General features: G+C 71.0%; 57 protein-coding genes and 2 pseudogenes (1 of these 59 running past the window's edge). 4 read left to right on the top strand and 55 right to left on the bottom strand.

The genetic code is table 11. From position 1 onward, the window contains the following. Window positions 1–201: 201 nt before the first annotated feature. The 10 genes and pseudogenes from AB0C99_RS29725 to AB0C99_RS29770 form a co-directional block, all read right to left on the bottom strand. Window positions 202–768, bottom strand: a pseudogene (locus AB0C99_RS29725) (DUF305 domain-containing protein); the annotation flags it as partial. 126 nt (window positions 769–894) lie between these two features. Next, window positions 895–1,299, bottom strand: a complete 405-nt coding sequence (locus tag AB0C99_RS29730; RefSeq protein WP_362481492.1) for a DUF6153 family protein — start codon at window positions 1,297–1,299, stop codon at window positions 895–897. Window positions 1,300–1,452: 153 nt separating this feature from the next. Continuing rightward, on the bottom strand, window positions 1,453–2,049 hold the full coding sequence (locus tag AB0C99_RS29735) for a methyltransferase (protein ID WP_362481495.1): 597 nt from the start codon (window positions 2,047–2,049) through the stop codon (window positions 1,453–1,455). Window positions 2,050–2,059: 10 nt separating this feature from the next. Further along, window positions 2,060–2,797 (bottom strand): cation transporter, encoded by a 738-nt coding sequence (locus AB0C99_RS29740; protein WP_362481498.1) that lies wholly within the window; start codon window positions 2,795–2,797, stop codon window positions 2,060–2,062. Then, window positions 2,797–3,132: a metalloregulator ArsR/SmtB family transcription factor gene (locus AB0C99_RS29745; RefSeq protein WP_362481500.1), complete on the bottom strand. Its 336-nt coding sequence runs from the start codon at window positions 3,130–3,132 to the stop codon at window positions 2,797–2,799. Before AB0C99_RS29745 ends, AB0C99_RS29740 begins: the two co-directional genes overlap by 1 nt. A 120-nt stretch (window positions 3,133–3,252) precedes the next feature. After that, window positions 3,253–4,512 (bottom strand): MFS transporter, encoded by a 1,260-nt coding sequence (locus tag AB0C99_RS29750; protein ID WP_362481503.1) that lies wholly within the window; start codon window positions 4,510–4,512, stop codon window positions 3,253–3,255. Beyond that, window positions 4,509–5,657 carry a PLP-dependent cysteine synthase family protein gene (locus tag AB0C99_RS29755; protein WP_362481506.1) on the bottom strand — a complete coding sequence of 383 codons (1,149 nt, stop codon included), beginning with the start codon at window positions 5,655–5,657 and terminating at the stop codon, window positions 4,509–4,511. The genes AB0C99_RS29750 and AB0C99_RS29755 overlap by 4 nt, the downstream gene beginning before the upstream one ends. A 771-nt stretch (window positions 5,658–6,428) precedes the next feature. Further along, window positions 6,429–7,487, bottom strand: a complete 1,059-nt coding sequence (locus AB0C99_RS29760) for an ArsO family NAD(P)H-dependent flavin-containing monooxygenase (RefSeq protein WP_362481509.1) — start codon at window positions 7,485–7,487, stop codon at window positions 6,429–6,431. Further along, a complete protein-coding gene (arsB, locus tag AB0C99_RS29765; RefSeq protein ID WP_362481512.1) occupies window positions 7,484–8,602 on the bottom strand; it encodes an ACR3 family arsenite efflux transporter in 1,119 nt (372 codons plus the stop codon). Before arsB ends, AB0C99_RS29760 begins: the two co-directional genes overlap by 4 nt. Then, window positions 8,599–8,907, bottom strand: coding sequence for a metalloregulator ArsR/SmtB family transcription factor (locus AB0C99_RS29770; protein WP_362481514.1), 309 nt, complete (start codon window positions 8,905–8,907; stop codon window positions 8,599–8,601). The genes arsB and AB0C99_RS29770 overlap by 4 nt, the downstream gene beginning before the upstream one ends. A gap of 95 nt (window positions 8,908–9,002) precedes the next feature. Between AB0C99_RS29770 and AB0C99_RS29775 the strand changes: the two genes are divergently transcribed. Together AB0C99_RS29775 and trxB are read left to right on the top strand one after the other, a co-directional pair. Continuing rightward, complete coding sequence (locus tag AB0C99_RS29775; protein ID WP_362481665.1) at window positions 9,003–9,425, top strand: arsenate reductase ArsC; 423 nt, start codon at window positions 9,003–9,005, stop codon at window positions 9,423–9,425. Then, window positions 9,422–10,396, top strand: a complete 975-nt coding sequence (gene trxB, locus AB0C99_RS29780) for a thioredoxin-disulfide reductase (protein ID WP_362481517.1) — start codon at window positions 9,422–9,424, stop codon at window positions 10,394–10,396. Before AB0C99_RS29775 ends, trxB begins: the two co-directional genes overlap by 4 nt. 67 nt (window positions 10,397–10,463) lie before the next feature. Here trxB and AB0C99_RS29785 read toward each other — a convergent pair whose 3' ends face one another. The 25 genes from AB0C99_RS29785 to AB0C99_RS29905 form a co-directional block, all read right to left on the bottom strand. Further along, window positions 10,464–12,617, bottom strand: coding sequence for a hypothetical protein (locus tag AB0C99_RS29785; protein WP_362481520.1), 2,154 nt, complete (start codon window positions 12,615–12,617; stop codon window positions 10,464–10,466). Window positions 12,618–12,817: 200 nt separating this feature from the next. Further along, window positions 12,818–13,165, bottom strand: coding sequence for a helix-turn-helix transcriptional regulator (locus tag AB0C99_RS29790; RefSeq protein WP_362481522.1), 348 nt, complete (start codon window positions 13,163–13,165; stop codon window positions 12,818–12,820). Next, a complete protein-coding gene (locus tag AB0C99_RS29795; protein ID WP_362481525.1) occupies window positions 13,162–14,331 on the bottom strand; it encodes a site-specific integrase in 1,170 nt (389 codons plus the stop codon). The genes AB0C99_RS29790 and AB0C99_RS29795 overlap by 4 nt, the downstream gene beginning before the upstream one ends. A gap of 138 nt (window positions 14,332–14,469) precedes the next feature. After that, window positions 14,470–15,144: a hypothetical protein gene (locus tag AB0C99_RS29800; protein ID WP_362481528.1), complete on the bottom strand. Its 675-nt coding sequence runs from the start codon at window positions 15,142–15,144 to the stop codon at window positions 14,470–14,472. Continuing rightward, window positions 15,141–15,944, bottom strand: a complete 804-nt coding sequence (locus AB0C99_RS29805; RefSeq protein WP_362481531.1) for a hypothetical protein — start codon at window positions 15,942–15,944, stop codon at window positions 15,141–15,143. The genes AB0C99_RS29800 and AB0C99_RS29805 overlap by 4 nt, the downstream gene beginning before the upstream one ends. Next, a complete protein-coding gene (locus AB0C99_RS29810) occupies window positions 15,941–16,327 on the bottom strand; it encodes a hypothetical protein (RefSeq protein ID WP_362481534.1) in 387 nt (128 codons plus the stop codon). The genes AB0C99_RS29805 and AB0C99_RS29810 overlap by 4 nt, the downstream gene beginning before the upstream one ends. After that, on the bottom strand, window positions 16,317–17,300 hold the full coding sequence (locus tag AB0C99_RS29815) for a DUF4007 family protein (protein WP_362481537.1): 984 nt from the start codon (window positions 17,298–17,300) through the stop codon (window positions 16,317–16,319). Before AB0C99_RS29815 ends, AB0C99_RS29810 begins: the two co-directional genes overlap by 11 nt. 69 nt (window positions 17,301–17,369) lie before the next feature. Continuing rightward, window positions 17,370–18,263: a hypothetical protein gene (locus tag AB0C99_RS29820; RefSeq protein WP_362481539.1), complete on the bottom strand. Its 894-nt coding sequence runs from the start codon at window positions 18,261–18,263 to the stop codon at window positions 17,370–17,372. Between the two features lie 102 nt (window positions 18,264–18,365). Further along, window positions 18,366–19,079, bottom strand: a complete 714-nt coding sequence (locus tag AB0C99_RS29825; RefSeq protein WP_362481541.1) for a hypothetical protein — start codon at window positions 19,077–19,079, stop codon at window positions 18,366–18,368. Between the two features lie 128 nt (window positions 19,080–19,207). Beyond that, on the bottom strand, window positions 19,208–19,438 hold the full coding sequence (locus AB0C99_RS29830; protein ID WP_362481544.1) for a hypothetical protein: 231 nt from the start codon (window positions 19,436–19,438) through the stop codon (window positions 19,208–19,210). Window positions 19,439–19,761: 323 nt separating this feature from the next. Continuing rightward, complete coding sequence (locus AB0C99_RS29835) at window positions 19,762–20,205, bottom strand: hypothetical protein (protein WP_362481547.1); 444 nt, start codon at window positions 20,203–20,205, stop codon at window positions 19,762–19,764. A gap of 61 nt (window positions 20,206–20,266) precedes the next feature. Continuing rightward, on the bottom strand, window positions 20,267–20,662 hold the full coding sequence (locus AB0C99_RS29840) for a hypothetical protein (RefSeq protein ID WP_362481549.1): 396 nt from the start codon (window positions 20,660–20,662) through the stop codon (window positions 20,267–20,269). A 650-nt stretch (window positions 20,663–21,312) separates the two neighbouring features. Further along, window positions 21,313–21,582 carry a hypothetical protein gene (locus tag AB0C99_RS29845; RefSeq protein WP_362481552.1) on the bottom strand — a complete coding sequence of 90 codons (270 nt, stop codon included), beginning with the start codon at window positions 21,580–21,582 and terminating at the stop codon, window positions 21,313–21,315. 115 nt (window positions 21,583–21,697) lie between these two features. Further along, a complete protein-coding gene (locus AB0C99_RS29850) occupies window positions 21,698–22,087 on the bottom strand; it encodes a DUF3263 domain-containing protein (protein WP_362481554.1) in 390 nt (129 codons plus the stop codon). Then, the gene (locus AB0C99_RS29855) at window positions 22,033–22,185 is read right to left on the bottom strand and encodes a hypothetical protein (RefSeq protein ID WP_362481557.1); all 153 of its coding nucleotides are present in this window, start codon (window positions 22,183–22,185) and stop codon (window positions 22,033–22,035) included. The genes AB0C99_RS29850 and AB0C99_RS29855 overlap by 55 nt, the downstream gene beginning before the upstream one ends. A gap of 43 nt (window positions 22,186–22,228) precedes the next feature. Further along, window positions 22,229–23,572 (bottom strand): N-6 DNA methylase, encoded by a 1,344-nt coding sequence (locus AB0C99_RS29860; protein ID WP_362481559.1) that lies wholly within the window; start codon window positions 23,570–23,572, stop codon window positions 22,229–22,231. 119 nt (window positions 23,573–23,691) lie between these two features. Further along, window positions 23,692–24,696, bottom strand: coding sequence for a hypothetical protein (locus AB0C99_RS29865; protein WP_362481562.1), 1,005 nt, complete (start codon window positions 24,694–24,696; stop codon window positions 23,692–23,694). Then, a complete protein-coding gene (locus AB0C99_RS29870) occupies window positions 24,693–24,980 on the bottom strand; it encodes a hypothetical protein (protein ID WP_362481565.1) in 288 nt (95 codons plus the stop codon). Before AB0C99_RS29870 ends, AB0C99_RS29865 begins: the two co-directional genes overlap by 4 nt. Window positions 24,981–25,060: 80 nt before the next feature. Then, window positions 25,061–25,543 (bottom strand): hypothetical protein, encoded by a 483-nt coding sequence (locus AB0C99_RS29875; RefSeq protein WP_362481568.1) that lies wholly within the window; start codon window positions 25,541–25,543, stop codon window positions 25,061–25,063. 36 nt (window positions 25,544–25,579) lie between these two features. Next, entirely contained in the window at window positions 25,580–26,269 is a 690-nt protein-coding gene (locus AB0C99_RS29880) for a cell envelope biogenesis protein OmpA (protein ID WP_362481571.1), read from the bottom strand. Window positions 26,270–26,839: 570 nt separating this feature from the next. Next, the gene (locus AB0C99_RS29885; RefSeq protein WP_362481573.1) at window positions 26,840–27,604 is read right to left on the bottom strand and encodes a hypothetical protein; all 765 of its coding nucleotides are present in this window, start codon (window positions 27,602–27,604) and stop codon (window positions 26,840–26,842) included. A 100-nt stretch (window positions 27,605–27,704) separates the two neighbouring features. Then, on the bottom strand, window positions 27,705–28,277 hold the full coding sequence (locus AB0C99_RS29890) for a hypothetical protein (RefSeq protein ID WP_362481576.1): 573 nt from the start codon (window positions 28,275–28,277) through the stop codon (window positions 27,705–27,707). Beyond that, window positions 28,274–28,996, bottom strand: coding sequence for a hypothetical protein (locus tag AB0C99_RS29895; RefSeq protein WP_362481578.1), 723 nt, complete (start codon window positions 28,994–28,996; stop codon window positions 28,274–28,276). The genes AB0C99_RS29890 and AB0C99_RS29895 overlap by 4 nt, the downstream gene beginning before the upstream one ends. Window positions 28,997–29,193: 197 nt before the next feature. Then, window positions 29,194–29,568: a hypothetical protein gene (locus AB0C99_RS29900; RefSeq protein WP_362481580.1), complete on the bottom strand. Its 375-nt coding sequence runs from the start codon at window positions 29,566–29,568 to the stop codon at window positions 29,194–29,196. Between the two features lie 230 nt (window positions 29,569–29,798). Further along, on the bottom strand, window positions 29,799–30,092 hold the full coding sequence (locus AB0C99_RS29905) for a hypothetical protein (protein WP_362481583.1): 294 nt from the start codon (window positions 30,090–30,092) through the stop codon (window positions 29,799–29,801). Window positions 30,093–30,461: 369 nt separating this feature from the next. Here AB0C99_RS29905 and AB0C99_RS29910 point away from each other — a divergent pair, with 369 nt between their 5' ends. Further along, window positions 30,462–32,099, top strand: a complete 1,638-nt coding sequence (locus AB0C99_RS29910; RefSeq protein WP_362481586.1) for an ADP-ribosylglycohydrolase family protein — start codon at window positions 30,462–30,464, stop codon at window positions 32,097–32,099. Window positions 32,100–32,415: 316 nt separating this feature from the next. Here the strand turns inward: AB0C99_RS29910 and AB0C99_RS29915 are convergent, their stop codons facing one another. Further along, window positions 32,416–32,940 carry a LuxR C-terminal-related transcriptional regulator gene (locus AB0C99_RS29915; RefSeq protein ID WP_362481588.1) on the bottom strand — a complete coding sequence of 175 codons (525 nt, stop codon included), beginning with the start codon at window positions 32,938–32,940 and terminating at the stop codon, window positions 32,416–32,418. Between the two features lie 424 nt (window positions 32,941–33,364). Here AB0C99_RS29915 and AB0C99_RS29920 point away from each other — a divergent pair, with 424 nt between their 5' ends. Next, on the top strand, window positions 33,365–33,898 hold the full coding sequence (locus tag AB0C99_RS29920; RefSeq protein ID WP_362481591.1) for a hypothetical protein: 534 nt from the start codon (window positions 33,365–33,367) through the stop codon (window positions 33,896–33,898). A 359-nt stretch (window positions 33,899–34,257) separates the two neighbouring features. On the opposite strand, the pseudogene AB0C99_RS29925 reads toward AB0C99_RS29920, so the two are convergent. From AB0C99_RS29925 to AB0C99_RS30015, 19 genes and pseudogenes are all read right to left on the bottom strand, one after another. Continuing rightward, window positions 34,258–35,690: pseudogene (locus tag AB0C99_RS29925) on the bottom strand (transposase). Between the two features lie 146 nt (window positions 35,691–35,836). Continuing rightward, window positions 35,837–36,601, bottom strand: coding sequence for a hypothetical protein (locus AB0C99_RS29930; protein WP_362481594.1), 765 nt, complete (start codon window positions 36,599–36,601; stop codon window positions 35,837–35,839). A gap of 58 nt (window positions 36,602–36,659) precedes the next feature. Further along, a complete protein-coding gene (locus AB0C99_RS29935; protein ID WP_351394281.1) occupies window positions 36,660–37,775 on the bottom strand; it encodes a hypothetical protein in 1,116 nt (371 codons plus the stop codon). A 273-nt stretch (window positions 37,776–38,048) separates the two neighbouring features. Further along, a complete protein-coding gene (locus AB0C99_RS29940) occupies window positions 38,049–38,825 on the bottom strand; it encodes a hypothetical protein (protein WP_362481598.1) in 777 nt (258 codons plus the stop codon). Continuing rightward, on the bottom strand, window positions 38,822–39,217 hold the full coding sequence (locus AB0C99_RS29945) for a hypothetical protein (RefSeq protein ID WP_350572252.1): 396 nt from the start codon (window positions 39,215–39,217) through the stop codon (window positions 38,822–38,824). Before AB0C99_RS29945 ends, AB0C99_RS29940 begins: the two co-directional genes overlap by 4 nt. Beyond that, window positions 39,207–39,473, bottom strand: a complete 267-nt coding sequence (locus AB0C99_RS29950) for a hypothetical protein (protein WP_362481601.1) — start codon at window positions 39,471–39,473, stop codon at window positions 39,207–39,209. The genes AB0C99_RS29945 and AB0C99_RS29950 overlap by 11 nt, the downstream gene beginning before the upstream one ends. A gap of 210 nt (window positions 39,474–39,683) precedes the next feature. Continuing rightward, window positions 39,684–40,184 (bottom strand): hypothetical protein, encoded by a 501-nt coding sequence (locus AB0C99_RS29955; protein WP_362481603.1) that lies wholly within the window; start codon window positions 40,182–40,184, stop codon window positions 39,684–39,686. 326 nt (window positions 40,185–40,510) lie between these two features. Further along, window positions 40,511–40,933 carry a hypothetical protein gene (locus AB0C99_RS29960; protein WP_362481606.1) on the bottom strand — a complete coding sequence of 141 codons (423 nt, stop codon included), beginning with the start codon at window positions 40,931–40,933 and terminating at the stop codon, window positions 40,511–40,513. After that, on the bottom strand, window positions 40,930–41,496 hold the full coding sequence (locus AB0C99_RS29965; protein WP_362481609.1) for a helix-turn-helix transcriptional regulator: 567 nt from the start codon (window positions 41,494–41,496) through the stop codon (window positions 40,930–40,932). Before AB0C99_RS29965 ends, AB0C99_RS29960 begins: the two co-directional genes overlap by 4 nt. Window positions 41,497–41,618: 122 nt before the next feature. Next, complete coding sequence (locus AB0C99_RS29970) at window positions 41,619–42,083, bottom strand: hypothetical protein (protein ID WP_350572473.1); 465 nt, start codon at window positions 42,081–42,083, stop codon at window positions 41,619–41,621. A 37-nt stretch (window positions 42,084–42,120) separates the two neighbouring features. Next, a complete protein-coding gene (locus AB0C99_RS29975; protein ID WP_362481612.1) occupies window positions 42,121–44,376 on the bottom strand; it encodes a hypothetical protein in 2,256 nt (751 codons plus the stop codon). Beyond that, window positions 44,376–47,087 (bottom strand): hypothetical protein, encoded by a 2,712-nt coding sequence (locus tag AB0C99_RS29980; protein ID WP_362481615.1) that lies wholly within the window; start codon window positions 47,085–47,087, stop codon window positions 44,376–44,378. The genes AB0C99_RS29975 and AB0C99_RS29980 overlap by 1 nt, the downstream gene beginning before the upstream one ends. Continuing rightward, window positions 47,087–47,482, bottom strand: a complete 396-nt coding sequence (locus AB0C99_RS29985; protein ID WP_362481618.1) for a hypothetical protein — start codon at window positions 47,480–47,482, stop codon at window positions 47,087–47,089. The genes AB0C99_RS29980 and AB0C99_RS29985 overlap by 1 nt, the downstream gene beginning before the upstream one ends. A 162-nt stretch (window positions 47,483–47,644) precedes the next feature. Next, window positions 47,645–48,757 carry a DUF4417 domain-containing protein gene (locus AB0C99_RS29990; RefSeq protein ID WP_362481621.1) on the bottom strand — a complete coding sequence of 371 codons (1,113 nt, stop codon included), beginning with the start codon at window positions 48,755–48,757 and terminating at the stop codon, window positions 47,645–47,647. Continuing rightward, window positions 48,754–50,070: a ParB N-terminal domain-containing protein gene (locus AB0C99_RS29995; protein ID WP_362481624.1), complete on the bottom strand. Its 1,317-nt coding sequence runs from the start codon at window positions 50,068–50,070 to the stop codon at window positions 48,754–48,756. Before AB0C99_RS29995 ends, AB0C99_RS29990 begins: the two co-directional genes overlap by 4 nt. Before the next feature lie 51 nt (window positions 50,071–50,121). Next, window positions 50,122–51,135, bottom strand: coding sequence for a replication-relaxation family protein (locus tag AB0C99_RS30000; RefSeq protein WP_362481627.1), 1,014 nt, complete (start codon window positions 51,133–51,135; stop codon window positions 50,122–50,124). After that, on the bottom strand, window positions 51,132–53,582 hold the full coding sequence (locus AB0C99_RS30005; protein WP_362481630.1) for an ATP/GTP-binding protein: 2,451 nt from the start codon (window positions 53,580–53,582) through the stop codon (window positions 51,132–51,134). Before AB0C99_RS30005 ends, AB0C99_RS30000 begins: the two co-directional genes overlap by 4 nt. 23 nt (window positions 53,583–53,605) lie before the next feature. Next, on the bottom strand, window positions 53,606–54,121 hold the full coding sequence (locus AB0C99_RS30010) for a hypothetical protein (protein WP_362481633.1): 516 nt from the start codon (window positions 54,119–54,121) through the stop codon (window positions 53,606–53,608). A 210-nt stretch (window positions 54,122–54,331) separates the two neighbouring features. Further along, window positions 54,332–55,151, bottom strand: partial view of a bifunctional lytic transglycosylase/C40 family peptidase gene (locus AB0C99_RS30015; protein ID WP_362481636.1) — the 3' portion only. Its footprint extends 254 nt past the window's final position; 820 of the gene's 1,074 nt are visible here — the last part of the coding sequence; the start codon falls outside the window, past its right edge; its stop codon occupies window positions 54,332–54,334.

The raw sequence follows: 55,151 nt of genomic DNA on the forward strand, positions 1-55,151 counted from the left end.
TACTGCGACGTGCGCCTGAAGCGCGGCGCCCACCACGACGAACTGACCCGCTACCGAGGCGGAGGTGGAGGAGGCGCCGCCGGAGCCGAGGACGCCCATGCCGCCGGCGACGAGGGCCAGGACGACGACGCCGACGAGGGCGGTGACGGGCTGCGGGCGGTGGTCCCACAGGCGCGCTCCCGCGCGGGCGGCGCTCGCGGCGCTCATGGTCTTGGCGGGCTCGTACGCGCCGTCGGCCTGCTCGGTCTTGGCCATCGCCACCGCACCTTCGTGGTGCTTGATCATCATTTCCATGAAGGCGGTGTCGAACGCCTTGCCCGAGGAGTTCTTGAGCTTGTCCATCTCCTCGGCGCTCATCATGCCGCCCGTGCCGTGCATGGAGTGGTCCATGGCGCCCTCGGCGGGCACCTGCTCGTCCCAGGACGTCAGCCAGCCGGACATCGTCTTGATCTCCGGGTCCTGGGCCTTCCTGATGTCCTCCGCGAGCTTCTTCACCTCAGCCGACTCGGCCCTGGTGGGGGCGAGGTCGGCCATCTCCACGGCCTGGCGGTGGTGGGGGATCATGCCCTTGGCGAAGGCGACGTCGGCGGCGTTGTGCCGGCCCTGGGACGCCGGCGCCGACGCGGACGCGGACGGGGAGGTCGTGCTGTGGCCGTCGTGTCCGGCCGAGCTGTCGCCGTTGCCGCCGCAGGCGGCCAGGACGAGCGCGGCCGCACCCGCGGCGGCCACGACGGCGGTACGACGGACGAGAGAACGCTTGCTGATCATGGTGATGCAACTCCTTGAGCGCGCGCGTCCACGACAGGGCGCGCGCATGTTCACGGGATGAGGGCGTGCCGAAGCGCGGCACCGGCAACCGGGAACAAAGCCGGTCAGGGTGCCGTGCGGGTCGCTCTAGATCCGGAGAAGTTGCAGCTCAGAAAGGTCCGGCGGATCCCGCCCGGTCTCGGCCAAGGCAGCAGCCGGCGCTAGCGAGGCTGCGGTGAGGGGCGCGTTTGGCAGGGCGCCGGTCAGCGGGGGCGGCGCGTAGGCGGAGCCGATCCCGGCCGCCGCACAGGACCCGTCCGCATGCTCGAGGTGACTGGTCCCGCCGTCCGTGTGCGAGCATCCCGCGCTCGCGTGGGAAGCATCGGCGGACACGCCCGTCACCATGTCGTGGCCCGCCCCCGCCCCCGCCCCCGGCGCTCCGCCGGGGCCGAGGGCGTGCATGCCCAGCAGACCGGTGAGTACCGCCAGCACCAGCAGCGCGAACAGCCGCCCCGCAGGGCGGCGGCTCGACAGCGGCACGGAGGAGGTCACGCGCTCATCGTACGGTCCAGCCCCCGCCACGGCCTTCCCCCGCCCCGAGGGTCCACCGACCGGTGGACAGCAGACAGCCCTCCCCCTAGGCGCTCGCGAGCGCGGCGGGGGCCTTGCGCTGGCCTGCGGGGTCGCCCTTCGGCGGCGGTGGCGTCAGGCGGTGCGGCGGCCGATGCCGGGCAGGAACCGCCCGGCCCGGGCGGCGTACGCGTCGTATGCCGCGCCGTGCACCGAGCGCAGGTGGGGCTTCTCGACGATCCGCACCTGCATCTGGACCGCAGTGACGAGGGCGGCCAGGGCGAGGACGGCGACTGCGCTCGGCACCATGAGGGCCAGGCCGATGGCGGTCACGGTCATCGCTGTGAACACCGGGTTGCGTACGGAGGCGAACATCCCCGTCATGACCAGGGCGGTCCGCTCGCGGGAGTCGACACCGACGCGCCACGAGGTGCCCATCGCGCTCTGCCCGGCCAGCGTGGCGGCAATCCCGGCGGTGGTGATCACCAGTCCCGCCCAGCGCCATGGCGTCCCTGCGCCGGGAAGGACGGGCATCCCGCAGATTGCGGCGATGGGGACGGCGGCGCCGCCGAGGAGCGCGAGGACGAACAGGATGCCCGCCCACCAGGAGGCGGAGCCGGGACGTCCGCGGATGCCGCGGAATCCGGCGTCGCCGGTGCGGCGGGCCTGGATCGCCGCCCGGAACCGAACGCGGTCACCGCCCAGCCGGTGAACAGGGCCAGGGCGGCCCACGCCCACACGATCACTTCACCGTGTCCTTCGTGCCAGGGGAACAACAGGTGTCGCCGGCGGTGCCACAGGCGCTGGTTGCCTGACTGGCGGCCGGTGCGGTGAGGGACGGCGCGGGGCCACAGGCGCAGCCCTTGCCCTGCCAGGCGTCGATGCCCTCCTTCACCGCCACGGCCGCGATCAGCAGGGCAGCGATCGGGTCGGCCCACGACCAGCCGAGGGTCGCGTTGAGGACCAGGCCGGCCAGGAGCACCGCGGACAGGTAGGTGAACAGCAGGGTCTGCTTGGAGTCCGCGACGGCGCTGGCGGAGCCGAGTTCGCGCCCGGCCCGGCGCTGGGCGGCGGACAGGAACGGCATGATCGCCAACGACAGGGCGGCGATGACGATGCCGGGGACGGACCGGTCGGCCTCGCCGGTGCCCGTCAGCGCACGCACCGCGTCGAGGCCGACGTAGGCGGCGAGCACGAAGAAGGAGACGGCGATGATCCGCAGCGTGGTCTTCTCCCGGGCCTCGCGCACCGTGTGGTCGCGGGCGGAGAACTGCCAGGCGAGGGCCGCGGCGGAGGAGACCTCGATGACGGAGTCCAGGCCGAAGCCGATCAGCGCGGTGGAGGAGGCGGCCGTCCCCGCGGTGAGGGCGACGACGGCCTCGATGACGTTGTAGGTGATGGTCGCCGCGACCAGCAGCCGTATCCGGCGGGCCAGCACGTTCTTGCGGGCCGGGCTGGGGCCGAGGGATATCGCGGCCATCAGCAGCGGCCCTTCGACTCGGCTTCCACGCACGTACGGTCGCTGTCGACGGCGACCACCGCGGTGCGCAGGTCGTCCAGGGCGTGGCCGAGCCGTTCGTCGGCCAGCTCGTAGCGGGTGCGCCGGCCGTCGGGCACGGCGACGACCAGACCGCAGTCGCGCAGGCACGCCAGGTGGTTCGACAGCCGGGTGCGGGAGACGCCGAGGGCGTCGGCGAGCTCGGCGGGATAGGCGGGGGCGTCGCGCAGGGCGAGCAGAATGCGGCAGCGGATCGGATCGGCGAGCGCGCGGCCGAACCGGGCCAGCACCTCGATGTCACGGGCGAGAGTCAGCACCCCACAACAGTACACAGATTCCTGAATTCATAGAAGTCTGAACTCTTGTGGTGGGTGGGCAGCCGGTGCCGCCGGCGGCACGGGCCCCGGCGGCCGGCTCCGTGCCGGGGCCCGTGCGGGTCAGGCGGTCGCGGGGTGCGGCCGGGGTGCGGTGAGGCGGCCGGCACGGGCCAGCAGCAGGACCGCGCCCGCGCAGGCGCCTCCGGTCAGGGCCAGCGCGGTCCACACCAGCCACAGTGCCTGGTGGCGTTGGGCGTAGTCCCACAGGGCGCCGGTGGCGAGGTTGCCCAGGGTGATGCCGAGACCGGAGACGGTGTTGTAGAGGCCGTAGTGGGTGGCGACGAGCCGGTCACCGGACAGCGAGACGACGGTGTCCATCTCGAAGGGGTAGACGATCGCGCTGCCCGCGGCCAGGGCGACGACCGCGGCGGCCAGTGCGGCCAGCGCCACCGCCCCGGGCACGGGTGTGCCACGGGCGGCCACCAGGGCGAGCGGGAGGAAGGCCGCGCCCATCAGCGCAAGCCCGCGGACGAGGGCGTCCTGGCCGCTCCAGCGGGCCTTCGCCCAGCCGGTCAGCCGTAGTTGGCCGGCGACGGCCACCGCGGCGGAGAGCACGAACAGCAGCGTGGTGGCCTGCGTCCCCGCCGTGCCGAGCGCGGCCCCGGCGGCAAGCGGGAGCGCGAGGTAGACCTGGAAGGTCAGTACGTAGGAGCCGATCATCGCGCAGGAGAACAGCAGGAACGGCCGGTTGGCCGCCACCGTCCGCCACTGCGCCAGCACTCCGCTCTCCCGCCCGCCGCCGACGGCGCCGCGGGCGGGCAGGCAGCGGCTCTGCAGCACGGTCAGGGCGGCGAAGATGCCCGCCGCGACCAGGCACACCACACGGAAGTCGGCGGCCAGCAGCACCAGGCCGACCAGCGGGCCGGCCAGCATCCCGCCCTGGTAGTACACGTTGAACGTCGCAAATGCCTCCACCCGCTGCTCACCGGCCCCGGCGGCGAGATAGGCGCGCACCGCCGGGTTGAACAGGGCGCCGGCGAACCCGGTCGCCGCCGAGGCGACGATCAGAACGGCAAGGCTGTCCACCACGCCCAGCAGGGCGAACCCGGCCGTGCGAAGCAGGCACCCCGCCATGATCGGGATCTTGTAGCCGTAGCGGTCGGCGATCGTACCGCCGAGCAGGAACATGCCCTGCTGGGAGAAGTTGCGCACGCCCAGCACCAGGCCCACCGCCCAGGCGGCCAGGCCGAGCTCACCGGCCAGATGGGCGGCGAGGTAGGGCATGAGCATGTAGAAGGCGAGGTTGATGGCGAACTGGTTGGCCATCAGCAGCCGCACCGCGGGCGGGAAGCTGAGCGTGGACGTCCACAGGGCTTTCACCGGGCCGCTCCCGCCAGCAGTGGAGCATCCCCGCCGCCCGGCCGGGCGGCGGGCGCCGGGTCGACGACGGTTTCGCACTTCGTCCACCGGGTCACCGTCCGCTCGACGGGATGGCAGATGACCTCCGGAGCATCAGCGGGCTCGCCGCCCAGCAGCTGGTGCTCCCGGCACCAAGCATCGTCGAAGACGGTGCCGGCGTAGCGGTGCGGGCCGTCAGGGAAGACGGCGGCAATCCTCGCCTCGGCCGGGAGGGTCGCGGCCAGGTGGCGGGCGACCAGGGCGACCGCGCCGACGCTCCACCCGCCGGTGGCGTACCGGGAGCGGGCCAGCGCCCGCGCGGACCACACGGCTTCACCGGCGGCCACCCAGTGGACCTCGTCGAACAGGGTGTAGTCGACGTTGCGGGGGTAGATGCTGCTGCCCAGCCCGCGCATCAGCCGCGGTGCAGCTTCCTGCCCGAAGATGGTGGAGCCCGTGGTGTCGACGCCCACCACCTTCAGGGCAGGGAAGAAGCCGCGCAGCACCGAGGCGATCCCGGCCGAGTGCCCGCCGGTGCCGACGCTCACCACCAGGGCGTCGATCCGCCCGAGCTGGGCGATGAGTTCGTGGGCCAGGCCCGCGTAGGCGGCCACGTTGTCGGGATTGTGGTACTGATCCGGGCACCAGGCGTCCGGATACACCGACAGCAGATCGGCGACGCGGTCGCGGCGGGCCTGCTGCCAGCCCCCCACCGGATGCGGTGCGCTCACTGTCTGCACGTCCGCGCCGTAGGCGGCGAGCAGACCCGACACCAGCGGTTCCATGCCGGGGTCGGTGACCACGGTGACCGGGTGGCCGTAGACGATCCCGGCCAGGGCCAGGCCCAGGCCCAGCGTGCCGGAGGTCGACTCCACGATCCTCGCTCCGGGCAGCAGGTCGCCGCGTTCACGGGCGCGTTCGACCATGAACAGCGCGGTGCGGTCCTTGATCCCGCCGGGGTTGTGGCCTTCAAGCTTGGCCCAGAAGCCGCGTCCGGGCGCGGCGAAGGGTTCGCCGACCCACAGGACCGGGGTGTCGCCCACCAGAGCGGCCGGGCTGTGGGCCCGCAGAGAGGGGGCTGCGGTCAGCAGCTGGGCGGGGGCAGGGGGCATGACGGAGGTGTTCATCGCACGGGTCTCCAGCCGGCCGCCGCAGCGCCGGGTCACGGGCGCCGACGGCCGGGGTGTTCGGAAGCAGCAAGGGCGACGACGCCGCTGCCGCGTGACATGGGCGGCAGCGGTGAGTCGCTCAGGCCCGCCAGATCCCCAGCGCGGCCCGCTGACGTCCGTGATCCGGGCTGCCGCCCGGGCTCCTCGCCCGGTGCTCCCGCGCCCTCGGCAACTGCCGTCCGGTCGCGCTGTCGGGCGCAGCGGGCGCATCGCCGGCAACGAGGGAGGGCAGGTCCGCCCGCGAGCCGGCCACAGCGGGCTCGTCCACCCCGGTGCAGCCCGCCCCCGGCCCGTGATCGCACAGAACGTCCGCCGCCGGCGCTGCGGGATGCCCGTGCGCCGGCGCAGTCACAACGGCCAACGTGTCGGTTCGCGGCGCTCCTGCGGACTGCGGACCGTGTGCGCAGCCAAGCACGTGCAGCAGCCCGGCCAGCACCATGACCAGCACCAGCCGCCACGGTCCGGGCCGGGACATCCGCATACCCGCAGACACCGACACGGCACACAGGGTATTTGATCAACTACATAAAGTGCTTGTTAGGTGCTGCCCCGCAGGGCCCGGCTCTCACAGGTGATCAGTGGCGAGAGCTCTGCGAAGGCCCCCGGGCCGATCGCGTATCCGCAGGCCGCCGTTCGCGCAGAGCTGCTGCGCGGCTCCGCCGTGGCCTCACCCCGACGGCCCGCAGGGTCCTCGCGGCTGCTGCGGGCTCGCACGGGTCGGCGGCCCGCTCAGAGCAGCCCGGCGATGTGACGGACCGCGTCCCGGGCCGGGCGCCCCACACCGATCAGAGTGGCAGAGGCCGGGCCGGTCCAGTCTCCGTAACCGAGCAGGTGCAGCCGCCGCTCCTCAACAGCACGTGTGCCGTCTGTGGGGATATGCCCCTGCGGTCCGCGCAGGTTCAGCGGGGCAAGGTGCGACAGGGCCGGACGGAAGCCGGTGCACCAGACGATCGCGTCCGCGTCGCTCTGGCTGCCGTCGGCCCACCGGACACCGGTAGGGGTGAGCCGGGCGAACATCGGCTTCGCGTGCAGAAGTCCGGCGTCGCGAGCCGCGCGTACGGGCGGCACGGCCACGATGTCGCCGAGCGAAGCCACCCCGCCGGTGTCGGTGCGGCCGGCGTCCAGGGCGCGGCGGCGGGCGGTGGCGGCATCGAACAGGGCCCGGCCGTCGATGTCGTCGGGGAGGAACCGCGGCGGGCGCTGGGTCACCCACGTCCCCTCGACACGGCCGTCCAGGGCGAGGTCGGCGGCGATCTGGGCGCCGGAGTTCCCGCCGCCGACCACGATGACGCGCTGGTCGGCGAAGTCGGCCGGACAGCGGTAGTTCACCGTGTGCAGCTGCCGGCCGGTGAACACCTCGCGGCCGGGGACTGCGGGCAGGAAAGGCCGTGACCAGCTGCCGGTGGCGCTGATGACCGCCCGGGCCCGCCAGGCGCCGGTGTCCGCCTCGACCAGGAGCCGGTCTGTGTCACGGCGTACGGCGTCCACCCGAGTGCCGTGCTGGACGGGCAGGTCGTAGCGCTTCTCGTAGTCGGTGAGGTAATCGACCACGTGCCCGGCGCCCGGGTACGTCTCGCCGGGCTGGGCGAGCATGAGCCGGCCGGGCAGCGAGGAATAGGCGGCCGGGGAGAACAGGTGCAGGGAGTCCCACATGTGCTGCCAGGACCCGCCCGGCGCCGTGCCGGCGTCCAGGATCACGAAGTCGAGACCCTGGCGGCGCAGGTGGTAGCCGGCGGCGAGCCCGGCTTGGCCGCCGCCGACCACCACCACATCCGTGTGCTGTGTCACGGGGCCGTGGTCACCGCGTCGGGGGCGAACTTCCTGCGCCAGGCCAGCGCGACGTAGACCAGGCCGATCAGCACCGGGACCTCGATGAGCGGACCGACGACGCCGGAGAGGGCCTGCCCGGAGGTGACGCCGAAGGTGGCGATGGCGACCGCGATGGCCAGCTCGAAGTTGTTGCCCGCAGCCGTGAACGCCAGCGTCGTGGTGCGGTCGTAGGCCAGGCCCAGGCCCTTGCCGAGCAGGAACGTGCCGAAGAACATGATCGCGAAGTACACCAGGAGCGGCAGCGCGATCCGCACGACGTCCAGCGGCTGGGAGGTGATGGTCTTGCCCTGGAGGGCGAAGAGGATGACGATCGTGAACAGCAGCCCGTACAGGGCCCAGGGTCCGATCTTCGGCAGGAACTTCGCCTCGTAGTCGGCGCGGCCCAGCTTCTGCTCGCCGATGCGGCGGGTCAGGAAGCCGGCCAGCAGCGGGATGCCGAGGAAGATGACGACGTTCAGCGCGATGTGCCAGACGGACACGTCCAGGCCCTGGCCGTCACCGAGGTTCATCCAGCGCGGCAGCAGGTCGAGGTAGAACCAGCCCAGCAGTCCGAACGCGAGGACCTGGAACACCGAGTTCAGCGCGACGAGGACGGCCGCGGCCTCGCGGTCGCCGCAGGCGAGGTCGTTCCAGATGATGACCATCGCGATGCACCGGGCGAGCCCGACGATGATCAGTCCGGTGCGGTACTCCGGCAGGTCCGGCAGGAAGATCCATGCCAGCGCGAACATCACCGCGGGGCCGACGATCCAGTTGATGACCAGCGAGGAGACCAGCAGCTTGCGGTCACTGGTCACACGGTCCAGCCGGTCGTAGCGGACCTTCGCCAGCACCGGGTACATCATCACCAGCAGGCCGAGCGCGATCGGCAGGGAGATCCCGCCGATCTCGATCTTCGCCAGCGCGTCGTTCATGCCCGGGATCAGGCGGCCCAGGCCCAGGCCGACGGCCATGGCGAGCAGGATCCACACCGCGAGGTAACGGTCGAGGGTGGAGAGCTTCTTGACGATCGAGTCGTCCCCGGCCGGGCCGGCGCCTTCGGTGGAGGCGGTGGTGGGCTCGGTGGAGGTCACGGGCAGGCCCTCTTGTTCTCGGAAGCGGTGCGGGCGGAGTTGGCCAGCGCGGCGAACTGCTCGGACAGCCCGGCCAAAACCTCGGGCTTGAGCTTGTAGTAGGTGAAGCGGCCGCACGGCTCGGTCTCCACGATCCCGGCCTCGCGCAGCACCTTCATGTGATTGGACAGGTTGGTCTGCTTGGCTCCGGTCTCCTCGACCAGGTGCGTCGTGCAGAGCGTCTCGCGCGCCAGCAGGGTCACGATCTTCAGGCGGAGCGGATCGCCCAGCACCCGGATCACATCAGGATCGACTGAAGTCAGCATGCACTGATACTCTCACATCACCACTCGCTGATACCAGCGGGGGCTGAAGTCATTGGCGGCTGGGTTCCGCCATGCGACGAGAGAGAACGATCACCATGGCCGACAAGCCGTCCGTCCTGTTCGTCTGCGTCCACAACGCCGGCCGCTCCCAGATGGCCGCCGCCTGGCTGACCCACCTGGCCGGCGACCGCGTCGAGGTCCGCTCCGCCGGATCCAACCCCGGCGATGAGGTCAACCCGGCCGCCGTCGAGGCCATGTCCGAGGTCGGAATCGACATCTCCAAGGAGACGCCGAAGATCCTCACCATCGACGCGGTCCGCGAGTCGGACGTCTGCATCACCATGGGCTGCGGCGACACCTGCCCCGTCTTCCCCGGCAAGCGCTACCTCGACTGGAAGCTCGACGACCCGGCCGGCCAGGGCGTCGAGGCCGTCCGCCCGATCCGCGACGAGATCAAGACCCTCATCGAGGGCCTGATCGCCGAGATCGCCCCGGCGAAGCCGGAGGCGACCGCGTGAGCGAGATACGCGACGTCGTCATCATCGGCTCCGGCCCCGCCGGATACACCGCCGCCCTCTACACCGCCCGCGCCCAGCTCAAGCCCCTGCTGTTCGGCAGCTCCATCTTCGTCGGCGGATCGCTGACCACCACGACCGAGGTGGAGAACTTCCCCGGCTTCCCCGAGGGCGTCGACGGCCCCGTGCTGATGGACAGCATGCGGGCCCAGGCCGAGAAGTTCGGCGCCGAGATGATCGACGACGACATCGTCGAGGTGGACCTCACCGGTGACATCAAGCTGCTCACCGACTCCGCGGGCACCGTCCACCGTGCGAAGACGGTGATCATCGCGACCGGCTCCGGCTACCGCAAGCTCGGCCTACCGAAGGAGGACGAGCTGTCCGGCCGAGGGGTGTCCTGGTGTGCGACATGCGACGGGTTCTTCTTCCGCGACCGCGACATCGTCGTGGTCGGCGGCGGCGACACCGCCATGGAAGAAGCCACCTTCCTCACCCGCTTCGCCCGCTCCGTCACCGTCGTCCACCGCCGCTCCACCCTGCGCGCCTCCAAGGTCATGCAGGACCGGGCCTTCGCCGACGACAAGATCTCCTTCGCCTTCGACAGCGAGATCGTTGAGATCAAGGAGACGAGCGGCATGCTAGCCGGCGTCGTCCTGCGCGACGTCTTCACCGGCGCCACCCGCGACCTGGACGTGACGGGGCTGTTCATCGCCATCGGCCACGACCCGCGCACCGAACTCTTCGCCGACCAGCTGGAGCTGGACGGCGAGGGCTACATCGAGGTCGCCTCCCCGACGACCCGCACCAGCCTTCCCGGAGTGTTCGCGGCCGGCGACGTCGTCGACCACACCTACCGCCAGGCCATCACCGCCGCCGGCACCGGTGCCGCCGCGGCCCTGGACGCCGAGCGATACCTCGCCGCCCGCGGCGCGGCTGAAGCAGTGCCGGAAACCGCTGCCGTACCGGCCTGAGCGGCACTCGCAGGCGGGGTCGTCCGGAAGCTCCGGGCGGCCCCGCCACTGTCGTTGTCACCGGTCGTCACCGGGGAAGCTGAGAGGTCTTCTCCGGGTGGGCGACGGTGACGTAGTGCATGGCGGTCTTCTCCGTGATGCCGAACAGGCGCATGAGCTTCAGAGGGTCGCCGGTCTCGAACGCCTCGTTGAGGATCCGGTCCTGTCGCAGGCCGTCCAGGGTGAAGCCCTTGGGTAGGTGTCTGTGAAGCATGGTCATGCTGACCGGTGGGTGGTCGGGGTCGAGCGCGGTGCGCTGGCTGACGAGCAGGTGGGGGTTGGTCGAGGCGGGCCAGCGACGGTGGCGGTAGGTGAGCCACTCGGCAGCGAGGGTGTGGGTGAACTCCTCGATGTAGAGGGTGTGGCGCAGCAGGCCGCGGCGGGCTTCGAGGGTGCCGTGGGCGAGATTGAGGTCGCAGGTCAGCAGCGTGGGGATCTCGTGGCCGGGCAGCGCGTGAACGGCGGTCAGGGCGATGACAAGCCGACCGAGCGGGGTCGTGGCGCGGTCGAGGAGTCCGGCAAGGAGGTCGGAGGGCACCGACTTCGGAATGCCCTTGAGATCGCCGACGGGGAGATTACGGGTGGGATCGCGGAAGACAACGCGTTCCTGGCGCAGGGCCTTGAACAGGCTGCGCAGGCTGATGGCGAGCTGTCGGCGGGCGCTCCCGGTGAGGTCGTCGATGGCGGTGGTGGCGTGGTCGCTGGTGATCTGCCGCAACGTGGTGATGCCGCTGCTGGTCCAGACGGTGAGGATCGGCTCGAGGGCGAAGAGATAGCGACGGATGCCGTCGTAGCCGCGGGCCTCGTGCTCGCGCCGGCCTTGGCCGCGCAGGACCTGCACCCACAGCCGGACCTCGTCGGCGACGGTCGGTGGCAGCGTGCCGATGGTCGCTTCGATCCATACCTGGTCTGCGTCACGGTGCAGTTCGGGTGCTTCGGCCAGCAGACCGCGGGCAGCGAGGAACTGGCAGACCCGCTTGGCCCCGAGGTTCGGGTCGAGCAGGGCGAGGTCGTGAACGTCCCGCTCCTGGAAGACCGTCTCAGCGCCGAGCCAGTACACCAGGATCGTCAGGGTACGGATGTCCTTGCGGTACGCGGGGTCCTGTCGGCCGCGGCGCAGCCTGTCCAGTTCCTCAGTGAGCGCACGGGCCGCGGCGGTCAACGGCAGGTCCCTGTAGCTGCGGCGGCGCAGGCGGGCCATGACGGGCGACCAGTCGCGCCGCATCTCGAAGAGCGGTTTCTGCCCGCGGGCGGTATGGAGGGCGGGCACCGCCTGGTCCTCGCCTTCCGCCGGCGCGGGTTCGTCGACCGGGAACAACTGGGCCTGGCCGGGAGCCCCGTGTGGAAGGTCGATGACCAGCTGGGTGGCCCGACTTGTGCCGGGGCCCGAGTCGTCCAGGTGCTGGTAGAGGCGGCAGGTGCGGCACCGACTGCCACGCAGCGGAAGCTTGTCCCGCAGGCACCGTACGCACCGTCCTGCGGGGTGCAGCTCGCGCCAGTGACGGCACGGATTGCAGCGGGAGCCTCGTTTTCCGCTGGCCATCCAGGCATCGCAGTCGCGGCATGATCGCGCCACGGACGGCGGCAGAGGCGCCGGGGCGGTGATGTAGGTGGTGGTGGGCTGGTTGGTGGTGGAGAACCGCATCGGCTCTGGCGCCTGGTCGAGCAGTCCGGCCCGCAGCAGGACCAGGCGCACCGCGTCTCCGTTGGACGGCAGGTCCCGCAGCATTGGCTCGGGCAGCCGTACGGTGCCCTCCGCCTCCCGCACGGCCAGCGCGAGGCGGACCATCTCGGCGATTGCGCGTTGCCAGCCCACGGACAGGCCGTGCTCGGCCGCCATCGCCTCGGTCACCAGGCGGCATTCCTCCCACCCGGCGACCGGCCGTCCGACGATCGCGCTGACCGTGGCGTCGGTCAGCACCCTGGGCACTGTGAACAGCGCAAGCTGGCCGCACACTTGCGCCTGAAGGACCGGCGGCCCGGCTGGGGCGGCGCGCTGCTTCCGCAGCTTGATCCACCACCCCTGCCCCACCTTGAGCCCGTTCTTCGCGGGCCGGCGCAGCGGCCGGGCGTCCGCCGACCGGTCGCCGTACATCCCGCCGACGATCAGCTGGACCGGGCGCGGCCGCGCCTCCGGTAGACCTAGGGCCCACTCGGCGTCGTTCTCGGCCCGGATCGCCATGAGACACGGCTTGCACAGCCCGTCCGTGTTCAGATGCGCCTCGTGCCGGCACCGCGGGCACACCCCGACCTCGGGATACTTCCTCGCCCAGGGCCGGCACCCGTCGCACACTCGATACCAGTGCACCACTAGCCAACCCAGGCACACCGGACAGCTCCGCGCCAGTCCCTGACCACGGTCCTTCGCCACCGCCGGGCCCCTCAGTTCGGCGGGAGGGAGCGCGGCCCTGCGCCACGGCGGCTGCGCGGCACCGGCCGGACCGGGCCCGCCGTCGGCCCTTCCTCGGCGCCGACCGCCCGTTGGCCGGACTCCGGCACCCCCCGGGCATCGGCGAGCGGCTCGGCCTGGAGCAGGTCGGCGACCGTGCAGTGCAACGCGGCGCACATCTTGTCCAGGTCCTCCAGGCGCACGGTGACCGGCGTACCGCCCCACAGCGCGGCGACTTTGCTCAGCGACGGGTTGAACCCCACCTGCTGGAAGGCGGCAAGCACCTCGGTCGGCCGCCACAGGTCCCGTTGGGCGGCCACCATCCGAAGGTTCCACTTCACCGTAGGTTCCCCTTATCCATCACCAGTCGTTGGGCCGCCCGGGAGCTCGCGGTCAGGTTCGCGTGCTCAGGGTCGGCGTGAGCGGTCGCCATGTACCGAAGTGTCGTGGTTGCCCAGTCATGTCCGAGGACTTTCTGCACTTCCCACAACGTCATCCCGCGCTCGTAGTTGTGGGTCGCGCATGCGTGACGCAGCAGGTGCGGGAAAAGATCGGTGACGGGCCCGGTCATGTAGCTTGCGGCGGCCGTGTGCAGCGCCTTGCGGAACGTGGACGGCACGATCGCCGGCGCGATCGGCAGGTTCAGCGAGGCGACCGCGGTCGGCTTGCGCTCCGAGGGCCATAGCGGCGCCCGCGGGTGCTCGACGTCGTCGCCGAACTCGCCCCGGACCTCCTCGATGTACCACCACAAGAGGGCCCGGCCCTCCTGGAACATGTACGCTTCGCGCGGCCGCGGCCCCGAACCGTGAGCGCCCTTGCCCAGCACGACGAACCGGCCCCACTGCCCGTGCTCCCAGTGCAGATCGCCCATGCACACGCCGCACAACTCTGCGGCCCGGACGCCGGAAAGGTAAGCGACCTTGGTCATCACGTAGTCGCGGCACGCGACCAGGTACTTCCGCGCGTTGGGCAAGTCCTCGCGCCACCGGCCCAGGAAGTCCCGCATCGCCGCCTGTGACGGCGGGATCCGGAGGCCGAAGTCTCCGCGATGACGCGGCCGGTTGAACGGGTCGATCGGCGACTCCACCGCCGCCCCGAAGCGCCGCATGATCTCGCCGGCGTACCGCTGCTCGAGGAACGCGAAGTACGCGTCAATCTTGTTGATCTTCCCGCGCAGCGTCGACGGCGCCCGCTTGCCCGGCCCGGCGAAGTAGCGGTCGACCTCACGGGGGGAGAGCTGCCACGGCACGGTGCCGTAGTACTCGCAGACTTCCACCACGGGCTTGAGCAGGCCGTCCAGCGTCGTCGGCGCCAGGCCGGCAGCGTCCCGGGCCCACTGGTACTCCGAGAGCGTGTCGAGGAAAAAGCTCTTCTCGTCGACAGCGGAAATGCGGGCCTGGCGGCGGCGCTGCAGGGTGACGACGTCCGCCAACCCCGATTCCACCGACACCGCGGCCGGGTCCACCACCGCGCTGGCATCGGCGCCTGGGCGCACCAGCGTCAGCACGCGACTTTCGGAATCTGACACGAACCGTGAATTTACAGGGACTACACGCAGAATCTGCGAGTTACTGCCGAGATCCCACACCAACGAGTGAACGCCACCAAAGGCGCGATCTGCCTGCTGAAATGCAGCTTCACTGGGTCAGGCAGCGGCAGACGAACCCGCACGTACTCCACTAGTCAGGACGGTGCCGTCCGGCAGCAGCGTGAGAGTTCGCCGCGTCCCCCGCCCGGTGAACCGGAAGTTGCAGCTCTGGTACACGATGCCGAGATGCCCGTTGGAAATGATCATCTCGCCGCTCGGGGTACGCCGTGACCTGGGCACCGGGTCGGAGAAGCTCACCACCCCCCGGATGCCGCGCTCGGCGGCCTTCTTCATCGCGGCCGCGATGAAGAAGCTCTCGCCGTTGGCGGCCACGTCGTCGGTGAGGGCCAGGCGCGAGATCTCCGCGCTCTCGTAGTACGGGGCCAAGCGGGGAAAGACACTGGTGAGGACACGTTCGTTCATGGGGCAACCCAGGACGAGAACACCGGCCAGGGCGGCGCCTTCGGGACCGGGGCCCTCTTCGCCCTGCGGCGGCTCGTGGTCCCACAGGCCGTAGCGGTGGAGAGCCGAGGGCCAGCCGGCCAGGTAGTGGTGGTGCTCGATGAACGAACGGGCGAGGGCCTCGGGGATGTCGGTGACGCTGTACCGCTCGCGCCGAAAGCCGCCCTCACTGACGTGCCGCCAACTGGGCAGGCCGTACCTCCAGCGCTGGGTCCACCCCTGCGGCCGGCCGGCAAGGATGCCGCGCATCTCCGCCGGGGTGGGCGTCACGCCGCGCACGACGGTACCCCCGCGTCCTCCAGCCGCTCCATCAGGTGCTTCCTCCACCAGAGCGCGTACGACATGCAGTTGCTCTCCGTCTTGTGGGAGGGGCTGCAGCCGCGCTCCCTGCGGCCCGCCGAGCTCCAAGCCATCGAGTCGGCCGACGCCAGCGAGCGGGACAGCGTCAGGCCCTGGATCTTGAAGCCGAAGGCGTGCAGCGGTACCAGCGGCGCCCCTTCGCCGCCGAGGCGGGCGAGCTCGTCCAGGAGGAGGGAGGCGCGCCAGTGGTTCTGGCGCCGGCACATGCTGCCGACGCCCACCAGCGGTTCGGCCAGGAGGTCGATGCCGGCGTCGGCGTACATCTCGGCGCAGCGGAGGTAGTGGGGGCGCAGCCAGCCCTGCAGGACCGGGATGACGCGGGTCTTGATGCCCAGGGAGCGCAGTTCGACGACGGAGTCGACGGTGCGCCTGAGGTGCTCGTCGATGGTGAAGCCGGTCTTGGGCAGCATCCAGGGCTCGCAGACCCAGTCCATGGGACTGCACCACTCGAGGTTGCCGATCTCGTCGTGGTAGCGGTTGACGGCGGTGGCGTACTGCTGGGCGGTGGTCTTCCACCGGCCGTAGAGGTCGACCTCGCTGAACGCGCCGCTGTCCAGGGCCCAGGGGCCGGCGGCCCGGGGCAGGGACTTGCGGTTCATCAGCCGCCGGTTGGAGACGAACAGGGGGAAGTCGAGGTGCTCCATCCAGGCGGGCTGGTGGACGCCCAGGTGGAACCTGACGGGGGTCGGGGTGATGGCGGGGGCGGTCATGGCAGGAGCCGTTCGTTGGGTGTCGGATGCTCGGGCCAGGGCGCGAGCAGGGTCGGGTCGTCGGCTTCCTCGCGGGCCCGGTCCTTTGCCTCGGCGGCACGGACGCGGCCGGTGTGGAAGCGATCCGCTGTGTGCCCGCTCGGCCGGATGCACCGCTGCTCGGCCGTGACCGAACAGCGCGGGCAGGGCAGGGAGCCGGGGCAGGTGAAGGTGTCCACCAGCCAGTCGCAGGTCGGGCAGGGGGCGCCGCTCACCGGCCGCCCGGCCCGGTCGACCAGGGCGCCGGCGGCGAGCAGCTGCTGGTACTCGAACCGGTAGACCGGGGCCGGGAGCGGCTGGACCACACCGGCGGGGGCACCCGGCCGGGAGAGCTCAGTGGCCACCGGGGCCCTCCGGGCGGCGGTAGGCGGCGGCCAGGACCTCGTCGGCCAGCTCCGCAGGGGGCGCTGCGTAGGCGAGCAGTGCCTCTCCCGCCGCGGACTCGACGACGGACAGGGCCGGGTGACGGCGCGCCGCGCGTTCGAGGGCATTGTGGAGCGAGCGGGTGTCGATGAGCAGCACCCGGCCGGGGCTGCCGGGTTCGTTGGCCAGCCGGGAGAGGGTGATGCTGCCGGGAGCCGGTGCGCAGCGGCGAGCGACGTGGTCGAGGCAGGCGTACGCCAGGACGGCGGCGGGAGCGAGCCGTCCGGCCCCGTGGTTCAAGCTGAGCACGTGGCTGCGGTCGCCGCGGTGATGCTCCCCCGGGGCGGCGGTGGAGAGCAGGTTGAGGTCGCGGAACGGGTTGGTGAGGACGTCCTCGAGTCCGGCACGCGGCTGGTCGGGGGACGCGACCTGCGGGGCGTACATCGTCGCGATGCAGGCGATGTCGCGGCCGACGGTGTCGTCCGCCGGGGTCTTCCAACCGCTGCGCTCTGCTGCTCCGCGGACGTGGGTACGCAGCTCGGCCCGGGTGAAGGTGGAGAGCCCGGCGCGCGCGAACAGGTAGTGCCAGGTCGGGACAGGGCAAGGCGCGCCGCTGAGCAGCCACCAGTGGAGCAGCCACAGGCTGGCCCGGTCCTCCAGGTACGGGTCGGCGCCGGCTTCGTCGAGCAGCCAGTGTCCGCGGGCGGTCGGCGTCACCGCTCCGCTTCCTGCGGCGTCCTCCTCGGCGAGGCCGAAGGCGCAGGCCCAGAACCGCATGCTCGCCACCATGCTGGAGCCGACGCCGAGGACGACGGGTGCGTCGGGGTGGCGGAAGACATGTGGGTCGTCCTGGACGGCGTGGTGGACCTTCAGGAGCCATCCCTGCCTAGGGGGGTAGGTCCGGTGGCGGCCGAACGCCGGGGTGCAGCCGGCCAGCGGCGGGTGATCCGTCATCGGGACGGTGTTCTCCTTGTCGTGGACGGTGCCCTGCCGCTCGGCGGCAGGGCACCCGGATAGTCGGGATCAGGCCGGGACCTCGGAGCGGGCGAACGCCCTGGGGCCGGAGGGCCAGACGGCGCTCACCTGCTGGCGGTGCAGCAGCTCGGTCAGGTCCTTGTCGGGAGCCGAGGGGAGCAGCAGGACCCGGCGCGGCTCCGCGTCGAAGTAGCGGGCCAAGTCGTGCAGTTCTCCGATGGCTTCCCGCACGACAGGGCGGGCAGCTGTCGCGCGGGCCACCACGAGCTCGTTGCGGGTGAGGTCGTACAGGTCGACGTGGAGTTCGGCGATGGTCCCGGCCACCTTGACTCGGAAGCTGGACAGCTTCGCCTGGTACGCCCACCGGGCGTAGCTCTCGTAGGCCCGCAACAGCCTGCCCGCGGCCTCCTCGGCCGGGCTGGGATCGGCGGCCCTCATGACGGTGCCGAGGCCGAGCTGACGGACGGTGTTCAGTTCCGCGATGGGGTCGGCGGTGCCCAGGCCCGTCGGGGCACCGTTCAGCGGCAGCAGCCGGAAGACGACGGCCCGTCTGACCTGCTGGGGCCGCCGTGCGTCGAAGGGAGCATCGGCGTAGACGACCGGCACCTCGGGGTCCAGCCGGTACTGGCCCAGGTACTGGGCCGGTCGTCCGTGGAGCTGGAGGAACACGCGCAGCGCCCGGCCGTCCTGCTCGTGTTCGACGACGGAGCGGTTTCCCTGCGAGAGCGTCTGGTCGGTGCCGTCGAGTCCGCCCTCCCCGCCGAAGTGCAGATGAGTGCCGGTCCAGCCGTCGAGGCAACTGGCTTCGGCGTCCGGGGTGATGAACAGGTGGACGTTCGGGCTCTGCTTCGACGGGCTGATGCGGGAGTGGATGCGGCCGCCGAAGCGGGCGTGGATGTCGGCGCGGTCGATGTGCTCGCCGGGGATGAGGTCCCAGGACACGGGGTCTCCTTGTAACGGGCTGTGCTGGAGGTGGAGTTTCGTGGCACGGCGCCGCCGGGCTGTCCGCCCGGCGGCAACGGTCCGTCTCCGGCGGGCCGGACGTCAGCGACGGCAGTCGATGCCGACGACCAGGAAGTCGGCGGGCAGGGCGTCGATGTAGGCGTTCGCGTGGTCGTGGTACGCGGTGCTGCCCGTCTCGGCGTCGTCGTCCGAGTTCAGGTCGGCCGGGTCTGCGGTCCACGTGCCGTCGAGTTCGAGGAGGATGTGGCCGGGGACCGCCCGGCGGCGTGCCCTCGCGATGAACCCGGCCCGGTCCAGGCTGATCAGCGCCACCTCCCCGCGCCGCTGCCGCGGGCCCGCTTGGCCCAGCCCGCCCTGGATCTTGGCCAGGGCCTTGAGTCGGGGCTGCTCACGGAAGGCGATGTGCGCTCGGGGGGAGTGGCTGCCCCACTGCTCTGCGAACATGGCCCACGGCTGGGCGGGGGGCATCCCTTCGGTGGCGTGCGCCCAGGCGTCGTAGAGGTCGGCCGCCTGCGCCGCACGCTGGTCCCGCAGAGCTGCGAGGTCGAGGAGGCTGAGGACGCCGCCTGCGCACCGGCCGGGGTCTTCTGTCGCGGACCGTACGAGGCGAGGGTCGTCGACGGGCGCTCCGGCAACCAGCGGAAAATGGCTGGCGTACCGGCCTTCGGAGATCAGGTAGCTGGCGGAGTCGTCGTCGTCGGCTTCCTCGACAGCGCACAGTGCTCGGGCGGCGAGGGCGTAGGCGGATTCGGCGGCCCGCGGGGGCAGGCAGACCAGGACGTGTCGTGAAGTCATCGGGGCGGTCCGTTCGCGGAGGAGCAGAGAGCGTCGACCCAGGAGCAGGCCGTTGGAGGCGAGCGCGGCTGGCCGAGCGATATTCAAAGAATACCTAATCTCGTAGACTTAAGCAATCGCTGAGGTGCTTAACGCCGCCGACTCCGAGGGATGTCGAAGGGGCGGCCGATGTGCCAATGAGGCTGCCGCCCGCTGTACTGGCACTCATAGGCGACCTTGGGGTGCTTCCAGGGAAACTCGCGCGCCAGCCGATCCGCGGCCTTCTGTGCTGAGTCCAGCGACGTGTACGGCCGCTTGTCGAGGCAGGCGCGCTTGCGGGTGGCGGACACCTTCGTGCGCCGCAGCGCGGACTTGCCCATCAGGCGCCCCCTTCCGGTGCACACCCCTGCGGCCGGCTAGCGTCCGAAGGCCGGCCCGAGGTCCTCGGCTCCTCTGCCCGGGAGGTTCCGGGGGCAGGCGGCAGCAGTACCTCTTCCCGATGCCGGGTGAAGTGCGTGCGGCGGTTCGGGAGATCACTGTTGCCCGGGAGGGCGAACCCCCGGGCCCAGGGCCGCGGCGTCCGGTCGGGCTTCGTGTCGTCCATGGTTCCCTTCAAAGTGAGGCGTGAGCGGGACCTGCGGGCCGGCAGGCCCCGCCTGGGGCCCGGGGCCCAGGCGGGGCCCCGAACCCGAGATGAGGTGGACTATGCGTAGTAGCTCGCCATCATCCACTCCGGCTTCATAGCGTGCGGACGCAACTCCAGCACGGACAGCGCCCGCGCCAGGGGCTCGTCGTACTGCGAGACGGCGCTCATCGCCGCGAGGTCCAGGGGGAGCGGCTTCCAGTCGGCCTCGCGGACGGTCGCGGCGAGGATGTGACCCGAGTCGTCCGGGCCGAGCGAGTACGTCCGCAGCAGCAGTCCGCCCAGCCCGAAGGCCGCCAAGCGCTCCTCGGCTGCTCCGGCGAAGTAGTCGCCGTGGTTCTCCTCGCGCATGGCCTCCGTCGCCCACGAAACCCGAGGCATCAGCCAGGATTCGCCATCGGCGCTGTGCCAGGTCAGGTCGCTCGCCAGCCCGGCCCAGCCGTCGGCCGGACCCCCCAGGCGGTACCCGTACATCAGGGCTGTGTGGTTCTCGATGGCGCCCATGGCGTCCTCCGTGTTCGTGGTGCGGTCGGTCCGGGTCGAGCGATGGGGAGGGCGGGTGGGATCAGGTCAGCGCCTTGTAGATGCCCTCCGCCTCCTCACGGAAGTACTCGCACGCCTCGACGTACATCTCCTGCCGGGCGTTGGACACGTGGGTTCCCATGCCGCCCGTCACTCCCCTGCCGACCGTCGCCTCCGCCCTGGCGATCGCGTCCTGGAAGACCAGCGAGGCGTGCCTGAGCGCGCACTGTCCGACGACGTCGGACCACATCTCGATGAGTTGCTGGCGCAGCTCCAGGCCCTTGAACAGGCCCGACGTGTTGATGATGCCCGGGTCCATGCCCTTGTACCGGTCCCAGTGCTCGGCCAGCTTCTTCTTCTGGTCCTCCCGTGCCCGCTGGGCCCGGCCGGAGAGGCGGTCGTGAATCTGGGCGGCTCGCTTGCTAGCGGCGGAGGTCATCGTGGTCTCCCGTGGGCGTTGGGGTGGGCGGTCACCAGCGGCCGGCCCGTCGGGCGACCGCTGGTGTGCCCCCACACTACCCACATTCATAGAATTAAGCAACGCCTGATCGGTGGTGTGCTCTGACCCACCCCTCAGCTCGCCGAAGGTCGCGGGGGCACCCACTTCTGGGCTGCGGGGCTCCAGCGGGCCTGCGAAAAGACCCTGTTGAGGTCCGGCATGTAGTCGGCCCCGTAGTCCACAGCGTCGGGCCGGGGCTCAACTGGCACCCACCCCTCGCCGGGGCGGAGCTCGGCGAACCAGCAGAAGCTCACTGCGGCGCCCTCGCCGGGAACGAGGCCGGTCCACACGCCGCCGCCGCCGTGGCCGTGTCGACCAGAGCAGATGGCCTGAGGGAGGCCGGTCTGCGGGCAGTGGCTCTCCCAGCAGCCGGCGGCGTGCTCCGTGCCGACCTGCGCGCCGCAGCCGATGCAAGGCTCACCGCGAGAGAGGGTGAGCTCGGTCGCCATCAATGCCCCCCGCCCAGGAGGTGTGAAGGGGGGAACGCACGAACGCGTCCGGTCGGGGTGGAGTCGATGCTCGACATGAAGGCACCTCTTGACGTTGGGGGAGCGGGCGGGGCGCGGCTGCGCCCCGCCGGGCGATTGCCGCTACGCGGCGGTGCGGAACTCGACGCACGCCGGGAAGTCCGGCTTGATGTCCGGGCCTCGCCGACGCTGAACCTTGATGGCGCACTTCATGCGCGCCCTGCCGTCTCCGGCCACCCGTTCCACCAGGAAGGCGCACGCCCCGCAGCGGGAGATCGGCGTGGTGGTGCCCGGCTCTAGTAGCGGCTTGCGGGTGGCCGGGTGGATCCCACGGTCCAGCTCAATACGTATCGCTCCGCGGCCGACAATCGCCGGCGGAATGGTCAGGCTCATATGACTTCGTTCCTTCGAAAGGTGCTGGTGGGGTGGGGAGGGGGAGGGGTCTGCCCGGGCGGGGCATCCCGCCCGGGCGGCATCGCGGGGGTCGGACGCGGTCGATGTGGCCGTGCTACTGCCGGGCGATCCGCTTGCTCTCCCGCACAGCCCGGAGGCGATTGACCATCACGGGGTGGCGGGCGAGGGCTGCTTCGCTGTCCAGCAGCCCGTTGAGCAGCTGGTAGTAGCGCGTCGGCGAGATACCGAGGTCCGCTCGGATCGCCGCTTCCTTTGGTCCTGAGGCGACGGCGGTCGACCTGGGCCAGTATCGGTACTCGAAGTCCAGGAGGGTGGCGTCGCGCTCGCCAAGGGCCAGTCTGGCCGTGGGGGCACCCTCGGTCTCGGGTCGGCGGCCGTTCGCGCCTTCCGGCGCTGCCGGGGGCGGGGGGACGGTGTCCGGTGGCGTGCTCAATGGGTGCTCTGCCACTCGCCGAGGCCGATGGCCACCACGACGGCCAGGCACATCAGTTCGGCCTGGCTGTAGATGAACATCGCCGCGGCGGTCATCCAGGCGAGGTAGCGGAAGGCGTCCAGCACGATGTTCGCGGTGTTCTTGCTCAAGGGGGATCACTCCACTGGGAAGGTGGGCCGCTGCGGCGCACACTCAAACTATAAATGAACTCGTAGTGTTAAGCAATATTGGAGCTGGATTCGCCTCCCCGAGATGCGTTTCGAGTCCCCGGCGCAGGCGGTCGAGTGCCAGTCGCTGGTGAACCGCTTCCTCGATCGCTCTCCACACCAGACCTTGGGACGGGTCCTCCGGCACTCCGGGCTCGCCACGGTTGCCGCGGATGGCGATCACGGTCTCCCCCTGCGGCGGCCTCGCCCGGTGGACCATGATCAGCGTGGGCGTCCCATGGCCAGGGATGTACGCCCCCGATGTGTCGATCACCCAGGTCAGGTCCAGTCGGGAGAGGTAATGCTCGATGTACTTCTTGCCGAACTCGCGCTTCATGAACGAGTTGGCCGTGAGCTGCGCGATCGTTCCGGCCGGCCGGGCCAGGTTGGTCATCAGGGCGGTGAAGGGCAGCGCGAGGCTGTACTTGCCGCTGCACACCTGCGGGTAGGCGCGCCGGATCTGCTCGCGCACCTGGGCGTCGCGGACCGTGATGTAGGGCGGGTTGCCCACCACCGCGTGGTAGTGGCCCGGCTGGAGCAGCGGCTCGTCGGTGTCGAGCAGTGCGTCGGCCGCGGCGACCTGCACGGGCCAGCCGGCGGGCACGGCCGCGATGGGGCCGCCCAGGATGCCGGCGGTCGTCGCGAGGAGCCGGTACCGCGTCAGAGCGGCTGCGTAAGGGTCGAGGTCGACGCCGTGCACGGCCTGGAGGGCGCGCTCCAGGGAGCGTGCGACCGTGGCCCCGGCGTAGGGGGCCCGTCCCCGCGGCCGGTAGGCCCGGACACGGTGGAGGGCGGATACCAGGATGTGCCCAGTCCCGCAGGCGGGGTCGATCATCCGGACGCGGTCGGCGCCGACGTCGTCGAGCGCCGACTCGAGGGAGAGGTCGAGCAGCAGCTCCGCGACCCAGGGAGGGGTCTGGCACAGCGCCCTCGACTTCCGGGCGTCGGCCGACAGCGCCTGGTAGGCGTCTCCCAGGCGGTACCCGTCGATGCGATGACCGTCGTCACGGATCGGTGCGCCGCTCCACAGCCGGGCGATCAGCTCCCAGCCGGCCGGGCTGATCGGGTTCTCCCAGAGGGGGACGACCTGCGGGTCGGCGAGCGGTTCGAGCGCCGGGTGCGAGCCGGCCAGCGCGCCCAGGACGTGCCTGGTGTGATCAGGGCCGGCGCCGCCCTGGCCCGGCGCGGCGACGAGGCCGTGCGCGGTGGCGTGCTCGACCAAGGCGGCCGCGTGGGCCCAGGAGACTGCGGCCCTGGCGCCGACCTCGCCGGTGAGATCGGCGATCAGGCGTTCGCAGGCCCGGGGGGAGAGTGCTGCGGAAGAAGACACGGAGTTCCTTTCACTCGGAGGCGGTCTCCGCGCCGGATGGCGCGCGGAGACCGCCTCCGGGCTGTTCAGGTCGATGTTGGGAGAGCCCGTTCACGCGGCAGGCCCTGAGACGGGACTCCTCACGCTCCGGCTGCTCTGGTGCTGATCGTGCTGATCCGGGCGGTACGGCGGGTGTCGACGCCTCGGCCCTTGGGGCCGTTGACATGTGCCTTGACCCGGACCTTGATCTTGGGGCAGGTCCCTCCGGCTTCGACGATGGCCTTGTGGTCGCGGGGGTTCGGGCAGCGCCAGCTCCACCGGGCGTCGACGCTCCAGCGCAGCGTCTCGTCGGCCCACCTGCGGTCGTGCTCGGCCGGTACGTGCTCGCCGGTGAAGCGGGTCGCGGCCTCGCGGATCACGCGGACCGGCCGGAACTTCACGCGGAGCTTGCGGCCCTTGCCGGTCTTCTGCGTCACGGTCTGTTCGTCGTGCTCGAACGCGGGCCGCAGCGACCAGAACGCGAGGAGGAGGCCGACCAGGATGGACGCCGGTGCCGCGCCCCAGTGGGGGTGGTGTCCGTAGCTCTGGATCTTCGTACTGACCTCGGGGACGGCCAGGATCATGGCGTTGGGGCTGTAGGGGCTGCGGGCCCAGTGGAAGGGGAGCAGAAGCGGGGGGAGGGCCTCGTACAGGTCGGGTGTGCTGGTGAGCGCGGTCACGGACAGCTGGAGCTGGTCTCCGCTTCCTTCGGATTCCCAGGCCAGGCCGTGAATAGGGAGTTCGGAGGCGGCAGTGATCGGGACGGGGAAGTGCACGACGCCGACCGGCGCGGGCGCCTCGTCGGTGTTCTCCAGGAGGTAGCCGTCGGGGCTGGTGACCAGCTCGTGGTCGGTCATGGCCGTGGTGAGGGACGGCGAGGCGACCCACACCTGCGCCTGTTCGAGGTTCTTGGCCATCTGGAGGACCCGGTCCCGGTGAAGTTCGACGGCCCGCCGGTCGTCCCCGAAGTCCTCGCTGGTCCGGCTCAGGTGCATGGCCTGGATGAAGTCCAGGGCCACGGGCAGGCCGCGGACGGGCTTGCCGAAGAAGTCGGCGAGGTCGGCGCGCATCTGCTCCGCGGCTTCGGCGCTGTCCTCGATGCTCACGCGCTCATCTCCGCGGAGAGGATCAGCTTGCCGATCCGGGCGGGGTCGAGACCGTGGGCCTCGAACAGGCTGATGAACAGCGCGGTGACCAGGTCTGCGTCGGGCTGTTCGCGCAGCGGGAGCACGTGGCCGCAGTTCGCGCAGTGAAGCTGGACCTCGTCGGTCTGAATGTCGGTGATCTCCATGCGCGTTGCGCTGGGGCTGTCGGCGTCGACGATGTTGATCCATGCCGTGGCGGCGATGGAGGGGGTGGTGTCATCGCACTTCGGGCAAGGGCCGAACACGATCGGTACCTCCTGGAGGTGGCTGGCGGGTGGGGGGCAGCGCCCGGCCCGGCGGTGGCCGGGCGCCGTGTGCGGATGGGTCAGCGGGCGGGCTGCTGCTCCGGAAGCTCAGCGACCTGCTGCCCAAGGGGGGTGCGGAAGGGGTAGTGGACTGCACCGGAGACGCCCGTGTCGCCGTCGGTCGGCTTGGGGGTCCCGTTCGCGTCGCGGTATTCGGCGAGTCCGAGGTCGACAAGGGAGCTTGTCGTCTGCCAGGTCACGTTCGGCGCCAGGCGGCCGCTCGGTTCCACGCGGCGGGTCAGGGCGTACAGCTGCGGTGTGCTCAGGACGGCTCTGCGGCCCTCCACCGTGATGAATACCGGCCTCGTGGTCTCGGCCAGCGCGTCCTTGACCGAGAGGCGGTAGCCGTCGCGGTCCGTGCGGTAGGCGTACTCGTCGGTCAGCAGCGCGTGAAGGATCTTCTTGCTGATCTTGTCGGGCAGCCGGCCGTTCGGATCGGCGCACGCGGCCTTGAGGTGCTGGACGGCCCTCGGCGTCGGGGGTTCGGGGGAGGTCGTGGTCATGGGAGGCGTCTCCGAGTTCTCGGGGCGGGCGGGGTGTTACAGGCCCAGGGCGCTGATCAGGGCCCGGAACCGGTCCAGTTCGGGCCGGGGGTTTCTCCGGATGGTGCGGACGCGGAGGACAGGCACAGCCAGGTCCACCCCGAGCAGCACGTTCGGCCGGTCCGGGGCCGTCTTGATCCGGTAGTGGGCGGAGTCGATCATCCAGGCGTCGAAGTCGTCGGCGGGGCGGCCGGAGCGGGCGGAGTGGCCCTGGTCGGGTGCAACCTCCAGGCAAGGGCAGCTGGGGTCGTCGCACGGACGCCCCGCCGGATGCCTGGCCAGTGAGGAATTGGTGCGGTACGTCGCGGCGCTCCCGTTGAGCATGGGGCACCGCAGCTTGCTGTACGCCAGGCACTCCGGGTGGAGGGCGGGTTCGGGTGCGAAGCCGACCCGGACGTCCATCGGTCGCACCGCCAGGCAGAAGCGCTCCTCCAGCTCTTCTCCGCAGACCTGGCACAGGCGCTCGGTCAGTGCCTGCTGGGCCCTGACGGCGTCGATGGTGCCGAAGGCGGAGTGTCCGCCGTGCTGGTAGGAGATCCACGGGACGACGAGTCCGCCCACGAGCTGCCGGGAACGGCACCGGATGGGTACCGAGGGGCCCGCGGCCTGGACCGCGCGCCCGCCCGAGGCCGGGCACGGCGGTGGGGCGGGGTGTTGCGAGGAGGCTTCGACGATGGTGCTGGGCATGAGGATTCCTTCACGCTGGCGCGGGGCTGAGGCTGGCGATCAGCGGCGGCGCCGCCAGGCCGGACATGGGCACAGGGCTCGACGGTCGCCGCGCGCGCGTCCGTGGACGGATCGGCGGCACAGCAGAAACATAACATGCATTCATAGACTTAAGCAATCTCGTTCAACTCTTCGGCCCTGGCGGCGCACCGGGTGATGCCGGAATGCCGACGGCGCTCCACCGGGACGAAGCGACCTCGGCCCGCCCTGGAGGGATATCGGCTGGCGGCCGGTTCGGCGCGGAAGTCCGCCCATCGGCCGGCTGCCGCGCGCACCGGGCGCGTAAGTCCGGGACCCGGGACGGCCTCCGCCTGCCCGGAGCCAGCCGCGCACCCCTCGGCCGTACATGGGCTGACGGAGCGTTGGCCGCTCGCTCGAGGTCGGCCCGCTGCCCAGCAGGGGGCGCACCGTGCAGGGCGCCGCAGCCGACTACGTCGCGAGTTCGACGCCGCGGTGCGGCCCCGGGTGAAGCCGGCTGCCGGGCCGATCGGCGCGCCGCCGCACCGGCACTGCGGAGGCGCGCCGAGGCCGTCAGGCGGTGACGTGGAGGGCGCCGTCGCCCGCCAGGGCCACCGCGTAGCCGCGATCAGCGAGAAGCGCCGAACACAGGAGCCGCACCCCGCCCTCGATCCAGAGGCTCGGACCGACCGCTACGTGCGACTCCCACCACGACACGGTCACCGTCGTATCACTGCTCTCGACCGCGACCCCGACCGCCTGCGGTTCGCTCCAGTCGACCATCCGGACATGCTGGGCGAGCAGGTCGCGGACGGCGGCGGCACGGCGCACCGTCGCTTCCTTCCGCTCGCGGGCTGCGCCCCGCAGTTGGTGGGCGACCTCCGGGTCGACGGGCCGGAAGACCGTACTGCCGGAACCCGCGGAGGTGATCACGATCGCCCCCGTGGGCCCGGCCGCGACGCGGGAACTGCCGACCGCAGTGGCCAGCTTGAGGAGCTCGGAACGGCGAGAGACCTGCGCCGTGCCGCCGTCGGCCCCCTGGCCGACCGTCAACCGGAGGTAGTGGTCGTGCTGGACGGCCGCCAGGGCATGGCGGGCGTCGGAGAGTCGACGCCCGAGCTCGGCGGCGCCTGGGCCCAGGCCCGTCGCGTACGCGTCCAGGCGGCGCACCGCCTCGGCGTCGGTGTCGAACGAGCCCCGGCCCTGCTCGGCCTCCTGATGCACCGATCGCCGGATCCAGTCGATGATCTCGCCGAGGTACGGAGCGGAGAAGGGGGCGCTGCGCAGAAGGCCGAGAAGGTTGTTCGCATCGGTTTCGGGCGTGACGGGGCTCGGCATGGCGTACTCCAGGGGATGGATGGTGGAGCGCGGGGGCGAGCGGCGGGGAGCGCGCCGCCGCCAATGCCGTGACCATATATGAACTCATAGCCTTAAGTAATTAATGGCCCAGGAGGTGCCTCGCATCCACCAGGCGCCCGGCGCGGATCTCCTCCAGGCCGGTCCAGCGGGCACACAGCGCCATGACCTCCTGCGAACCGTCGGGCAGCGCCAGCCGGATCGCCTCATGGGTGAAGGTGCGAGCCAGGTACATGCTCTGCGGCCTCTCCTGGGCCACCAGGGGTGACGATGGCCGGGTGGCCCGGTCCTTTCGGTAGCGCGCGTTCTCATTCAGGAGGAACGGGCAGCCGGCCGCGGGGTGGGTGGCGGCGAAGACCGCGCACGGTACGCACATCGGTGGATCCATCGCGAGGTGGTGCTCGACCACCTGCGGCCCTCCGATCACCGCCCGCACCAGCGGCAGTGGTTGCCCGCACAGGCCGCACAAGTGCTCGATGATCGCCTTGGCCCGCCGGGGCCCGTTCAGCTCGGTGAAGTCCGGCGCCCCGTCGGCCCCCAGCGCGGTGACGAAGCTGATCGGATAGCCGCGCGCGTCCTTCGGCCGGGCGGCGATCGGATCCGGCAGTTGAGCCGCGAGGCGGCGCTCGATCGCTGAGCCGGAGTCGGCGCTCACACTTCCTCCCCGCGGTGGGCCTCGATGAAGGCGGTCCACGCGTCGTGTTCCTCGCCGGTGAAGATGAGCGCCGGAGCCTGTTCGGACAGACCGAAGCAGGTGTCGCACTCGGGCGGGACGGAGATGCTGGCGTCGTCGGAGACCCGCTCGGACAGCCATCGCCCGCAGACCGCGGGGGCACCGCCGGCATCGAACGCCCCGACGGCCAGGTGCAGCTCCCCGCCGTCCGCGCTCAGCCCCGGAGTGACCGGGACGAGACCGGCCGCGGCAACGGGGGCTGGCGCATCGCCGCCTGCGGCATCACGCGCTTCCTCGGCCTGGACCTGCAGAGCGCCGCCCAGAAGCCGCAGTGCGTCGTCCACGTGCCACAGGCTGAGGTGCAACAGGGCGCTGACTGCTCCCCGGATGCGGAGGTCGGCTTCGTCGGGCGCGGGGTGCGGCGTGAACCGCTCTCGTTCGGCGAGGAGGAGCAGGAGCAGCCGGCCGCCCCCCTGCCCTTGGACCCGGGCGTCCAGGAGATGGGCGAGGCTGGTGAGGCCGTCCCGGACGGCGGCCGCGACGGCGGCAGAGTTGCCGAGGTCGGCCCGGTTCAACAGTCCGCTGTCCAGGAGGGCGGACTGCACGGCGTCGGCTCGGCGCGCGTCGTCCCGGGGCAGGGGAACGGCCAGGGCGTCGATCAGTCGTTGGGCGTCCGCACGGGAGTCGGCGGGAGTACGCATGGTTCGGTGTTCCTCTCGGTCGGGGCGGCTGCGGTCCTTCAGGGACAGGGCCGCCAGACAGTGCCGCGGTAGGCGTGGCCGGGGTATCCGGCCCGCGCCTTCGCCAGGTGGTCCTCGTACGTGCGGGCCCCGCACTTGCACGTCATGGCTCTCTCGTCGTCAGGGGGCGCCTGCGCGCCCGGACGGTGGCGGCCGGCCTACAGCGCGGGGGCGTGATCGGCCAGCCATTCCTTGGCGGCGATCCGGTGGGCGTTCTCGGGGAAGGCCAGGTAGAAGTCCAGCAGCCCCCTGCTGCGGGCGGCCGGATCCCCGTACGGGAACAGGTCGTAGGTGAGCTTGTACTCGGCGGAGACTCCGGTCATGCGGCGCTCGCGGAGGCTGTAGGTGCGCGCGATCGTCAGCTCGACGTCCTCGGCCGCCGCCAGTGTCGGGCAGACCATCAGCGCGTACGCCGCGCACCGCGGGTGGACCGGGGGCTCGATGTAGAACGCGGCGTTCGGGCCGCCGATGAACACCAGGCGGCTCGTCGCCTTGATCGCCCTTCCGCAGATCCCACAGAGGCGCTGCGACATCAACTCCCGCTGGCGGGGCGGGCACTGGTCGCCGAACGCGGCCGTTCCACGGCCGGGCTCGCACGGGCACACCACGTGCTCGCCCAGTTCGGCGCTCAATCTGACGGCCAGCTGCCCGTCACCAGCGCCGGGCTCATGCCAGGGCGTGTTTCTGGGGACCGGACGCCCGGCGGTGTTGCGCGGGAGCCGCGCGACGTTCGGCGGCATGGGTATGGATCGCCAGTGAGCGGTCAAGGCCGTTCCTCCGTTGGAGAGTTGGGCGCCTGCTGGCGCGTGATGTCGCTTCCCCCGCCCGCGGGGTCTGCGATGACGCTCGCACTCAGGGCGAGCACCACGGAGTCCGCCACCTCTTCGGCGAGTTCGGCCTTCGCCTCGTTGCGGGCGATGCTGTGGTCGGTGTCTCCGTAGTCGGGCTTCGGGGCCGGCGCGTACCAGGCGACGGCGTCAACGGCCGCCCGTACAGCGGCCGCGAGCTTGTCGCGGTCCGCCTCACGGACGAGTCGATCCAGGTCGGGGACGAGCATGACGTACTCCGGTGTCTGATCTCGGTGCGGCACAGCTCCGGCTGGCGCCCGGGGCGACAGCCCATCTGCGAGGAGCCGGCCTGCCGCTCGCGGATCTGCAAGCCGCAGAGTGCTCCGCTGAGTCACAGGGGCATCCGGGGACTCTTCGTCGCCCCGGACGATCTAAACCATATGCAGACTCATAGCTTTACGCAACCTCGCCAATGTTCTTGACGTGCAGCGTGACGCTATGACAACTTGTCAATGCGTCGCGGCGGACAGTCCGCGGCCCCCGCCCGGCAGTTTCCCGCGCCGCGCCCCTTCCTTCCCGGCTCCGCCCACGTGCGGCCGCCGCCCCAGGCCCCAGCGGCCCCGCAGAAAGAGACCTCCATGCGTTCTTCCTCCGCCTCCCCCCGCCCCTACGCCGACCTCGGGCCGTGGCCCGCAGACGCCGAGCCCGCGCCGAGCCTGGACGAGAAGGCCATGGACCGCGCCGCCGGCGTCGTCCTCGGCGCGGCGTCGGGCGACGCGTTGGGCGTCCCGTACGAGTTCCAGCCCAGCATGAGCGACAGCCGGTTCCCGGAGATGAAGGGCGGTGGCCCCTTCAACTTCGCCCCCGGTGAGTACAGCGACGACACCCAGATGCACGTGTGCATCGCCGAGGTCGCCGCGACCGGCGCCGATCTGCGCACCCCGGAAGCACTGGACGCGATCGCCACGAACTTCCTTCGCTGGTACGGCAGCGGACCGGCCGACGTGGGCAACCAGACGCGAAGCGTCCTGAGCGCCACGGCGCGCGGCAAGGGGCACTCGCCCTCCGAGGTGATGCTGGCCGTCTCCCGCCGGTACGCCGCCGCCAACCCGAGGAGCAGCGCCGGGAACGGCTCGCTGATGAGGACCGGCGTCGTCGCGCTCGCCTACCTGGACGACGCCAACGCCATGGCCGAAGCCGCGAGGCTGGTCAGCGAGCTGACCCACGCCGACCCCGACTGCGCCGAGGCGTGCATCCTCTGGTGCTCCGGTATCAGGACCGCCGTCCTGACCGGCACCTTCGACGGTGTCCGAGAGGGCCTTGAGCTCCTGCCCGACGCGCGCCGCAGCGTGTGGGCGGCTCGCCTGGACGAGGCCGAGGCCCACCCCCCGCGCCACTTCCAGCGCAACGGCTGGGTGGTCGAAGCCCTCCAGGCCGCGTGGTCCGCCATCGTCCGCACGCCGGTGCCCGAGGACCGGCCGGAGCAGGGCGGCTTCGCCGCGCAGCACTTCCAGCTCGCGCTGGAGGCCGCCGTGCGCAGCGGCCGCGACACCGACACCGTCGCCGCCATCGCCGGTGCCCTGCTCGGCGCGCGCTGGGGCAGCTCGGCCATCCCGCTGGCTTGGCAGCGCAAGGTCCACGGCTGGCCGTCCAACACCAGCGCCGACCTCGTCCGTCTCGCTGTGCTGACGGCCCGCGCCGGGCAGAGCGACCGCGACGGCTGGCCCTCCGCACCCCGGGTCACCACCCCGCTCTCCTCGGGCAAGGCGTTCTCCGTTCAGCACCCCCGCGACCCCGGGCTCTTCCTGGGCAACCTGGCCCTGACCGAGTACACCGGTCCCGCGCCGGTGGACGCGGTGGTCTCCCTGTGCCGTGTCGGCTCCGACCCGATCCTGACCGGCGCCGATGTCGAGCACTCCCGCGTGTGGCTGGTCGACAAGTCCGGCGCGAACTCCCACCTCCACTTCACCCTCGATCAGGCCGCCCGCGAGGTCCTGCGGCTCCGGCAGGAGGGCAAGCGAGTCCTGCTCCACTGCGTGGCCGGACGAAGCCGCACCCCCGCCATCGCGGCCCTGTACAGCCACCTCGCCGACGGCGTTCCGCCCCTGGACGCGCTGCGAGAGGTCAACCGGGCGCTCGGCAACTACTGGACGCTGCCGAACCACCCCGAGATGCTCGACGCGGTCTTCCAGCTCGCCGGTGAGGAGCCCCAGCGGGCCGCCTTCCGCCAGGCCCGGCGGCCTCGTCGGTGGCGCGAGCTGATTCACCGTCGCTGAAACGCAGTGCAGCTGAGCTGCGAACGGGGTGTGGCCCCCAGGGATTCTTCCGATGCTGTTGGCGAAATGCTTGAGGGCCCGCCCGGCATGGGCGGGCCCTCGTTTCTTGTGGTGTGGTGCGTGACGAGGCTGGTCGGCAGCCTGGGCGACGTTGGTCGGCAAGGGCATGCCAGCGCGCGGCCCGGTACCGGGTAACTACTGGCAGAGTCCGGTGTCGTGGGCCAGGAGATCGAGGCAGTTGCTGATCATCCACCGTGCGCCTGACCGTTGTTGGCTCCGGATTGGGGAGCACGTGTTGCGGCCGAGCAGGAGCCGGCTAGGCGCCTTCGGTCTCAGTGGCCGTGTCGTATACGCGGGGGTACGCGCGGTACAGCTCGACCACACCGGCGAGGTTCTCGAAGCCGAGCTTGTCATAGATGCGCTGGCGGTAGGTCCTCACCGACTTCTCCGAGAGGCCCGTCACTTCGATGATCTTGACGGTGTTGGCCCCTGTCCCGAGCAGCTTGGCGATCGACCGCTCTTGGTTGGTCAGCGCGTCCGCCTTCTCGTAGGCGGCTGCTAGGTCGGCGGCCGTGTACTCGAAGCTCGCCATCGTCTCCGCGGTGGTGGAGAACACTACTGGGCCGAAGTTGTACAGGGCCACGACGTCGTCGAAGTTCTCGTAGCCGATCGTCTTCAGGATGCTCTCCTTCGCCGTGGCCACGGCTTCCTCCGAGAGGTTCACCGCTTCGGCGACCTCCGCGGTGCTCGATCCCGTTGCGATCAGCTTGACGATCGACCGCTCTTGGTCGGTCAGCTTCCGTGCGCGCACGCCGGCTGCTACGTAGTCCTGGCTGGTCATAGGGCACTTCTCCCTTGCCTTGGCGTTGGTGCTGTGTGGCCGCAGGTGCGGCATGATCCAGTTTGTGGGCTCAGGGGTCGTCGGCGGAGGAGATCGAGACTTTCAGTGGAATGGTCCCTCGGTGGGGAGGACGGTTGCTCTGCGTACGGCCTGTCGCAGTGGCGGCGAAACGGTCTGACGTGCGGTCAGCGGCCCTGGGAGCACCAAGGGGCGGAGTCCGACTCGGAGAGCCCCGTTCCGTCCTCGTCCCGCTGCTCGGCCGTGCCATGTCGGGCGGGCCGCCGGAGCCCGCATCGCACGGGAGGGAAGCGGGCGCCGGCCACTTCGACTTCCACTGCCAGCATCCGGCTCTACCCGCGCGTACGGGTGTGCGGGTACGGGGGAAGACCGTGACCTTGCGGTGGGGTGGGCGGTTGAGCAGGGCATGAAGACACGCACCCTGCTGGGGGCCGCGGCCCTCGCGGTCCTGCCCGCCCTGTTGCTGGCCCCTTGCGCCCACGCGGAGCAGGACGGCCCCATCGGGCTGGCCCTCCCTGGTTCCTCGGCCGGAGCCGAGGACGGCGACGACGGGCAGAGCATCGACAGCCAGGACCAGGAGGGCGCCTTCGGTTCCGGTGTCTTCGGCAACGGGCTGCTCGGCGGTGCCAAGAAGCCGGGTCTCGGTCACGCCCGCCCGCTGCTGGGCGACAACTCCACCACGTTCGAGGTCGTCCAGCAGTCGCAGAACGTCCTGAACGCGGTGAACCACGCGAGCATCAAGGACTCGCTCCACACTTCCATCGGGAAGCAGCCGACCACGGTGTTCGGGGCGGTCACCAACGCCGTGGGTGCCCACCAGGGCATCGGACACGGCCTGCTCGGCAAGCCCAGCATGGGCTTCTCCCACCTCCTGGGCCCCGAGCCGCTGGACGGTGACTCCTCGGAGCCGCTGGAGGAGTCCGAGCAGGCGTTCAACTAGCTCTTCACCCTGCACCCCGACCTGATGGCGCAGGCCGCCGTCAGCCAGGTGTCCAGCGTCGGCTCCGGCGTCTACTCCAGGATTCCGGACGTCGCGATCATCAAGGAGGCAGTGACCGGGGCGAAGCCGCGGGAGGCCAAGGAGGAGGGGCCGGGGCGGGGGTGGCACTCGACGAGTCCGAGGAGCCTCTGTCGCACTGACGGCCCTTCCCGGTCAGCCGCCCGGTAGAGGTCGGGGCCGCTGGCCGGGGCATCCGCTCGCGCCCGGGCAGTCGGAGGCGGAGCTTCGGAAACCCGGTCTCCTGGGTGTTGCCCAGGGACCTGCACGGAGGCCGGCGGCTTGCCCGGCCCTGGTACCCCTCACGAGCAGAGGGCCGTCAGAGGTGAGGTGCGGGTGCGGGACCGGGGTGTACCGGCTGTCCATGCGTAGAGCCGGGTGAGGTTGAGGGCGGTCGCGGTGAGCTGGTGCTGCAGGCGGGTCTTGGCGAGTCCGCGGTAGCGGGCGCGGCGCAGGCCGGCGGTGCGGACGGCTTGGGAGATGGTGCCCTCGATGCCGTTGCGGGCCGCGTAGCGGGCCTGCCAGGTGTCGCTGCCCTGGTCGGCACGGGCTTGGCGGATCGCCTCGTGTTCGGCGCGGGGGCGCAGGGTGAGTTCGCGCCGTTGTCGGCCCGGATGGGGCCGGTGAGGGTGATGCCGTGCTCGCGGGCGGCGGTGACGAGCCGGGCGCTGTCGATGTAGCCGGCGTCCAGGAGGTGCTCGCCGGGCAGCAGACCCTTGGAGGCGAGGGCGTCGTGGATTCGGTCGGTGGCCCGGTTGTCCTGCACGGTGGCGTCGCTGGTGAGCACGTTGGTGATCAGGTTCGGGGTGGCGGGGTCGCAGGTCTCGGTGAGGTGGACCTTGAAGCCGTCCCACGTGACGTCGCGCTTCACGCTCGCGCGGGCGTCCGTGTCGTAGGGGCTGACCAGGCGTATCGCTCCGGGCGGGCAGTCGGCGCGCTCGCGCCAGCGCACCCGGCCCTCCGCGTCGACAACGAACTGCTGGACCCAGGCGCGGCGCAGGACCTCCACCGCCGGGACCTCCCGCAGCCCCACCGGCACCCCCGCGGCGTGGAGGCCGGTGAGCAGGAGGGTGCCGTCGCGGCCGGCCTGCTCGGCCAGTTCACACCGCTTGGCCTGGCCCGACGGCAGCCGGTACTCCTCCGGGCGGCCGGTGTAGCGGGTGAGGGTGTCGGGGTCGGTGTTGGCGGCCAGCCAGTGCGGCGCGGTGGCGGCCAGGGAGTTGAGGGCCGCGCGCAGGGTCTCGATGACGAACTCCAGCCGGTTCAGCGAGCGGACCGCGGCCAGGACGTGGGTGGAGTCGCTGCGGGCCCGCCCCGGCGCCCGCAGCAGACCGACGCTCTTGGCCACCTCCAGGATCCGGTCGAAGAGGCGCTGGCCGGCGTCGGCGTCGACCAGGCGGGCACGGAACTCGCTGAGGACCGAGTAGTGGAAGCCGGGGTCGGTCAGCTCCAGGCCGAGGGCGTACTTCCAGTCGATCCGGCCGCGCACCGCCAGCGCCGCCTGCCGGTCCGGCAGCCCTTCCGCGAACTGGAGGACCGAGACCAGCGCGAGCCGGCCCGGCGACCACGCGGGCCGGCCCCGTGCCGGGAACAGGTCCGCGAACTCCTCGTCGTGGAACAGCACTCCCAGCTCGTCCCGCAGACGGATCGTCAGGCTCCCCTTCGGGAAGGCCGCCCGGGCCACCCGGGCGGTCTCCTCCGGCACACCGCAGTCATCCAGCACGCGCATCGACATCGAACCCCACCCCAAACGACAACGTCGGCCCCCAAGACCACAACCAGGTCTCGGGGGCCGACGACACGCAGGCTCCGAATTCGCCAACAGCATCGGATTCTTCCCTGGGGGCCACACCCCGTTTCTGTGCCCCGCCGTCCAGCCGGTCAGCTCCTCTTCTTCCGGTTCGGGCGCCGCGTCCGGCCGGCACGCACCCGTCCCTGCCCCCTGCGGGAGTACACGTGCCTGGTGATCGTCTCCAGGTACCACATGTCCTCGAACACCTCAGGCCGCTTCCGGTCCCCCGGCGTCCGGTCCGGTGGCTCCAGGTGGCCCTGCCGCTTGTAGTTCTGCGCCGTCGCCCGGGGCAGCGGCTCGCCCCGGGTCGCGTTGCCAAGGATCATCCCGTAGCCGCTGATGTCGTAGAGGTCCTTCGGGTTGCCCTCCGGAGGCGGGATGACGACCTTGGGGCCCTCGCCCTTGAACTCCGCCCAGACGTGCGACCGGTGCTCTTCGACCCAGGTGTCGACCTCGGGGGAGCGCCAACGGCCGGGTTCCGCCTCGGCGGGAAAGCCCTCGACCTTGGTCCAGGTGTCCACGGTCGTCTCGGCGACCTTGTACCGCAGCGCCAGGCCGGACTTCCCCAGCAGCTCGTCCCCTACGGAGGCATCCTCCGCCACGGCCGCGCCGGCAGGCTCCGCCTGCGCGGCCGCAGGGGCCACCGCGGAGGCGACGGCCCGGCCGGGCCAGGACTGCGGCCGGCTGACCTTGACCCAGGCGTCCACCTGCTCCGCGTCCCACTCCCCGTCCGCGACGGGAATGGGAAAGTTCAGCAACCTCACCCAGGCGTCGACCGTCCGCTCGCTCTCGCCGTAGGTCTCCCCGATCCCCGCGCGGGTCAGCCGCGCCGCAGAGGGCTTGCTGGTGCTCACTACTTCACCGTCCTGTCGAACTGGGTGCAGACACCGAAGGCCGGAGCGGTGTCTGCCATCAGCGGGCTCCACCGAGCTTGCCGGGGCGGCGGATGAAGGTGTAGGCGGTCGAGCGGTACCACATGGGCTCGTCGACGGCCGGCTCCTGCCCGTCGCCCGGCGTCCGGTCCGCCGGCGCCAGCAGCCCGCCGTACTGGTACGTCCGCATCGACGTCACGGTCGTGGCCTTGCCTCGCCCGCGCACCTTCCCGTCGAGCTTGCCGATCTCCTGCAGGGTCAGCAGGTCGGTGTCCGCGCCCGCCGGCAGCTTCAGGTCATCCCGCAGCGGCCCCGGAGCCTCGGCATCCCGGCGGGGAGCACGCGCTGCTGCTCCCAGGCGCCCCGGGCGGCGGATGAAGGTGTAGGCCGTCGAGCGGTACCACTTGGGCTCCTCGACGGCCGGCTCCTGCCCATCCTCCGGCGTACGGTCCGCCGGCGCCAGCAGCTTCTGCGACAGGTAGTTCTTCAAGGTGCCGACGGTGGTGGCCTTGCCCCGCCCGCGGGCCGCGCCGTCGAGTTCGCCGATCTCCTGCAGGGTGAACAGGTCGGTGTCCGCGCCCGCCGGCAGGTCCAGGTCGAGCAGGTCACCGGTGCCGGCACGCGGCTTCGGTGCCGCCGGCCGCTGACCGTCTTCCTCCTTGCGCACCGTTGCACGGCGGGTGCGCCGCGGCCGGGTGATGTAGGCGTAGGCGGTCTCGCGGAACCACATCGGCTCGGTGACCGTCGGCTGTCCGCCGTCGCCGGGGGTGCGGTCGGCCGGCGCCAGGATCGCCTTGGACGGGGACAGGTAGCTGCGCAGGGTGGCGACCGGAGTGGCGTCCCGCTTCAGGGCCCGGCCCTCGAGCTCACCGATGCGGCGCAGCGTCAAGAGATCACGAGGACCGCCCTTGGGCAGATCGAACGGATCCTTCTTGCCCTGCTGCGACTGCACCCACGTCCCGAAGTGGTGCTCACGCAGCCACGCGTCGACCTCGTCCTCGTCGTAGATCTGCTGTCCACCCTGGCCGGCCGTGAAGAGGACGTCGGGGAAGCCTTCCTCCTGGGACCACTTGAAGGCGGACGTCCGGTCGACGTTGTACCGCTCCGCCATCCTGTCGAAGTTGGTGTGCTTGCGCTCGTAACCTGCGGGAATCATGATCGCTCCATCGGGGCCAGCTGGGCCGGCGGTAGTGCCGGACCGCCCACGGGGGCGACCGGGCTCTGTCTGTGGTCACGGCCGACGGATCCATCCGTCGGCAGCTCTTGTGTGCTGGCCGAGAGCCGCAGGGAGCGACCTCGCCAGCGAGATTACCCAAACTCATAGACTTCCGCAATGTGACGCGGCGGCGTGTCCGCGCGGTGCGGAACGCCGCGAGGGCGGGTCCAGCTGAGTGCTGGACCCGCCCTCGCGCCGGCGTCGGGCATCCGGTCACGATGCCAGGCGGTATGCCTTCTCGGTCGCGCGCTTTTCCTTCTTCGCATCCAGGGCCCGCTGGCGGCTGGAGAAAGTGTCCGCGCCCTGGAGCTTGAGAAGATGCGGAATTCGATTAGCTGGAATTCCGACGAGGGGTGACTCGCTGAGCACCGACAGGAGGTCGGACTCGGTCTGGTCGGAGTATCCGGCGGCGATGAGTGCCTCCACATCGGGAAAGACGTCGGCATGCCTCTCATTCTTGAGGTCGATGAGGTGATCCTCGCGTCCGCCGAGGCTGTAGCACCAAAGGAAATTGTCGGGAGCGTCGCCCTCGACCAGGCGTCGGAACCGGGAAATCTCCTTGGTGTAGCAGTAGAAGCGAACGTTGGGCGCGCCCCTCATAATGCGCATCCATGCCAACAGGTAATCGTCCGAGAAAAAATCTCCGGAATCGTGCAAGCGAATCCACTTCCCGTCGTAGCGGGAGTGCTTCAACTCCTTCGCCATGCGCTCCTCCCACTCCTTCGGGGAATCCCGGCAAAGCAGAAGGTTGCGAATGTGAGCGGCGCGGACGTTCTTGAACCTGTAGGCCCCGACCCGGGCATAGCAGAGATCTGCACAAGCGCCCGCCTGGCTGCACACATTGAAATTCTTGCCATCGGGAAGTTTGATGACGAAAGCCGGTAGGGTCCAGTTGAAAATACCCTCCTTCCGAAGCTGCGAGTTTTGCGTGAGAAGCCTTTTCTCGGCCGGCTTCTTCGTCGTGGTGGTGGATTCCAGCGTGGTGGTCATTTCATCGTCTCGCAGAGGTCGGGGATGGTGGCTCGCTCGCCGGGGCAGAAGGGGTGCGGGGCGGTGCAGGCGTGCACGCCGAGTGCGGTGACCCCTCCCTCGGCGCGGGCCAGGACGGCGAAGCCCTTGGCCAGTGCGGTCCGGGACGAGCCCCGGTGCTTGCCTCCGAACTGGAGGTCGTCGCCGTGGGAGGAGATCTGCGCCAGAGCGTCGGAACGGGCGCGGTCGATCTCGTCGGCGGTCGCGTTCCGCTGCTCCGCGATGAACATCGGGACCATGAACAGCAGCCAGTCGGCCAGGCGTTCGCGGAATCCGTCGTCCGACGGCGCGCCGGTCCGGGCCTCACGGTCGAGGAGTACGAGGCCGAAGGGGCCGTGGGAGTCAGCGGTCATCGCGGGCTCCCGTGTCGGAGCCGTGGACTGACGGGCTGATGTCGAGGATGTCGACGAGCGCGACATCGGTGACCCGGTCCAGCGTGGCGTCGGTGCACGCGGCGGACAGGACGCCCGGCTGGAGATCCTCGACGTAGCGGCGGATCGCTGCGGGGTCGGCGCTCGAACCCTCGGGGAGGCTGAGGGCGACGTCGTAGAGAGCGGTCCGGGCCGCCTTCACATGCACGACGACGGTGGTAGGGGCGGAGGAGTTCACAACTGCTCTCGCTTCTTGAGGAGGCGGGCGACGTCGGCTCGCGGACGCGACGGGGACGGTCGGCGCTCGCGGCCCGGACGGGTTCCGCACCAGATGGAATGCGCCGGCGTAGGGGCGCGGCGCGCCGTTCATGCAGGGTGCCCCCGGCTCGAAGAGCCGAGGGCACCTGGGACGTACTGGGGCACCGGGGACGGCGCCGGGGCGAGCCGGTCAGTCGCCGCGTACCGGGCAGTGGGCACGGTGGACGGGCGAGGAGCGGAACTGAGGGGCCTCGCGCTGCTCCCGGGCCTCCATGAGCAAGTCACCGAAGTCCGCCAGGGAGTCGATCGCGACGGAGGGGACCGGAGACAGGCAGGCGTAGCACGGCGCGATCACGCTGAAGGCGAGCCGGGTGGCCCCCGCCTCGTAGGCGGCGATGAAGAAGTAGCGCCGTCGGCCGTGCGAGAGCTGGACGCGGGCCGCGCGGTAGTGCTGTGCACCGGGGAACAGCGGGTGGTTGGCGTCCTCGTACACGCTCAGCCGGATGCTGTCGTCCAGCCCGAGCCGGTGGCGGAGCAGTGCGGCCACGCCCTCCAGCTCGGAGTCCGCGTCCAGGATCGTGGGCTCCGAGCCGGACGGGATGCCGCTTTCCAGGCCGGTCGCGCGGGCGATGGCGGCCCGGAGAGCCGCGTCCTCTATCGCGTCCAGATCAGGGCTGATGGTTCCGGGCATGGCGTCTCCTCGACGGGGATCACGGAAGGGGGGCGGGGCCCGAACCGGCCGGGAGGGGGTGGCCTGGTCCGGGCCCCGTGGCCCCGCCGCCCGGGGGAGTGGCGGAGGGGCGAGCCGCGCGAGGCGGCTCCTACGGAGTGGTCTTCGGTGTGAGGTGTTCTCCCGCCCTCACGGCAATGACTATACGCACACTCATGGAATTAAGCAACATGCGCCACTGTGGTTTCCGTCGGCCCTCACCGGTGCCGGGTCCACGCGCCAGGGGGTGGGCCGCACTCGGTGGCCTCCGGGGGCTGGAGGCCACCGAGTGCGGGTGGCTGCGCGGGCTAGGCGGCGAGCGAACCGACCCGGTCCAAGATCTCCTGCGCGCAGGCGAACGCTTCCCGCTTGTGCCCGTAGGAGGGGACCCGCAAGTGCATGCATTCGTGGGCGAGCGCGCGGTCGGCGTCCTCCCTCGTCGACACCATGTTCAGGTTCATCACCATGAGCGGCGTCTCCAGACGGGCGCCGGGCTCTCCCCGGTAGACCTGGGCAACGTAATGGGGGTGGAAGGCCAGGCCGGTGGCCTCGGCGTACCAGGCGGTGTCGAAGGTGAGGGCGAACGGCCGCTCCGCCGCCTGGCGGAACAGCTCAGCGCGCCCCCGCAGCCAACGCGTGTCCGCCGGCAGCTGGGCCTCGCGGGGAGGGAGCCGGCTGACCAGGGCCTCGTGCCGGGCGACGGTCAGAGGGTGCCCGCGGTGGTAGGTCATCGGGACTCACCACCCTCGCCGGCCGCCAGGCACTGCGCCAGGTGGAGCAAGTCCTCGGGGGCCATCCCGAAGTGGCCCGCCAGGCCCTCCAGGAGAGCGCCCTCCAGGACGAGGAGGGCCGGCCGAGATGCCTGCACAGCTACCGAGGCGGCGTGGGCGGCCTCCACGACGTCACGTTCCACTCCGAAGAGCACCGCGAGACCCTCGGCTGCCTGCGGGGCCAGCGTCTTCGTGCGTCCCTGTTCGAGCATCGCGTACGTGCTGCGCTTGCGTCCCGCGGCCGCGGCCGCGTCCGGCTGGCTCGCGCCCGAGCGTTCGCGCAGCTCTCGCAGGGTCACGACGGTCGGCCGGCACAGGTCGGCGACCTGGCACTCGAGGGCTTCGGCCAGGCGCGAGAGGGTGCCCGGGCCCGGCAGGCGCTCCTCGGCCTCGTACTGGTTCAGGACCGTCACGGTGACGGCGACCTTGGAGGCCAGCTCGTTCGGGGTCCATCCACGCCGATCGCGGGCCTGCGCCAGGCGCTGGCCGTCGAAGCTCATGACGCCCCGTCGCGTGGTCCGCATGCTGGTACCTCCTCCGTTCCTTCGGTGCCGGCCCGGGGGCCGGCGGAGCGCCGCCGGCGAGCTGCCGGCGGCGGGACCATCATGCCAAGACGTTGCGGGCCGGCCGGTTGCCGTGGCCGCGGTCACGAGAACTGCCCGTGCCACGAGTCGGAGTCCAGGGCGTCGAGCTGCGCTTCTTCCTCGCGGGTGAGCCGGTCGGTGAAGCGGTCCCAGCGCTGCAGCTCGGCCAGGAGGTCGCCTTCGGCCGGCTGCACGATCGCGGTCTCGCCGGACTGCAGGAGCAGAACGACGTCGCCGTTCTCCTCCAGCCGGGCCTGCGTCCAGTTCAGCCCCCGGCGCCGGGTCGCGCTGAGGTTGAACAGGTAGCCGAGTTCCGCGGACTCCGCTCCGCCGACGAGCGGCCGTATCCATATCAACTGCGGGTCGTCCTCGTCGACGCGGTGGTGACGGGCGAGGGCCTGCAGGAACACCTCGGTGCCCTCGTCGTCGAACACCCTCAGCTGCGCGCCGGCGTCGACCGGATCCCCGCTGCTGCTGTGACGGCCGGCGATGAGATCGGCGAGCCGGGTCTGCCAGGTAGTGCTCATGCGGACATTCTCCTTCTGGGCGGGTGGGCCGGTGGCCTCAGTGGTTGCTCTTCACGACGTCCTCGACGGGCTTGCCGCCGAGGTGGGTGATGCCGCGGGCCTTGAACGACTCCAGCAGCGCCGTGCGCTGGTGCGCGTAGTGGCAGACGATGCGGCTGGGGGCCTCCGCGCCCAACAAGTCGATGCCGTCGCGGAACATGATCTCGTTGTTGGACGCGTTGTGCGTGGCGATCTTCAGAGGGTCGCGGGTCAGTCCCGACGCCTTCTTCTTGTCCGGGCTGACCCCGTACTTGTCCCCGTTGTAGGCGTAGTAGTCGGACCGGCGCATCAGGACGGACGGGTCGTCCCAGATCAGCTGGCCGCCGTAGCCCGACGCCGGGGTGTTCGAGACGCGGAGGAAGACGGAGTTCGCCCCGCCCGTGTACTTGTCCTGCTGCTCGGACATGCCGATGCCGCCGCCGATGCCCATGACCGCGCGCTTCTCCGTGGAGGCCAGCACCCCGGTGCCGAACAGGGCGACCATGTCGCCGCTGCCGATGCTGTGCGTCAGCGACCGGCCTTTGTACGCCTCCTTGATCTGTGCCGTCTTGCCCGTGACGTCGAACCGCGACCACGTCAGCCAGCCGCCGGACGTCGCCGGCGTGGGGTCGTACCCGGCGCTGGCCGCCAGCGCGTCCCCGCTGTCGAAGCCGGTCGCCTTGGCGACGGCCTCCCGGAGCACCTTCACCTTCTTCGGCAGGACCTTCTGCGCGGCTTCCAGCTGTATGCGCTTGACCTGGTAGTGGAGCTCGTCCTCCCCCAGCCCGATCAACGACTCGGCGCGCTGGTGCACGATCTCCTGGACCTGCAGGTCCTCCAGCCCCTTGGCCTCCTCGAAGGCCGCCTTCATCCCGGGAGCGTTCGCCAGGTTCTGCGCGGTCACGTTGTTGGACAGGTAGGTCCATTCGCCCTCGGCGGCCGTCATCGGGGCGTTGACCAGGTGCAGCTGCTCCAGCCGGTCGACGAGCTGCTTGCCGTGTCCGGCGCCGACGGGCGCATGTACCTCGAGCTGGCCGCGCATCGAGAACTCGGTGCTGTGCGGGTCGTTGGCGGCGTACGGCCGGTAGACCGCGCTCCAACCGTCGCCCAGGTCGATCGCGTACTCCTTGCCGTTCGCCTTGCTGCGGCTCTTGCCGTCCCAGGACGTCTCGCCGCTCTGCTCGTCGAGCGAGGCCTTGATGCGGCTGGCGTCGCGCAGCTGCGCGGTGAGCATCCCCGGTTCCGGCTCGTCCGCCGGGGCCGGTATCTGCTTGGTCACCATCTTGGTGACCGGCACGCCGTGCGGGTCGAAGTGCGCCATCGGCGCACCGCCGTTCTGGATCTTCTCGCCGACGGTGTTGACCTGGTCCAGGTAGTACTGGGCCATGGCCTTCTCGTCGTCCGTCAGGTTCGGCGAGGCAAGGACCGCGTTCACCGCGTCGAGGGCCTTCTGGTGCTTCTGGATCGAAGCCTCGGACATCGGGCCGCCGCCCTTGAGCTTGTGCTGCACCGAGGTCGTCGCCGCGGTCACCAGCTCGGCGAGCTGCGCCTTCTTGTCCAGCGCCAGACGCTCCTTGGTCTCCTCCTCGACCTGGACGTCGACCATCTTGGTCCCCGACACGCTCAGCGCGTCGAGCAGCTTGCCCTCGGCCGCCTCACTGACGTGCGCGAGCAGCACCTCGCGGGGACCCTCGGGGGAGAGGTAGGAGACCAGCGCCGCCTGCGAGTTGAGGAAGTCCTCTCCGCCGACCAGGATCGGCGTGCCGAGGGCTGCGCCGGCCACCGGAGCGTCCGGAACGGGCGTCAGCGGCGGATCGGCGTCCTCCGGCTCCTCCTCCGGCTCGTCCTCGGGTTCCTCCTCGAACGCGGGTCCGGCTCCGGCTGCGCCTTCGACGTCCTCCTCGGCGGCGGGAGCGGAGGCGGCGCCCTCCTCCTCGGCCGGCTCGTGCGCGGCCTCGTGCCCGCTGGCCTCGTCCACGGGGCCGTCCGCGGCCTCCCCGTGTTCCTCTTCCGGATCTGCGAGCGGCGCCATCTCACCGCCCGCCTGCCCACCGAGCACCGGCTCACCGTCGGTGGTCCACACACCGCCCTGCTCGGCGAGCGGCACCTCGTTGGGGAAGTCGGGCATCAGCATCGACGCCAGCAGCGCCGGGTCGATCTCGCTCACCGGCTCGGGGCCGGCAGCCGCCAGGTTCGGCGGCGCCGGGGGCGCCTCGGTCGAAACCGTCGGGGAGACCGCGTAGGACTCATGGCTGCTCTTCGAGTTGGTGCCCATCACTCAGCTCCGTGCTTCAGCGACGCCGCCTGCGGCATCTTCAGGTCCTTGACGAAGAACTCCGCGAACGCCTTGCGGAGGTTCTGCTTGCGCTCGACGGCGTGGTCGAGGAACGCCTCGGCGATCTGCTCGGTGCTGACCTTCGCGGCCGCGATGCCGTGCTTCTTGGCGGCCTGCTTGCGCATCGCGGGCACCCAGTGCACGCCGCTGCCGGCCTTCGCGCCCTCGTACGCGGTGGAGTGCAACATGGAGCGCCACTGGCTGTCCGGGATCGCCTCGAAGCTCTTGATCACCGGCTGCACAACGGCGTGATTCACCTTGACGCCGTCGGCCAGGCCGCCGCTGAGCGCCGCGGAGTAGAGCTTCTGGTGGACCGGGTCGTACGACCCACCGCCGGAGGGGGCGTAGCCGAGGGAGAGCTTGTCGCTGCCCCAGTGCTTGAACGCTTGCCCTCGGTCGATCTGCACCAGGCCGCCCGACGCGGTCCGCAGCACGTTGGCCTGGTGGCCGTCGTGGTCACCGACGATCCAGGAGCCGACGTGGGAGCGCACGATCGCGTCGACGTCCGACTGCGACCACTTGCTCGGGTCGGAGGCGAAGTGACTGGCGCCCTTGAGCATCGGCTGGACACTGCCGACCTTGCCTCCCACTTTCTTGACGTACACCGGGACCGCCGGGACGCCGCCCAGCGAGAGCGCGTGGGAGGCGGCCGCCTCCGAGTGGGCGATCACCCCGCCGTTGTGGTCCGCCTTGAACAGCCAACTGGAGCCATCCGGCGCGGAGTGGAGCGTCTTGCTGTAGGTGCCGCCCAGGTTGGCGGGCGTCCCGGCACCGAAGTCCCACGAGCCGACGACGTCCGAGTCGATCCGGGCCGGCACATCCTGAGCGGTGGCCTTGACCTGCTGGAGGCCGGCGATCAGCGCCTGGACCTTGCCGTTGAACGATCCCGGAGCGGCCGGCTTCTTCGGGGCCTTCGGGATCGGCTTCGTCGGTCCCGCGGCGGCGGCCTGGGCCAGCTTCTGCGCCTGCACGGGGCTGGCGCCCATCTTGATCGCGGCCTCGACCTTGCTCTCCTGGGTCAGCCCGCCGACGCCAGCACCTCCCGCGGGCGGTGCGGGCGCAGTGCCCGTACTGCTCGCGAGCTTGGACTTGAGGGCGTTGACCGCCTCGTCGGAGGCGAGCGGGGACGCGGCCTTGGCAGCTGCGGACGCCTGCTTCTTGGCCGCCGCCGCCTGGACCTTGGCGTTGATCGCGTCCTTGTCCAGCGCGGGGTTGAAGCTGGCGGCGATGTAGCCCTGGAGCTGGGCACGGTTGGCCTTGCCCGGGTCCGGCATCCCCAGTTCGCCGGCCACCGCGCGCAGATCACCGATCTTCTGGTTCTTCGCCCAGGCGTTGAACTCGGTGGTCAACGCCTTCGGGTCGACCTGGTGGCTGGTGAGGAGCGCGGGGTTGGCGAACCCGATGTCGACGGGAGACTGCAGGGTCTCGTGGATCCACCCCTGCGCCTCCTGCTGCAGCGTGTGCAGCTCGCCGGTGCTCTTCGCCCAGGAGGCGACCTGGGCCGCGGCTTCCGGGTTTCCGGCCAGGTCGGGCAGCGTCAGCTCGGTGTGGATGTCCTGCTTGCCACCCTGATGGACGTCCAGGGCGTTGTCGAGCGCCTTGAGCTGGTCTTTCCGTGCCTGAGCGGTCGCCTTCAGCGCCTCCTTCTCAGCCTCGGGCGTCCCCGTGCGCAGCAGCCCGACGAGCTCGACCGGCTTGAGGTGCTGGGCTTCGGTCAGGGACATCTCCCCCGAAGCCAGAGCCTCCTGGACCAGCGGCATCACGGTCGACTGGTTGATCTTGGCGACCGCAAGGGGGTCGCCGGTCCACACCTGGATCTCGTTCTTCTTCGCCTCCAGGTCGGGGGTGTCCGGTGAGTGCGCGGTCAGGACCTGCTTCTCCGCGTCGAGGAGGTTCTTCAGCTTGTCGCTGTCCAGCACCCCCTTGGCGTAGGCCGCCTCGTGGCTCGCCTGGGTCCACGCGTCCACCGCAGCCTTGAACTGGTCCGGCGTCGCGGCCCACGTTCCGGCCGGCGCGTCGGGGGCGCCGCTGGTGCCCTCGATCTGCTGGAGGTCGGCCAGGGTCATCCCGCCGACCGTCTGTCCAGCCGCGAGCTGCTCGTACCTCTTCTGCGCAGCGGCCTGGATCTTCTGCTTGGACGGGATGTCGTCGTTGTAGTACGGGTCGAGCCAGTGAACGAGAGGGTGCTGGCTCTTCCCGGACAGGCCGACCAGGGCAGGGTGCTCGAACCCCTTGGCGGCGGCGATCTGCTGCAGTTCCTCCGGGTCGAGCGCGGTGAGGTAGGCCAGGGACTGCGCGCGCAGGGCGTCGAGCTGCGCCTTGACCTCCTCCTCGGAGGCGCCCTCCGCCTTCAGCTGCTCGATGGCCTCCCGAGCGGCCTTGATCTGGTCGGCGAAGATGTCGTACCGCTCGACCGGGTCGTCGGGCAGCTCCGGGTAGTTGCCGGTCGCCACGCCGTTGCCGACGGCGAGGGCGTCCAGGTTGTCCATGGCCACCATCAGGTCGGTCGTCGCCTTGACGAGACCGTCGCTCAGCTCAGGCTCCGTCGGCGCGGCGGCCAGGACGACGCCTTCGCCTGCCTCGACGGTCTCCGGGGCGCCGGCCGGCGCGATGGCGTAGGAGGAGTGGGAGCTCTTGGAGTTGGTGCCCATCACGCACCGGTCCGCGGAGGCAGCGCGGGGATGACCTCGCCGAGGAGCTCGTCCAGGAGGAGATCAGCGGCGTGCCGCAGGTCCAAGGCGCCTTCGGGCAGGTCGGCCGCGGCGATCTGGCACGCGCCCGACTCGGCCTCCCACCGGGCGATCCGCTCGAGCGAGACTCCCTCGGCCAGCCGCTCGCGCCAGGGGTTGGCCTCGTCGTAGACCAAGGGCACCCACACGACGTGCTGCGCCGGCTCAGCGTCTTCGCCAGTGTCCAGCGCGAGGACGGCGACGGGATCGACGGGCATCCCCAGGGCAGGGTGCCAGACCATCAGGATCCACAACTTCCAGGTGGTCTCGGTGACGGGTGCAGTGCTCGTCGGCTGTGATGCGGGCGGTGTCGACATGGCGGAAGCCCTCCTTTTTCGGGTTCGACGGATAGAGGTGTCGAACCCGGCCTCCGTGTGACCAAGACAAGGGGGAGAAATCTCCGCCCGCCCCGGGAAACGTGACCGCCCGCCGACCGGGACCGGTCGGCGGGCGGTTCGGGGCCTACGTGCGACGGCTGCTCACCGCGGCGGCAGGAGCGAGGCCATGAACTGGACCGTGGAGGCGAAGGCGTCGCCCGGCCGGGCGTGGACGTCCTCACGGCCGTTCGCGGTCATGATCGCGCCGTGCAGCGCGTACTGGTGCGGATTCTGGCTGACCAGGGTCAGGCGGTTGCCGAAGAGCGCGACCACCTGGGCGATCCTGTCGGTCCGCGACAGGCCGGTGAGGATGATCGGCATGTCGGCCGGCAGGTTCTCTGCGAGCCAGTAGAGACCGGGCAGCGCCCACGTGTCCCAGTTCGAGTTCTCCCTGACGGTCTGCAGGTTGACGGCGATCGCCGGTGGCGGCGCGTCCTCGATCCAGGAGGTGTAACGCTTGAGGTCCTCCAGGCGGAACCAGTAGATGTTCGGAACGGTGGGAACACCGGCGTCGGCGAGCTCCTGGGCGATCAGGAGGCACCGGCGCATGTTGAGCAGGTGCTCGGCCCTCGGCCAGTTGCCGTAGATGCTGAAGTTGGGAGCGAGGACCAGGTCCCAGCCCTGGGCGGCGATCTCCTCCACCAGGCCGTCCCGCTTGCGGTACGTCCAGAGCGCTTCGACCAGCGGGTCCTCTCCGTAGCCGACGAGGACGGCCTTCTGGCCCTCGCGCAGGGCGAGGACCTCACGGGCCTGCTTGCCGGCGAAGCGCGGGTAGATCGAGTGCGTGTCGGGACTGAACACCCGGCGGAGGCCAACTCCGTACGCGGGCCAGCGCAGGCTGGCGTCCAGCTGGGTGACGGCCGATCCGTCGGTCATCGGGATGAAGGCCGGAAGCTCGGGCAGGACGCCGTCGATGGTGATGTCGTCGAACGTGAGGGTGCCGCCCACATCGGCCATCCACTGCGCGATGTCCGTGCGTGATCCGCAGCGGATCGGGCAGCCGCCGCACGCACCGGCGGGCGAGCCCGCCTCGGTCGCGGAGCAGCCGCAGTACGAGCAGTCCGAGTTGCTTCCCGAGCACAGCGGCTCGACGGTCGCCGGGCCTCCCCGGCCGTCCGGGCCGGTCCAGAACGCGCAGGCGCGGCAGTCGCAGCCGCGGCCGGGCAGGGGCAGCGGCTGGCCGACTCGGGGCATCTGAAGGGAAACGGTGGTCATGCGGCGGTCTCGCTCTCTTGGATCGGGTTGGGGTTGGCCGCGTCGGCCAGGTGCTGTTCGAGTTCGCGGAGCGCCAGGCGCAGCGACCCGCGGTCGTACCGGGGGACTTCACGTCCCGCGCGGACCTCGGCCAGCAGGCCGCGGAGTCCGTCAAGGGCGCTGCGGACCACTTGGGAATCCGCTGCGGGAGCCGGAGGGGGAGCCGGTGGCGTGTCCTGCGCGGGGGGAGCGGGAACGGCGGCGACAGCTGGGCACTCGACCTGGCTGACGGGTCCGGCGTCCTGGGTCTCCTCCCGGGCGTCGTCCGTTCCTTCGGTCTCCGTGTCGGCGGGGCTGAGGGGCTCGGGGACGCGGGTGAGCGCGCGGCGGCGGCCGGCGTTGGCCCGTTCCAGGCGTTCCTCCGCGGCCTCGATCACCTCGTCGGGCTCGAGTTCCGGTGCCGTCAGGCCGATGTCCACGGCACTGGGCAGCAGGTGCAGGCGGCTGCTGCCCTTCAGCGCCGCCCAGATGTCGGCCGCCGCGGCCTCGCGCCCGCGGCGCAGCGCCGCGAACTTGATCCTGGTGTTGAGACGGACGGCCTCCTCGTCCATCTCCTCCGTCAACTCCCGGGGCAGCTCCCGGAAAGCGCGCACGAGTTCGGTGGCCTTGCGCTCGGTCAGCTGGAGGCCGAGGCGGCTGAGGACCTCGGTCCAGGGTGCCGCGCAGCTCTGGTCCGTACCACGGATCTTCTCCAGCGCCTTGAAGCGCTCGACGCTGTCGGTGATGGCGTAGACGTGGCCCGGGACGGGCTTGCCGGCCCGCAGCAGCTTGCCGACCAGCACGGCGCACCGCTGGTACATCAGGGCAGCGGCCTGCTCGCCCGGGCGCAGAGGCTCACGGGCGAAATTCTCCACAAACCTCCACATATGGCGCTCTTCGTCGCTGAGCGGGCCCGGGCACACGACGGCGGGCAGCGCCGCGAAGTGGGGGTTGTCCGGCAGGTTCTGGGCACCCCAGCGCATGGCCCGCAGGCGGCGCTCGCCGGTGACCAGGCGGATGGTCGGGGCGCGGCCGGCGACGGTGATCTCTTCCGCGAGGACGGGTTCGAGCATGCCCACGACCGACATCGACGAGATGAGGTCGGACAGCTCCTCCGGGGCGGTCACGTCGCCGGGCTTGCGCCCCTGGGGCTCGGTGAACGGACTGCCCGGTCCGCGCATCGGCAGCATCTCGAAGCGGCGCTGCCTCAAGTTGGCGCTGCGCTGCAGGATCTCGGTCAGTTGGATCATGCTGCCGCCCTCGGGCGGCGAGGCTTCCACCGTGGCGATGGTCATGAGCTGGTGTCCTTCATGCGGTGGCGGCGCGGCCGGGCGGGCCGCGCCAGCTCACTGAACGGTCTTGAGGTACAGGTCGGTCAGCGGGGGCCGCTGCTCGGGAGTGCCGCGCAGGAGCGGCGTGAAGATCGGCTCGAACGGGCCGCGCTCCTGCAAGAGCTGCAGCGTGGTCACGCCGATCGACAGCCGGCCGGCCAGACGCGAGAGCCGCGGATCCGCCCGGGTCAGGGTGTAGAGGTCTTCGGTCCGCGCGGCGAGCCGGGAGGCAAGCGTGGGCGAGGGCCTGCCGTCCAAGACCACCAGGAGCCGGGGGAAGACGGGGTAGGTGTACTGCCACGCCGGCCTGGTCGACGCCGCCGACCGGCGGGCCCGGTCGGGGTGCTGCGGCACGTACTCGTGCATCCGGCCGTACGCCGCGATCTTGGCCGCCAGTCGGGCGGCCGTCATCGTGGCCCGGTCCAGCTCCAGGAACAGCGTCATCATCGCCCGCTGTCCCCGGCGCACGTGCACGTAGCTCAGGACCGCGTCGCTGATGACGTGGTCGTCCTCGAAACGCCGCTGCCCGTCCCGGATCCGATGGGCGACCTCCGGCGTCCAGTCGAGCGGCCCGCACTCGTGCCCCAGCCGAGCCGCGTGCCGCACGAAGGCGATGCCCGTCTCGTTGACTGCCAGGGTGTGCAGCTGCCGAGCCCCGGCGACCGCCTCCGGCGTGATCCGGTAGGGCCGGGGCTGAAGCTCCCCGCCGTCCTCGACGGACTGTGCGCCCTCCTCGGTCAGGAACCACAGGTACGGCGGCTTGGTCGGACGCCGCGTCTTGCGCTCCCCTTGTCCGGCCGCCTGGGGCTGGTGGCTGGCCCAGATGCGCTGGACCAGACCGGCCGCGAGGAGGCCGCGCAGCTGACGGCGAAGGTACGAGGCGCTCGCCGCCGGCAGCAGCAGCCGCTGCAGCTGATCGGTGGACATCACCCGGTGCTGGTACAGCACATGGAGCACCCGGGTGCCGATGGAGTGGAAGCTCGCGCGCTGCTCCACGCTCGGAGCCGGGACATCGGTGATCATGCTCATACGACCACCGAGCCGCCGGCCGGGCCGTCGTCCTCGTCGTACGGCGGCTCTTCCTCGTCGTACGGCGGTTCCTCGTCGGTCGAGCCGCTGATCACGGTGCCCGGATCCTTGCTGATCCGGACTCGTCCACCCTCCGGCGCCTCCTGGGCCTGGCCAGGGGCGCCGTCCTCCGCAGCGCCCTCCTGGCCGCGGCCGCGGGGCATCTCGTCGTCATCGTCAGGCTGCACCTGGATCGAGGCGAGGGCACGCATGATCCGGTTGTCGAGGCGGCGGAGGTCGTCGAGGATCTCCCGGACCGGGCGCCGGCTCAGGTTCTGGTCAACGGACGCCGACAGCTTCGGCAGATCGTCGGGACGGTGGTAGTCCTCGTACAACTCCTCGACGCTGGCGCCCCGCACCCGGAACGGGTCGGTGCGCCCGTCGGCGAGGGTCACCGACATCACGTAGTTGTACGGCCGCAGGGCGGTGATGGTGTCCGGCTCGACCTTCTTGCCCCAGCGCCGGGTCACCAGCAGCGCCTCGTCGACGTCGCTGGCGGTCGTGGAGAGCACCGACAGGTTCTGCAGCAACCCCTGCCGGGTCGTCGGGGTCAGACGCTGTGCCATCTGCGTCATCGCCAAGAGCTTGACCCGGAACTTGCGCAGCTGTTCGGCGATCGCCGCCAGCGTGCCCTTGCTGGCCCCGTCGACCGCGGTGAGCTCGTCGATGAAGCAGTAGAAGTCCTTGCGGTCCGCCACGGGTATGTCCCGGCGCGACAGACCGGCTCGGAACAGGTCGTAGATCAGCAGGCACGACACGATCCGGTCGGTGTCACCCGTGCCCGACGGGCAGATGAAGACGACCTTGCCCTGGTCCATGGCGGTGCGGATGTCGTAGGTGGACAAGGACGACCCGAGGAACGCCTTCACGGCGTTGCTGCTGTCGAGACGCTCGATGATGTTGGTGACGACCGGCGTCGCCTCGCCCGGGTACTTCTTGTAGGTCTTCTCCCAGAAGTCCCGCAGGTTCTTCGACAGGTAGGGGACGACGGCGTCGCGCCACTCCTCGTCGGTGAGGATCGTGCGGATCTGGAAGATCGTGGGCGCGAGTTCGGGCTTGCCGGCCTTCGCCAGCAGCAGGGACAGCTCGACGAGCGACTCGACCGAACGGGTGAGGATCGTCTTGGCACGGCCCGCCGAGTCGCTCCAGTTCAGCGCGCTGGAGAAGCCCGTCACCACGTACTGGACGATGTCGGGGATGTCCTCCTCTTTGCGGTTCTGCATCGACAGCGGGTTCCAGGACGCGACCCGGGCGTTCATGTCGGGCGAGGTCAGGTCGATTTCCCAGATCCGCGGCGCGAGCTCGCGGTGCGCGAGGTACGGCCGGGCCCTCTGCCAGCCGTCCCCATGCGGATCCAGAAACAGGATGCCGTGCCCGTTGTGGGCCAGCGCGATGGCCTGGACGAGGCTCATCTCCGTCTTGCCGTAGCCCGCCTTACCCAGGAACAGGGCGAAGAGGAGGTAGCGCAGGGGGATGCCGGCCAGGCGTTCCCCGCCGCCGGGACGGGAGACCCAGCCGAGCGGCAGCAGGTCGGGCTGTCCGGTCCACGAGGGCAGTCCCGGGTGGGGCGGCGGGACCACACCGCCGGAGCGCATCACGTTCGCCGCCGAGTTGTGCTTGGTCGGGGGCTTCAGCAGCCCGGCGATCTCCTCGCCGGTCACCCACCCGCGTCGGCGCGGGGCGAAGAGACCCGTCTCGAAGCGCCGGTCGAAGTGCTGACGGTAGAACACCGAGTCGGCGCGCAGCCGGGTGATGCCGAGGTTCAGCCCGACGGGCCGCAGGTAGTTGTCGCCCGCCCAGCCCTCCAGGGCCGCGAGCAGCTGGTCCAGCAGCAGACGCGGCCGGTGCGGGTCGGTGGAGCAGGTGCGCAGAAGCAGCTGGAGGTCGAAGACCGGGTCGACGCCCGGGTGGAACTTCCCCATCGCGGCCTTCATGTCGGTCGCGTTGAGCATGCGCTGCGCCTGGGGGCGGCCGCCCGCGGCCGGGCGCTTGGCCTGGGCGCCGCGCATCTCGGAGGCGATCTCCGAGCCGATCGAGGACAGCCGGTCAATGCTGAAGCCGGAGCCGCCCCCGCCCTGGCGCGGCATGCCGGGAATGGACGGCATGTCGTTCGGCGAGCGACGGGCGGCCGCCAGGAGCCGGCTGCGCCGGCGGGCGACCCTGCCCTTGGCAACCGGTACCAGGTCCAGGACGACGTCGGCTCGCTCCTGGAGGGAGGTGCGGACATCGGCGACCGCGGCGGCCAGGGCCTCGAGCGGGTCGGGCCTCAAGGGGACGTCCCGCAGCGCGAGGTGGTCCGGCAGCGCCAGGGCCAGCTCTGCACGTGCGACGTGGAGTCGGCGCTCGGCGGCCGGCGGGGTGTTCTTCGACAGGCTCACGGCCGCATCGGAGTCGGACGGCTTACTCATGATCGTTTCCTTCGTGCGGGCGGTCAGGCCGCAGCGGCCGTGGTGCCGGTGCCGTCGTTGTGGATGCCGAGCCGGATCTTCGGGCGCTCGGGTTTGCTCTCCTGGCCGGTGACCGCGCGCAGCTCGCACTGGGCGTAGCCCTGGTGGCGCAGCACGGTCGTGGCGCGGGCGGGGCCTTCGACGCGAAGGGTCAACGGGCCGCCGACGGACATCAGCCGCACGCGCATCGCGGTGCCGCGGGCCGGCATCGCCCAGCGGGACGTGCTGCTCTGGGCCCGCGCGATCTGCTTCGCGAAGCGCAGGACGTCCTCGAGCGCCGGGTCGAAGCCGTTGGTGGGGAGCACCTCGAAAGCGGTGCGGTTGCTCAGCGTGGACCGGCTCATCAGCCGCTGCACCACGCCGACGGTGATGGCGATGACGAGGGCGCAAGGGACGACCCACCACAGGTTGTTGATGGCCCAGGACGGGGCCTGCTGGGCGAGCTCGGGCAGGTTGCCGATGCCGGAGATGATCTCGTCGATCACGTCGTTGGTCGTCATCGGCGCTCGGCCTTGCTGTTCGGCGGGACGGTGTTCGGGCTCTCGGGCATGGGACGGCTCCAGTGGCATCGGTCGGAGTTCGGCGGATGCACATAGAGGTGTCGAAGAGCCCCGGGGTGTGACAGCCCGCGGAAAGAAGTTCTGAGCCGCGCGGTGGGGCAGCAAAGGAGCCGGGGTCCGCCTGCGCGGACCCCGGCTCCTGCCGAGGATTCAGCCGATGTGCCGCATCGCGATGATCTGCGAGGTCCAGTAGCTGAGCGGCTTGATCCGAACCGGCAACCCGGTCTTCGGGGCGTCGATCACCTCCGGCTCCCCCTTCGCGTTGAGTCCTATGTACATGCCGACGTGCTCGGGACCCGAAGGGCCGGAACGCGAGAACAGGAGGTCGCCGGGCCGGAGCTGGCTGACGCTTGCGACGGGTGACCCCTTCTTGACCTGCTCATAAGTGGTTCGGGGCAGGTTCACACCCGCGTTGCCCCAGGCGAACTGCATGAGCGAGGAGCAGTCACAGCCGTTGCCGCGGGCGTGGTCGAAGGGCGGCTTGCAGTCCCCGGCCCACTGGTACATCGTGTCGAGCGCGGTCTTGGCGGTGGCGATCGCCTGCGCGGCGCCGCCCGATCCCTGGGGCAAGGGGATGTTTCCGCCGCTGTCGAGGGCGGTCCACTTCTCGGCCAGGTCCCGGATCTTCTTGACGTAGTTGCGGGTTTCGGTGATGGGCGGGATGCCGCCGGCCTTCTGCACGGCGTAGGGGCCGGCGTTGTAGGCGGCGAGCATGTTGTCGGTCTTGTTGCCGGCGACGTCCTTCACCTGGTCGGCGAGGTAGCAGTCGTAGGCGATCGCCGCGGGGATGGCGTCCTGGGGGTTCCAGACGTCCTTGACGCCGTCGCCGTTGCCGTCGACGCCGTGCGCGGCCCAGGTGGTGGGGATGAACTGCGCGATGCCGTCGGCGATCGGCTTCTTGACCTTCTTGCCCGTCTTGGGGTCCTCCACCCACTCGAAGGACTGGGCGGTCGGGTTGAAACTGCTCTCG

It is taken from the genome of Streptomyces sp. NPDC048659, assembly GCF_040650575.1.
Lineage (GTDB): Bacteria > Actinomycetota > Actinomycetes > Streptomycetales > Streptomycetaceae > Streptomyces.

Excerpts from the sequence above, each read along its gene's own strand:
- AB0C99_RS29740 (WP_362481498.1), bottom strand. The coding sequence starts at position 2,797 with ATGGCCGCGATATCCCTCGGCCCCAGCCCGGCCCGCAAGAACGTGCTG.
- AB0C99_RS29755 (WP_362481506.1), bottom strand. The coding sequence starts at position 5,657 with ATGAACACCTCCGTCATGCCCCCTGCCCCCGCCCAGCTGCTGACCGCA.
- AB0C99_RS29770 (WP_362481514.1), bottom strand. The coding sequence starts at position 8,907 with ATGCTGACTTCAGTCGATCCTGATGTGATCCGGGTGCTGGGCGATCCG.
- AB0C99_RS29775 (WP_362481665.1), top strand. The coding sequence starts at position 9,003 with ATGGCCGACAAGCCGTCCGTCCTGTTCGTCTGCGTCCACAACGCCGGC.
- AB0C99_RS29785 (WP_362481520.1), bottom strand. The coding sequence starts at position 12,617 with ATGGCGATCCGGGCCGAGAACGACGCCGAGTGGGCCCTAGGTCTACCG.
- AB0C99_RS29805 (WP_362481531.1), bottom strand. The coding sequence starts at position 15,944 with ATGACCGCCCCCGCCATCACCCCGACCCCCGTCAGGTTCCACCTGGGC.
- AB0C99_RS29815 (WP_362481537.1), bottom strand. The coding sequence starts at position 17,300 with ATGACGGATCACCCGCCGCTGGCCGGCTGCACCCCGGCGTTCGGCCGC.
- AB0C99_RS29825 (WP_362481541.1), bottom strand. The coding sequence starts at position 19,079 with ATGACTTCACGACACGTCCTGGTCTGCCTGCCCCCGCGGGCCGCCGAA.
- AB0C99_RS29830 (WP_362481544.1), bottom strand. The coding sequence starts at position 19,438 with ATGGGCAAGTCCGCGCTGCGGCGCACGAAGGTGTCCGCCACCCGCAAG.
- AB0C99_RS29835 (WP_362481547.1), bottom strand. The coding sequence starts at position 20,205 with ATGGGCGCCATCGAGAACCACACAGCCCTGATGTACGGGTACCGCCTG.
- AB0C99_RS29840 (WP_362481549.1), bottom strand. The coding sequence starts at position 20,662 with ATGACCTCCGCCGCTAGCAAGCGAGCCGCCCAGATTCACGACCGCCTC.
- AB0C99_RS29845 (WP_362481552.1), bottom strand. The coding sequence starts at position 21,582 with ATGAGCCTGACCATTCCGCCGGCGATTGTCGGCCGCGGAGCGATACGT.
- AB0C99_RS29875 (WP_362481568.1), bottom strand. The coding sequence starts at position 25,543 with ATGACCACGACCTCCCCCGAACCCCCGACGCCGAGGGCCGTCCAGCAC.
- AB0C99_RS29880 (WP_362481571.1), bottom strand. The coding sequence starts at position 26,269 with ATGCCCAGCACCATCGTCGAAGCCTCCTCGCAACACCCCGCCCCACCG.
- AB0C99_RS29885 (WP_362481573.1), bottom strand. The coding sequence starts at position 27,604 with ATGCCGAGCCCCGTCACGCCCGAAACCGATGCGAACAACCTTCTCGGC.
- AB0C99_RS29895 (WP_362481578.1), bottom strand. The coding sequence starts at position 28,996 with ATGCGTACTCCCGCCGACTCCCGTGCGGACGCCCAACGACTGATCGAC.
- AB0C99_RS29900 (WP_362481580.1), bottom strand. The coding sequence starts at position 29,568 with ATGTCGCAGCGCCTCTGTGGGATCTGCGGAAGGGCGATCAAGGCGACG.
- AB0C99_RS29905 (WP_362481583.1), bottom strand. The coding sequence starts at position 30,092 with ATGCTCGTCCCCGACCTGGATCGACTCGTCCGTGAGGCGGACCGCGAC.
- AB0C99_RS29910 (WP_362481586.1), top strand. The coding sequence starts at position 30,462 with ATGCGTTCTTCCTCCGCCTCCCCCCGCCCCTACGCCGACCTCGGGCCG.
- AB0C99_RS29915 (WP_362481588.1), bottom strand. The coding sequence starts at position 32,940 with ATGACCAGCCAGGACTACGTAGCAGCCGGCGTGCGCGCACGGAAGCTG.
- AB0C99_RS29920 (WP_362481591.1), top strand. The coding sequence starts at position 33,365 with ATGAAGACACGCACCCTGCTGGGGGCCGCGGCCCTCGCGGTCCTGCCC.
- AB0C99_RS29935 (WP_351394281.1), bottom strand. The coding sequence starts at position 37,775 with ATGATTCCCGCAGGTTACGAGCGCAAGCACACCAACTTCGACAGGATG.
- AB0C99_RS29940 (WP_362481598.1), bottom strand. The coding sequence starts at position 38,825 with ATGACCACCACGCTGGAATCCACCACCACGACGAAGAAGCCGGCCGAG.
- AB0C99_RS29945 (WP_350572252.1), bottom strand. The coding sequence starts at position 39,217 with ATGACCGCTGACTCCCACGGCCCCTTCGGCCTCGTACTCCTCGACCGT.
- AB0C99_RS29955 (WP_362481603.1), bottom strand. The coding sequence starts at position 40,184 with ATGCCCGGAACCATCAGCCCTGATCTGGACGCGATAGAGGACGCGGCT.
- AB0C99_RS29960 (WP_362481606.1), bottom strand. The coding sequence starts at position 40,933 with ATGACCTACCACCGCGGGCACCCTCTGACCGTCGCCCGGCACGAGGCC.
- AB0C99_RS29965 (WP_362481609.1), bottom strand. The coding sequence starts at position 41,496 with ATGCGGACCACGCGACGGGGCGTCATGAGCTTCGACGGCCAGCGCCTG.
- AB0C99_RS29970 (WP_350572473.1), bottom strand. The coding sequence starts at position 42,083 with ATGAGCACTACCTGGCAGACCCGGCTCGCCGATCTCATCGCCGGCCGT.
- AB0C99_RS29975 (WP_362481612.1), bottom strand. The coding sequence starts at position 44,376 with ATGGGCACCAACTCGAAGAGCAGCCATGAGTCCTACGCGGTCTCCCCG.
- AB0C99_RS29980 (WP_362481615.1), bottom strand. The coding sequence starts at position 47,087 with ATGGGCACCAACTCCAAGAGCTCCCACTCCTCCTACGCCATCGCGCCG.
- AB0C99_RS29985 (WP_362481618.1), bottom strand. The coding sequence starts at position 47,482 with ATGTCGACACCGCCCGCATCACAGCCGACGAGCACTGCACCCGTCACC.
- AB0C99_RS29990 (WP_362481621.1), bottom strand. The coding sequence starts at position 48,757 with ATGACCACCGTTTCCCTTCAGATGCCCCGAGTCGGCCAGCCGCTGCCC.
- AB0C99_RS29995 (WP_362481624.1), bottom strand. The coding sequence starts at position 50,070 with ATGACCATCGCCACGGTGGAAGCCTCGCCGCCCGAGGGCGGCAGCATG.
- AB0C99_RS30000 (WP_362481627.1), bottom strand. The coding sequence starts at position 51,135 with ATGAGCATGATCACCGATGTCCCGGCTCCGAGCGTGGAGCAGCGCGCG.
- AB0C99_RS30005 (WP_362481630.1), bottom strand. The coding sequence starts at position 53,582 with ATGAGTAAGCCGTCCGACTCCGATGCGGCCGTGAGCCTGTCGAAGAAC.
- AB0C99_RS30010 (WP_362481633.1), bottom strand. The coding sequence starts at position 54,121 with ATGACGACCAACGACGTGATCGACGAGATCATCTCCGGCATCGGCAAC.